Source organism: Duganella sp., assembly GCF_039595735.1.
Classification (GTDB): domain Bacteria; phylum Pseudomonadota; class Gammaproteobacteria; order Burkholderiales; family Burkholderiaceae_D; genus Rugamonas.
Map to the genome: position 1 here is coordinate 112,031 of NZ_JBCNLB010000016.1, position 45,623 is coordinate 157,653.

Below are 45,623 nucleotides of genomic sequence, written 5' to 3' on the forward strand. Positions count from 1 at the left end.
GGTCAGGCTGCCGCTAGGCGCGCGGCAGCCTGACCGTGACCAGCAGGCCGCCACCCGGCGCATCGCCAAGTTCTATGCGGCCATGATGGCTGGCCACCGCGGAGGCCGCGATCGCCAGGCCCAGCCCGCTGCCACTTTGCGTCTGGCGCGGATCGCGGAAGAAACGGTCGAACACCCGCTGGCGCAGCTCCGGCGCTATGCCCGGTCCCTGGTCGCGCACCGACAACAGCAGCGCATCGCCGGCGGCCACGATACTCACCTGCACCATGCCGCCCGGCGGGCTGTATTTGATGGCGTTCTCCACCAGGTTGTCGATCAGCGACACCAGGCTGTCGCTGTGGCCAAGAATGTGCACTGGCTCGGCCGCCACCAGCTCCAGCTCCACGCCACTGCGCGAGGCCAGCATCGATAAAATCGCCAGGCGGTCCTGCAACAGCACGTCCAGCGCCAGGTGCAGCTGTGGCGCGCTGTCCGGCGCGTCGCTGCGCATCAGCTGCAACAGTTGCCCCACCAGCCGGCCGGCGCGGTTGCCGCTGTTGAGGATGCCATTCAGCAGTTCACGCTGTACCGGGTGGTCGGTCTGCCGCTGCAAGGCCTCGGCATGCACCCGCATTGCCGCCAGCGGCGTGCGCAACTCGTGCGCGGCATCGGCAATGAAGCTGCGCTCGCGCTGCGCGCTGCTGCTGACCCGCAACAACAAGGCGTTGATGCTGTCGACCATTGCCACCAGTTCGCGGTGCGGCGGCCGGCAAGTCAGCGGCGTCAGGTCGGCCGGGCCGCGCGCCGCCACTTCCTGCGCCACCTGCCGCCACGGCCGCATCGCCAGGCGGATCGATAGCCAGGCCGGCAACGGCAACAGCGGCAGGCTGATCAGTAATGGCAGCAAAAAATAGCCGCGCGAATTGACCGCCAAGAACAGTTCCATGGGCGCGGCCGGCCCGGCGAACATCACCGTGGTGCCCGTATCGGGCGAGCGGAAGGTGCGGGCCCGATAGCGCGCACCGCCGATGTACAGCGTTTCCACACCGTGTTCGGGCGCACCTTGCACGCCGGCCGGCATGCCCTCGGTTTGGTAGATCAGCTTGCCACCCTGCCAGACCATCATCAGCGGGCTGATATCGAGCAGGTCGCTTTCGACAAAGTCTTCGCGCAGCGCCGCATCCACCGCGCGCAGCGTGCGCTGCTGCTGCTCCGGCTGGCCGGCCAGGTTGTCGGCCACCAGCAGCACCGCCTGGCCGGTGCTCGCGGAACTCAGGTAGCCGGGCGTATCGCCGCCGTCGTTCAGGACCAGCGCGAACACCCCGCCCCACAACGCCAGCACCAGCACCACCTGCGCCACCATCAGGCGGCGCACCAGCGTCGGCTCGCGGACCATGCGCCAGCCTCGTTGCAGCAGGTTCACGCCGCACCGCCAGGCGGCTGCACGTCGATCACGTAACCGACCCCGCGCACGGTGCGGATATAGCCCTCGCCGATCTTGCGCCGTAGATTGGCCACGTGCACGTCCAGCGTGTTGCTGGCGTTGCTCTGGCCACCGGGCAAGGTCTGCTCTTCCAGCGCGCGCCGCGTCAGCACGCGGTCGGCGCGCATCATCAGCATTTTCAGCAGCGCATATTCACTGGCGGTCAGCTCCACCGCGCGGCCATCGATGCTGACGCGGCGCGTCGGCGCATGCAGCAACAGGCCGCGCACCTCGATGGTCTCGCCATCAAAGCCGTAACTGCGGCGGGCCAGCGCCCGTACCCGCGACAGCAGCTCGGCCAGCATAAACGGCTTGACCAGGTAATCGTCGGCGCCGCCGTCGAGGCCGCTCAGGCGGTCGCTGAGGGCGTCACGCGCGCTGAGGATCAGCACCGGCACGCCGGCGCCCCAGTCGCCCCGCGCGCGGCTGCGGCGCAACTGGGACAACAGCCGCAGCCCATCGCCGTCCGGCAGGCCGAGGTCGAGCAGCACCAGATCGCAGCCGTCGTGCTCCAGGCAGCGCGTGGCGTCCGCCAGTGTGCGCACCCATACCACCGTCATGCCCTGCTCGGACAGCGCAATGCGCACGCCGTTGCCCAGGTCGAGGTCATCTTCTATCAACAGGATTTTCATGACGTTATTAAAGCACGCCAAGCTGAAGATCAGCTAAAGCGCGTCTTCATCTGCTCTTCATGCAAGGCTCAGCTTACCTTCATGAGCGCTACGGATACTGGTCGCAGTCAACCGGCCCGGGGTGGCGCCGGTTCTACCTGAATGGAACCTAACTATGCAAAAACGCTCTTGCCTGATCTTTGCCGCGACCGGCCTGCTGAGTGGCGGCGCCCCGGCAGCGGAGGACAACCAATTGCTGATCGGCGGCGGCGTCGCCGTCGAGGCGCGCTACGCCGGCTCCGACCGCAACAAGGCCGCGCCCGTGGTGCTGCTGGACTATACCCACGCCAGCGGCTTCTTTGCCAGCACGCTGCGCGGCCTGGGTTATGGCGGCCAGGATGGCCTGGTCAGCTACAGCGCAGCGCTTGGCTATCGCGGCGGACGCAAGGACAAGAACCAGCGCTCGCTGTTTGGCAACACCGGCAGCGACGAACTGAAAGGCATGGGCGAAATCAAGGGCAATCCCAGCGCCGTGCTGGGGCTCGGCATCAAGCCGCTGCCTGCGCTGGAATTCACGCTCAGCGCCGACCTGCCGCTGTCGCACCGGGAAAACGGCAAGACGCTGCATGCCGGCATCAGTACGCAGTTGCTTCGCGGCGGCCCGGACCATGTGTCGCTGGCGCTGACGGCCGGCTTTGCCGACAGCAAATACCTGCAAACCTACCATGGCGTCACCGCCGCCCAAGCCGCCACGTCCGGCTTCAGGGCCTACCAGCCGCGGGGCGGGCTGTACGAAGGCAGCGCCATGCTCACCTGGGAACATACCATCGATCCACGCTGGAGCGCGACCACCATGCTGGGGGCGACGCAATTGCTGCGCGACGCCTCGCGCAGCCCGCTCACCAGGCGCAAGACCAATCCCACCGCCGGGTTCTACGTCAGTTATGCCTACTGAACGCGCGCCGGTCAGCCTGGCTGCGGGCATCAGCGCTTACCGCGGGCTGGACAGGTTGCGCGAGTGGCTGAAGCTGCACGGCCGGGCCCTCGCGCATCGCCAGGCCACGCGCGACTGGCTGCAGCAACTGGCGGCGCAACCTCTGATGCAGGACCTGCTGCGCACCAGTCCCGGACTGATGAAGAAAATCTACCGCCCCTACTTTAGCGCCGCGCTGTCGCATGGGCAGCGTGTCGAACTGCTGCGCACGCACTATCGCCACCTTGGCCTGCACGGGCTGGGCAGCCTGGTCCGGCGCGCCGCGCGCGGCCCGGTGCCACTGGGCAGCGTCAGCGGCAAGTCGGGCCAGGTGTATGCGCTGCAGCTATCGGCGGTCGGCGTGATGGAACGCGAAGGCGAGCTGGTGCTGCAATTGCTGGACGGCGCCGGCGTGCTGTACTCGGTGGCGTTCTGCTTCTTGCTGGAGGGGGCGGCGATTCAGGTCGGCATCGGCGGTTTGCAAGGCCCGAAGCAGGACAACCGGCTGGAGCGGGTGCAGCATGCCACGCGTGACCTGCACGGGCTGCGGCCCAAGAATCTGATGGTCAGGCTGGTGGCGCGGTGGGGTTGCGAACACGGCTGCGCCGGCATGATCCTGGTCGGCAATCACAACCGGACCGTGCATGGCGCCATTCGCCGGGGCAAGGTGCACGCCGACTACGATGCGCTATGGTGCGAATTCGGCGCCGTGGCGCGCAGCGACGGCAACTACGCGCTGCCGTGCCAGTTGCCGTCGCCAACCACCACCAAGGCGCGCAAGCGGCACGAGGTCGCCCACGCTTTCTGCAGCGCGATGAGCGATGCGCTGGGTGTCTGGAAACGCAGCCGGCACGCGGTCACCGTGCCGGCGCCGGGCTGGCCGCGCGACCTGCTGGACGCGGCCTGACGCCGGTTCAGTTGCTGGCCTGGCGAGGCGCGTCGGCCTTGGGCAAGGCCGACGCCAGGTCGATCCAGGCTTGCGGGACCGGATTCTCACGGCTGCGGACGCCGAAGAAGCTCACGACTTCGCGGCCCTCTTTGTCGTAGAACGCGACGTTCACCACGCCGGCGCGCTTGACCACGTAGCCGCTCACAAACGCGCTGTCGCGCAGGTGCAGGTTGAATTCCGGGTCCAGCACGTTGAAGTAGCCGCCCGCTTGCTGCACTTTGTTGATCTTGCCGCTGAAAATCTGGATGGTCGAGTCATTGCCCAGGAAGGCCATGATTTCAACCTGTTTCCTGGCCGCCTCTTCCAGCAGCTGGCGCACCGCCTGCGGCGCGATGCGCTGCACCTTGTCGACCGGCCCCAGACGCAGGCCCTGCTCGCGCGTCACGCCGAATTCGCTCAGCAGGCGGTTGAACTGGTGCACGTCGTTGATTTCGTTCCAGGCTTGCTGGAATTCTTTCACGTCCACCGCGCTGTCCGGCTTCTCGGCTTTTTTCACCGGCGCCGCTGCCACTTTCAGGTCGGCGCTTTGCACCGGGTTGCGGAAGTCGGCCGCAATTTTGTCGAACACGGGCACACCGGCGTCGCTCTTGACGTACACCTTGTGCACTGCGTTGCCGCTGGCGTCGAAGAATTGCAGGCTGCGCGATACCACGCCATCCTTGCCCGGCTGCGCCACCGCAAATGCGTACTTCCAGTTCTTGAACGTGAAGCGCAGATCGATCTCGCCGCCCAGGTAGCCGCCAGCGATGTTACGCATGCGCGCTTCGCGTTCTTTTTCCTTGTCGGCGTCGAGGCCGGTGATCGGCTCCTGCGGCTTCATTCTGGCAGCCACGCCGGTGCGTTCCAGGATGCCGTTTTCATTGCGCGTCAATGCCATGACTTTGCCGAGATCCAGCGCACGGCGCATGATTTCGCGCGGCACGTTCTCACCTTCCTGCAGACGGGTGACGGTCTTGCCGATGCCATTGGCGGCCAGCAGTTCCGCTTCCGAGACATTCAGCTTGGCAGCCGCGTCGCGCAGCGCCAGCTTGGGCTGCTCCGCGCGCAGCGCCTCATAACGCTCGGTCAGACTGGCTGCGCCCGCTGGCAGCGAAGAGATCAGCAAGGCGCCGCTCAGCGCCAGGGCAAATCGATGGTGGGGTTTCATGGCTAGCTCCTTAGTAGATCACTTTGAGGTTGAAGGCGTAGTTGCGGCCAGGACGCGCCTGGCGTTCGATGTCGGCAATGGTGGCTGCCGTGGTGCCGGCCGCCAGGCTGCGCGACGAGGCGTAGTCCCAGTACTTCTTGTCGCCCAGGTTGTACACGCCGCCGCTCAGGACGACGTGCTTGTTGATGTGCCAGTACGCGGTCAGGTCGAACACGCTGTAGCCCGGCACCTTGAACAAGGTGGTGCTGCTGCCGGTCAACACATCGCTGGCGGCGCGCTTGCCGCGTGCGGTGCTGGCGGTAAAGGCGGCGCCGGCGATCGCGCTGTCGTAGGCAAAACTGGCGCTGGCCTTGTACGGCTGCACCGATGCCAGGTCAGCCTTCTTGCCGGTCAGGGTGTTTTCCGCCGTGCCTTTGGAGGCGCCCGCCGCCAGGTTGACGCTGTAGCCTTTCATGCCTTGCAGCCACTGGTCCAGCAGCAAGCGGGTATTGAACTCGGCGCCGTAGATGTTGGCCTTGCCAATGTTTTCCGGACGGTACAGGCCCTGGGTGATGGTCGGGTAGTTGACCGGATCGGCCGGCTGCGTCACGTATTCAATGAAGTCGTCGTAGCGGGTGTTGAACACGGAGGCGCTGAACTCCACGCCCGGCGTCGGCGTGCCTTTCAGGCCCAGTTCGAAGGCGTTGCTGGTTTCCTTTTTCAGGTCCGGGTTGCCCAGCACGGCATAGCCATTGCCGGCGCCGGTGTAGCTGAACGAGTCGTAAGTGCCGGTACGCTCGGCCGCCGACGGCAAACGCGTGCCGCGCGAGTATTGCGCAAAGGCGTTGAAATTCGGCATCAATTCCACCGACAGGTTCAGCGACGGCGTCAGGAAGGAATCCGTTTCCTCCTTGATTTCCTTGGCGGCGTTGGGAATCGCCACGCCGTACCTGGCCAGGTTCTGCGGCGACAGCTTGCGCTGTTCGCCGCGCAGGCCCGGCGTCAGCGTGGCCTGATGACCGGCCAGCGCGAAATCGAATTCGCCGCGCACGTAGGCGGCGTATTTGTCGGTGTCCATGTCGGCCATGCGGTATTTGCTGGTGTACTGGTGCGCGCCGGTGGCCACCACCCTGCGGTCTTCGGTCCATGGGCGACGGCTTTCCTGCTGCTCGTACAGCACGCCATAGCTCAGCAGGTTGCCGACGCCGATTTGTTTGGTGGCGTCCAGCGCGATGCCCTTGCTGTCGTTGTAGTAGCCGGTGTTGATGTCGCGCACGTACTTCTGGCCGCCGCTGACGTAGCCGGCGTGGGTCAGGTCGACCACTTCGGCTTTTTGCGTGTACAGCTTGGTGTCCAGCGTGTCGAACAGCGCCATGCGAGCCGTCCACAGGTGGTCGATGCTGAAGCGGGTGCGCCGGGTGTTGGAGCCCTGCGAAACGCCGGTCGGATACAGGGCGCTGGTTTTATTGTCGTAGTCGCGGTTGTGCTCGGCCTTGAAACGGTCGAAGGTGAAGTTCAGCTTCTGGCCTTGGGCGATGGTCCAGTGCAGCTTGGCCAGCACGGCGTCCGAATTCCAGTCGTCCGGATTCAGCGGCGCGCTGCTTTTGCTGTCGCCCTGCTCGCCGTCGCGGTGGACCGCCACGATCAGGGCTTGCAGGCTGGGGGTGATCTGGGTGGCGGCGGTGACGGCGTGCATGCGCGCCGCGTGGTCCGAGGTGTAGCCGAACTTGTAGTCGGCATAGGCTTTGCGGGTGCCGTCCAGGTAATCTTCCGGCGCCTTGGTCACGAACGAGACCGAGCCGCCCAGCCCCGGCGTGCCGCCGCCGGCCGGGCTGGAACCGGAACCGATACGCACCTCGCGGAAAGTCTCCGGATCGAAGTAATCGCGGCCGATGCCGAACGAATTCATCGAAGTGCCATCCGGCTTCGGCGCCGCGTCCGGCAGCGAGATGCCGTCCAGCTCCAGGCTGACGCGGTTGCCTTCCACGCCGCGGATGTTGACGCCGGTATTGCCCGGGCTGTCCCACACACTGCCGCCGCCGCTGGCCGCCGCCGGCACGCTGATCAGCGGCGAGTAGCGCGAGATATTGCTCAGGTCAATCGCATTGTTCTGCTCCAGCTGGCGCGCGCTGATGACGGTGGTGCTGCCGTTGCGGGTGGTGCTTGCATCGTCGCGCTTAGCCTGGACCAGGATTTCCGACAATTCGCCGGCGACTTTGGCTTCCTGCGCAAACGCAGGCAAGGCAACCGCGCCCAGCATCACCAGCAGGGCGGATTGGACGTGAAGGGACAAAGGCGCGGCCGGATGCCGGGCGCCCGTAGGAATAGCGACCATAATTATCCAAGAGAGAGTTATTGAACGGCTGGCTCTCGGACAAGCGGCGATCGCTGGCAAAAACGCATCTTAACAATAATGATTCTCATTTACAAGAGGAAATGAGAGGTACTCCCCGAAACGGAGTCAACATTCGGGGTCAGCTCTGACATTCGGACAATCGGGAACTTAATTTTTTTCGAAAGTTCCCTAAACAGGGTCAAATGTCCGAATGTCAGAGCTGACCCCGAATTATGCTGCGGAAAGCATGACGGACATGCCGGTCAGTACGAGGTCGCTACCTCATCCCTGCAGGTAGTTGTTCTTGACGCGCACGTAGTGTTCGGCCGAGTACTTGAGGTAGGCGATTTCCTCCGGCGTCAGCGCCCGCACCTTGGCGGCCGGGCGGCCGACGTACAGGTGGCCGCTTTCCAGCACCTTGCCCGGTGACACCAGGCTGCCGGCGCCGACCATGACCTGGTCCTGCACCACCACGTCGTCCATGATGATGGCGCCCATGCCGATCAGGACTTCGTTGCCGATGGTGCAGCCATGCAGCATGGCCTGGTGGCCGATGGTCACATAGTCGCCGATGATCAGCGGCGAGCCGTCCGGCTTGACCGCGTTCTTGTGCGAGACGTGGCCCATGGCGAAGTCCTGCACGTTGGTGCAGTTGCCGATGACGATGCGGTTCACGTCGCCGCGCAGCACGGTGTTGCACCAGATCGAGCAGTCCTTGCCAACGGTGACGTCGCCAATCACGGTGGCGCTCGGGTGCATGTACAAGCCCTCGCCCAGTTGTGGCGCGGTATTCAGGTAGGAAGAAACCGGCATGAGAATATCAGGGTTGAGCTTGGTAAGTGCCATCGCCATGCGGCGCGGCCTGGAATTCGGGCAGCGCTTCGGCCAGGCGCGAGTAATCGGCCAGCGCCGGGTAGCTGGCGGCGGGCGCGATTTCCGGCAGCATCTGCTGGATGAAGTGCCAGGTGACGGCGATCATCACGCCGGCCGGCGGGATGTCGTTGCTGGTGGCGGGCAGCGGGTCTTGTTGCTGCTCGCTTTCGAGCATGTCCAGCGCCGCGCGCATTTGCTGGGTGACGCGCGCCAGCCATGGCTGGTGCAGCTTTTCGGCCGGACGCACATTGTGTTCGTAGACGATCTGCACGGCTTTGTCGCAGGCGGCCAGCGCCAGGCCCAGCAGACGCAGCGAGCGCATCAGCTCGGTCGGCATGGTGGGCGTGCGGCGCGCTGAAGGCCGCGCGATCGATTCCGCGTATTGCAGGATCAGGGTGGAGTCCATCAGCACGTTGCCGTCCTCGTCCACCAGCGTCGGCGCCTTGACCACCGGATTGATCTGGCGGAACTGATCATAGGTGCGGAATACCGACAGCGACTGGTGTTCAAAGCGTATCCCCAGCAATTGCAGGGACACCGCCACCCGGCGGACGTAAGGCGAATCGAGCATGCCGATCAGTTTCATGTTGGCTCCATTGAGATTATTGCTTTACCCAGCCCTGCGCGCTCCACTTGAACACCGCAGGCGACAACGGCGTCTGCGATTTGGCGGCGGTCGATTTGGCCAGCGCAGCCAGGGCATCGATCGCGCTCGCAGAGGACTCTGAAATGTAGAGTATAACGTCCGGCGACGGCACCGCGATCAACAATGTGCCGCCTGCGCCGCAGCCAGGCCTGCTCAGTGGCCCCTTCACCTTGAGCGGCACGTCCGTGCCCAGTTCCGCCCGCAATGCGGCGGCGCCAAATTCGGTAAAGCCGGCCTCGTCGGTCGGTGCGGCGGCTGCGTGAGCGGCCATGGCCGCGCTGGCGGCAAGCATGCAGAGGAGTCGTTTCATGTGTAATCGAGCGCCCACAGGGCGGCGCTTTGGGCGTGGATGGCGGTGGTGTCGAACAGCGGCACGCTGGCGTCCTGCTGCGCCACCAGCAGCGAGATTTCGGTGCAGCCGAGGATGATGGCTTGCGCGCCCTGCTCCACCAGTCCGGCAATGATGCGGCGGTATTCTACGCGCGAGCTGTCGACGATCTGCCCCAGGCACAGTTCTTCGTAGATGATGCGGTGGACGATGTCACGATCGGCCTGCTCCGGCACCACCACGTCCAGGCCGTGCTGTTCGCGCAGGCGCTCCTTGTAGAACGCCTGCTCCATGGTGAAGCGCGTGCCAAGCAGGCCGATCTTGCGCAGCCCCGCCTGCTGGATGGCACGCGCGGTCGGGTCGGCAATGTGGAACAGCGGGATGCGCACCGCCGCTTCGATCGCCGGCGCCACCTTGTGCATGGTGTTGGTGCACAGCACGATGAAGTCGGCGCCGGCCGCCTGCAAGGCGCGCGCGGCGGCGGCCATCATGGCGCCGGCCGCATCCCAGTCGCCGGCATGCTGCAGGCGTTCGACTTCATGGAAGTCGACGCTGTACAGCACCAGCCGGGCGGAATGCAGGCCGCCCAGTTGCTGCTTGATGGTTTCGTTGATCTGCCGGTAGTAGGGCACGCTGGATTCCCAACTCATGCCGCCAATTAGTCCTATGGTTTTCATCGTGCGTAGCTGACTGTGAGGATTTCCCACTGGTGGCCATCCGGCTCATTCCAGTAGACGATGCTGCCGTCGTTCCATTTGCCGACCGCGTTGTCGACCGGCCCGAACACGGAGCTGCGATACGGGATGCCTTTGGCGGCAATGCGCGCCAGGATGGCGTCGAACTCCGGCTGGCTGACGCGGAAGCAGTAATGCGTCAGCGGAATCGGCTCAGGCCAGGTGTCAAAATCGATCGTCAGGCTGTCGCTGACGAACACCGGGGCGAACGGGCCGATGCCGATGGGCGACCAGCGCACGTCCAGCAATTCCGCCAGCAGCTGGGCAGCGGCGGCCTTGTCGCGCGCGGGGATAATCAGGTGATCCAGTTCAATGGCCATGTGCACCTCCTGCGGTCATTGTAGATCAGGCTAACGGCAAACGGCACGCGCGTCGGGCTGGCAGTGGGAGGCCTGCAGTTCGCGCGGACGGTAGGTCGGCGCCAGCAGTTTGTATTGCTGCTTGCGGCGGAATTCGGCATCGCGCTCCTGCCAGGTCACGCCGGCCGGCAGCACCGGCGACGGCGGGCCGTTCGGCTTGATTTCCTTGACCGGCGCGTCGCCAGCCTCGAATTTGTTATCGCTGTAATGCACCACGCCCTTGTCATCGACCCATTTGTAGATCTGGGCCTGCGCCAGCAGCGGCCAAGTGCACAGCATGATGGTGAGTAGTTTCGGCATGACGCCGATTCTACAAACTTTTTCCCCGTGGAAATCTATTGAAATGTCACTAAGATTGCATTAATACCGTGGCGCCGCGCGCCAGCGAGCGCACCACCTGCATCACATCCCAGTTGGTGAGACGTACGCAGCCATGCGACTGGGTCTTGCCGATCTTGCCCGGCTCCGGCGTGCCATGGATGCCGTAGTGCTCGATGGTGAGGTCGATCCACGCCAGCCCGACCGGGTTGTTGGGGCCGGCCGCGATGTGGGCCTTGGTGTCGCCGGCCTTGGCATCCCAGAACAGTTTGGGGTTGTAGCGGTATTCCGGATTGGTGGCGACGCCGCGCACCTGCCAGCGCCCCTCGGGCAGCGGGTCGTGCCGGCTGCCGGTGCTGGCCGGGAATTGCGCGAACGGCGTGCCGCCGGCGTCGAGCAGGGTCAGCGTGCCCTCTTTCGCATCGACCAGCACCGAGGCCGCCTTCGGCAGCGGCTTGATGATGGCCACGTTCGGCACCAGCAGTTGTTCGCCGGCGCGCCTCATCTTCTTGCCGGGATTCAGGCGCCGCAGCAGCTCGGGGCTGCAATGGAAGCGCTCACCCAGCGCCTCGGCCAGGCTGGTGTAACCCAGGGCAGCCAGTTTGGCCTTGCCCGCCATGTCGGCCGGCACTTTGACATATGGCCCGGCCAGGTCCTGCGCGGTCAGCGTGTAGACCTCCAGCACCGGCGCCTGATCGCGTTCCAGCTGCCGCCAGGTGGCGGCGTCAAGCTTGCCGGTGACCGGCAGCTGGTGCAGTTTCTGGAAGCCGCGCAGGGCCTGCCGCATATTGCTGCCCCACGCCGCATCCATTTCGCCGGGCGAGAAATGCGCGCGGTCCAGCAGCACTTGCGCGCGCAATAATTGGGTATCGGCAGTGGACAGCGCCGGCTCGGCGGCAGATACGCTGGCGGCCGCCAGCGACAAGGCAAGGACTAAAACTTTCAAACCAGACTCGGAGAAAAACAGGGAGCTTATTCTAGCTTACCGGTCAGCCAATTTGCTGTCCCACTTCCCAACTGTGCCCGGCGGGATCGACAAAATTCACGGTGCGCACGCCCCATGGCCGGTCGAGCGGCCCTTGCAGGATGGTGACGCCGCGCTGCCGCAGCTGCGCCGCCACCGCGTCCACGTCCGGCACCCAGATGGTGAGCTGGAAGCGCGAACCAGCCTCGCGCGGCGCCACCACGCCGGGCGCGATGATCTCCGCCGCGTTGGCCACCTTCAACAGATTGATCAACACGCTGTCGAATTTGAAGACGGCGCAATTGTCGTCCTCGTACACCACTGGCGCCGCAAACACCTCCATATAAAACGCCCGCGTGGCAGGCAGGTCTTCAACAAACAGGCTGATGGCGCTGATGTGGTCGAGGGACATGGTCAATCCTTGCGGTAGCGTTGCATGACGTAGCCGAGGCGGTTGCGGTTCTTGTCGAGCCAGGTCCACAGCGCTTCGCTTTGCTGGGTGTGGGCGCGGTAGAAGTTGTCGTTGAAAGCCAGCCAGACGCGGATGTTCAACAGCGGCTGCGGCAGTTGCACCACCGCGCCCTTGTACTTGTCGAGCGTCTGCTTGAGGTGGGCCGGCGCCACCGCTGCCACCACCACGCCGTCCACCCGGCCCAGCCTGAGCTTTTCGATGTTGCGGTCCAGGTCGCGCCCGCCCTCGTCCAGCGTCAGCCCGGCTTCGCGCAGGCGCGCGGCATAACCGTTACCTTGCGGGATGCCCAGCGTCTTGCCCTTGAAGAATTGCATGGGGTTGGTGTTGGCCGGCAGCTTGTCTTGGGCACGCACCAGCACCAGCACCTGGTTGTGCAGCGCGCGCTCCAGGTCGATATTGCCAGACTTGTCGCGCGGCAGGGCGATCTCGGCCGGATAAAAACTCAGCTCGCCCAGCGGCGCCAGGTCGATGTCGCCGTTGGCCAGCGCCAGCTTGAGGCGCGCCACCGGCAGCCGCACCCAGATCGGCGTGCAGCCGAAGCCGGCGCCCAGCACGGCGTCGCGGATCAGGTCGACCGCCGCGCCGGGCGGATCGGGCACCTTGTCGCCCTCGCCCAGCCAGTACGGCGGCCGGTTCTGGTCCATATAGCCTACGCGGATGGGGATGCATTGCGCCGCCGGCGCAGCAGGCGCAGCGGCAAGCGGCATGGCAGCGACGGCCAACATCAGCGGAATGCCAGCGCGCAGCCTCATGTCGGGTCTCAGTGTTGGGGCGTTTCCGCCGGCTTGGGCGCCAGCGGTGCAAGGGCGGCAGACTGCCCCTTGCCAACGATTTGGACGAAAATCTCGTTTTGCTTGATCATGCTGAGCTCATAGCGAGCCCGTTCCTCGACCGCGCCGGTGCCGTCCTTGAGGTCGCGCACTTCGGAGTCGAGCTTGGCGTTGCGGGCGATCAGCTCCGCATTCTTCTTGTGCGCCACGTCCACCTGCGCCTCGAAATCCTTGACGCGCAGCCAGCCGCCCTTCCCCAGCCACAGCGGGTACTGGATCAGCAGCAGCAAAAAGGCCAGGGCGAGCGTAATCAGGCGCATGAATCGGACAGCGGCCGGATCACTCCGGCCGCGCTTGCTTAATTACTTCAGATTATAGAACGCGTCGCGGCCTGGGTAGGAAGCGATGTCGCCCAGATCTTCTTCGATGCGCAGCAGCTGGTTGTACTTGGCCATGCGGTCCGAACGCGACATCGAGCCGGTCTTGATCTGCAGGGCATTGGTGCCAACCGCGATGTCCGCGATGGTCGAATCCTCGGTTTCGCCGGAACGGTGCGAGATCACGGCGGTGTAGCCGGCGCGCTTGGCCATTTCGATGGCGGCGAAGGTTTCGGTCAGGGTGCCGATCTGGTTGATCTTGATCAGGATCGAGTTGGCGATGCCTTTCTGGATGCCTTCCTTCAGGATCTTGGTGTTGGTGACGTACAGGTCGTCGCCCACCAGCTGGACTTTCTTGCCCAGTTCCCTGGTCAGGATGGCCCAGCCTTCCCAGTCGCCTTCGTGCATCGCGTCTTCGATCGAGATGATCGGGTACTTGTCGGCCCAGGTGGCCAGCAGGTTGGTGAACTCGGTCGAGGTCAGCGACAGGCCTTCACCTTCCAGCTCGTACTTGCCGTCCTTGTAGAACTCGGAAGCGGCGCAGTCCAGGCCGATGGCGATCTGGGTGCCTGGCTCGTAGCCGGCCTGCTCGATCGCTTCGATGATCAGCTTGATCGCTTCTTCGTGGTTGGCCAGCGACGGGGCAAAGCCGCCTTCATCGCCGACGGCGGTGTTCAGGCCGCGCTTGTGCAGGATTTTTTTCAGGGTGTGGAACACTTCCGCGCCGTAACGCACGGCTTCCTTGAACGACGGGGCGCCGACTGGAATGATCATGAATTCCTGGATGTCCAGGTTGTTGTCGGCGTGCGCGCCGCCGTTGATCACGTTCATCATCGGCACCGGCAGCTGCATGGCGCCCGAACCGCCGAAGTAGCGGTACAGCGGCAGGCCGGCTTCTTCGGCGGCGGCCTTGGCCACCGCCATCGACACTGCCAGCATGGCGTTGGCGCCCAGGCGCGATTTGTTTTCGGTGCCGTCCAGGTCGATCAGAGTGCGGTCCAGGAAAGCCTGCTCATTGGCGTCCAGGCCCATGATGGCTTCCGAGATTTCGGTGTTGATGTTTTCGCAGGCTTTCAGCACGCCCTTGCCGAAGTAGCGCTTCGGATCGCCGTCGCGCAGTTCAATCGCTTCGCGCGAACCGGTCGAGGCGCCCGACGGTACCGCGGCGCGGCCCATCACGCCCGATTCCAGCAGCACGTCGCATTCGACGGTAGGATTGCCGCGCGAATCGATTACTTCACGGCCGATAATATCAACGATAGCACTCATGTCATTCTCCAAAGTTAGGCGATACGGAGTCGCGCCGCGTCTTTACGCGCGTTGCGAACAGGATAACGGGAATTGTACCCGGTGCAGGCAAGATTGCTAAATTTTCCACACCGGGTAGGTTGCTTTAGTTGAAGCTGTTCTCCAGGAAGCCAGCTTTTTTGGTAATGCGGTCCAGCTCGATCAGAACGGACAGCAAGTCCTTCATGCGGCCCAGCGGTACGGCGTTCGGGCCGTCCGACAGTGCCTCTGCGGGATTAGGATGGGTTTCCATGAACAGGCCGTCGACGCCCACCGCCACTGCCGCACGCGACAGCACCGGCACCATTTCGCGCATGCCGCCCGACGAGGTGCCATTGCCGCCTGGCAGTTGCACCGAGTGGGTGGCATCAAACACCACCGGCGCACCGGTTTCGCGCATGATGGCCAGCGAGCGCATGTCCGACACCAGGTTGTTGTAGCCGAACGAGGCGCCGCGTTCGCAGGCCATGAAGTTGTCTTCGTTCAGGCCGGCTTCCTTGGCGGCAGCGCGGGCCTTGTCGATCACGTTCTTCATGTCGTGCGGGGCCAGGAACTGGCCCTTCTTGATGTTGACCGGCAGGCCGGACTGCGCGCAGGCGACGATGAAGTCGGTCTGGCGGCACAGGAAGGCCGGGGTCTGCAGCACATCGACGACTTTCGCAGCGACTTCGATGTCTTCAATGGTGTGCACGTCGGTCAGCACCGGCACCTGCAGCTCGCGCTTGACGGCGGCCAGGATCTCCAGGCCCTGCTCGCGGCCTGGACCGCGATAGGACTTGCCCGAGGAACGATTGGCCTTGTCGAACGAAGCCTTGAAGATGAACGGGATGCCCAGCTCGGTGGTCATCTCTTTCAGCGCGCCGGCGGTGTCGAAGGCCATCTGGCGCGATTCGACGACACAGTTACCGGAGATCAGAAAGAATGGTTGGTCCAGGCCGACGTCGAATCCGCACAGTTTCATGCCGCCTCTCCTTGCAGTTCAGTGGCGCCGCTTGCAGCCTTGTGGGCCAGCGCCGCCTTGATGTAAGACGTGAACAGCGGGTGGCCGTCACGCGGGGTGGATTTGAATTCAGGGTGATACTGCACCCCCATGTACCACGGGTGCGAATTCTCGCCGCTGCGTGGCAGCTCCATGATTTCGCACAGGTCTTCGGTCGGGGTGCGTGCCGCCACCACCAGGCCGGCCGCTTCCACGCGCGGCAGGTAGTGGTTGTTGGCTTCGTAACGGTGACGGTGACGCTCGGTCACCACCGCGCCGTAGATTTCCGAAGCCAGCGTGCCCGGCTTGATGGCGCAGGTTTGCGCGCCCAGGCGCATGGTGCCGCCCAGGTCGGAATTCTCGTCGCGCTTTTCAACCTTGCCGTCCTGGCCCTGCCATTCGTCGATCAGGGCCACCACCGGCTGCGGCGTGCCGAGGTCGAACTCGGTCGAGTTGGCTTCGGTCAGGCCGGCCTTGTGGCGCGCGTATTCGATCAGCGCCACTTGCATGCCGAGGCAGATGCCGAGGTAAGGAATCTTGTTTTCACGGGCGAAGCGGGCGGCCATGATCTTGCCTTCCACGCCGCGCTTGCCGAAGCCGCCCGGCACCAGGATGGCGTCGTACTTGGCCAGCGCGGCGCAGCCGGTGGTTTCGATTTCTTCCGAGTCGATGTACTCGATGTTGACCTTGGATTCGGTGTGAATGCCGGCGTGGCGCAGCGCTTCGGTCAGCGATTTGTACGACTCGGTCAGTTCCACGTACTTGCCGACCATGCCGATCGACACTTCCTGCTTCGGATGCTCTTGCGCGTAGATCAGCTTGGTCCAGACCGACAGGTCGGCCGGCGCCGGATTCAGGTCCAGCGCTTCGCAGATGATGGTGTCCAGGCCCTGGTCGTGCAGCATTTGCGGCACTTTGTAGATGGTGTCCACGTCCCACACGGAAATCACGGCCTGCTCTTCGATGTTGGAAAACAGCGAGATCTTGGCGCGTTCGTCGTCCGGAATGCGGCGGTCGGCGCGGCACAGCAGCGCATTCGGCGAGATGCCGATTTCGCGCAGCTTCTGTACCGAGTGCTGGGTCGGCTTGGTCTTCAGTTCGCCGGCGGAGGCGATGTAGGGCACCAGGGTCAGGTGCACGAACGCCGAATTCTTGCGGCCGGCGCGCAGGCTCAGCTGACGCGCCGCTTCCAGGAACGGCAGCGATTCGATATCGCCCACGGTGCCGCCGATTTCGCACAGGGCCACGTCGTAGCCTTCGGCGCCACGGCGGATGTAGTCCTGGATTTCATTGGTGATGTGCGGGATCACCTGCACCGTCTTGCCCAGGTACTCGCCGCGGCGTTCCTTGCGGATCACCGAATCGTAGATCTGGCCGGTGGTGAAGTTATTCACCTTCTTCATGCGGGTGGTGATGAAGCGCTCGTAGTGACCGAGGTCCAGGTCGGTTTCAGCGCCGTCGTCGGTGACGAACACTTCGCCGTGTTGCATTGGGGACATGGTGCCCGGATCGACGTTGATGTACGGATCCAGCTTGAGCATGGTGACTTTGAGGCCGCGCGATTCAAGGATCGCAGCGAGGGAAGCAGCGGCGATCCCTTTACCAAGGGAAGACACGACGCCGCCAGTGACGAAGACAAATTTGGTCATTGCGGAAGGTGCCGAACGGCACATGCGGGAAATTGAAATTATATCCTAAAACCGCTGATTCTTCACCTGCCATGTGCATCACCGTACAGACTCGGCTTGCCTAAAATATCACAATAACAACTCATTAATGAAAAGGAGATGCGTCATGAGCTACGAAGATCGTGATCAATATGGCATGTATGTGGACAACGGCCACAAGGGCCCCGGACCGGAGCTGATGGGCGCCGACACCCTGATCGGCGACCACGTGCACAACCTGAAAAACGAGCATCTGGGCGAGATCAAGGAAATCATGCTCGACATGCGCACCGGCAAGATCGCGTATGCGGTGATGGCCTCGGGCGGCGTGCTGACCATCGGTGAAAAACTGTTTGCCGTGCCGTGGGAAGCCCTGACGCTGGACACCGTCAACAAGCGCTTCACCCTGAACATCGACAAAGAGCGCATCGAGGCCGCGCCCGGCTTCGACAAGAACGACTGGCCGGACATGGCCAACCAGACCTGGGCCAGCCAGGTGCACGACTACTACGGCACCGGCGCCAGCCGGGACGCCCGCCTCTAACAGAAATCGCGGCTGACGGTCGGCAGCCGGCCCAGCAGATGGGACATGTCGACCAGCCGCTTGGCCACCAGGTGGCGCACCATGCCCTCCTGCTGCCACACGCCATACACCCCCAGCAACGGCGCGCTCAGCACTTCGCGCCGCTGCTGCTCCAGCAGCGCCGGCCAGATGATGACGTTGACGCTGCCGGTTTCATCTTCCAGGGTCATGAAAATCACGCCTTTGGCGGTGCCGGGGCGCTGACGCACCGTCACCATGCCGCAGGCGCGCGCCACCATGTTGCTGGTGTAGGTGTTGAGCACCTCGGCCGGCATGAAGCGGTGCTTGAGCAGCGTCGGCCGCAGCAGCGCCAGCGGATGGCGGCGCAGCGTCAGGCCGTGCGAGCGGTAGTCGCCCAGGATGTCCTCGCCTTCGCTGGGCGCGGCCAGTTGCGGCGTTTCCTCGTCCGGCATGGTCGGGCGCAGCAGATCCTTGTCCGGCACCGCGCCGACCGCCTGCCACAGCGCCTGGCGGCGATGGCCGGACAGGCTGCGCAGCGCATCGCCGCCGGCCAGCACGTGCAGCGCATGGCGATCGAGGTCGGCGCGGCGCGCCAGGTCGGCCACGCTGGAGAACGGACGCGCCGCGCGCGCGTGCTCGATGCGCCGTGCCGTCTCCTCGCCCATGCCCTTGAGCATATTCAGGCCCAGCCGCACCGCCGGCTGGCCGCGCTTGCCGGCCGGCTCCTCCAGCGCGGTTTCCCAGCCGCTGACAGTGACATCGATCTCGCGCACCACCACGTCGTGGCGCCTGGCGTCCTGCACCAGCTGGGACGGGCTGTAAAAGCCCATCGGCTGGCTGTTCAGCAAGGCAGCGAGAAACACCGCCGGCTCGTGGCACTTGATCCAGGAACTGGCATAGCTGAGCAGCGCAAAACTGGCCGAATGCGATTCGGGGAAACCGTATTCGCCAAAGCCCTGGATTTGTTTGCAGATGGCGTCGGCGAAATCATCGGTATATCCGCGTTCGCGCATGCCATCCTTGATCTGTTGTTCGTATTTGTCGACACCGCCCTTGCGTTTCCAGGCGGCCATGGCGCGGCGTAGCTGATCGGCCTGGCCTTCGGTGAAGCCGGCGGCGATCTGGGCGATCTGCATCACCTGCTCCTGGAAAATCGGCACGCCCAGCGTTCGGCCCAGCGCCTCCTCCAGTTTGTGCGGATACTGAACCAGTTTCGGATTCATGCGCCGCTGCAAATACGGGTGCACCATGCCGCCCTGTATCGGACCGGGCCGCACGATGGCGACCTCGATCACCAGATCGTAAAAGGTCTTGGGTCGCAGGCGTGGCAGCATGCTCATCTGCGCCCTCGATTCGATCTGGAACACGCCGATGGTGTCGGCGTCGCAAATCATGTCGTAGGTGGCGCGGTCTTCACGCGGGATGTCTTGCATGCGGAATGGCTGGCCGCGCTGCGCCGTCAGCAAATCGAGGGAGCGCCGCAAGGCGGACAACATGCCCAGTGCCAGCACGTCCACCTTCATCAGGCCAAGTTCCTCAAGATCGTCCTTGTCCCACTGGATGACGTAACGGTCTTCCATGGTCGCCTTTTCGACCGGCACCAGCCGGGTCAGCTTCTCGTGCGAGATCACGAAACCGCCGGGATGCTGCGACAGATGGCGCGGGAAGCCCAGCAGCGCCAACGTCAGCGCCGCCCATTGCTGCGCCAGTTGCGATGCCGGATCAAGACCGCATTCCGCCAGCCGCGCCACCAGATCATGACGGCTGTCGAACCAGCGCTGCGACTTGCACACCTTCTCCACGATGGCCAGGTCCACACCCAAGGCCTTGCCGCTGTCGCGCAGCGCGCTCTTGGGTCGATAGCTGATTACCACGGCAGCCAGTGCGGCGCGGTCGTGGCCGTATTTCTGATAAATGTACTGGATGACTTCTTCGCGCCGCTGGTGCTCGAAGTCGACGTCGATGTCGGGCGGCTCGTTGCGTTCGCGCGAAATAAACCGGCCGGTCAGCATCTTGCTCTCGTCCGGATTCACTTCCGTCACGCCAAGGCAATAGCAAACCACCGAGTTGGCCGCCGATCCCCGGCCCTGGCACAGGATGGCCTGCGAACGGGCGTAGCGCACGATGTCGTACACGGTCAGGAAGTACGGCTCGTACTTCAGATCCGCGATCAGCGCGAGTTCCTTCTCGATCTGAGCGCGCACCTTATCGGGCAAGCCTTGCGGCCAGCGCCGCAACGTGCCGGCATACACCTCTTGCCGCAGATAGCTGGCGGGCGTATGGCCGTGCGGGATGAGTTCGTGCGGATATTCGTAGCGCAGCTGCTGTAGATTGAATTCGCACATCCGGGCGATGCGCACGGTTTCGTCCAGCGCCGCGCGCGGGTAGAGGTTGGCCAGCTGGATGCGCGGCCGCAGATGCTGCTCGGCGTTCTGCGCCAGCGCGTAGCCGCACTCGCCCACCGGCTTGCCGATGCGGATGGCGGTCATGGTGTCCTGCATCGGCTTGCGCGAGCGCACATGCATCACCACATGGCCGACCGCCACCACCGGCATCTGGTGCTGGGCCGCCACCTCGGCAATGCTGAGCCGGTGCGCCTCGTCAAAGGCGCGCAGCAGCAGGTTCAGGCCCATCCATGCGCGGCCGGGGAAGGTGGCCTCCATCCATGCGGCCTGGGCGTGCAGTTGGTCGACATCCTCGGGCCGGTGCGCCGGATAGTTGGGCAGCAGGATCAGCAGGCAATCCGGCAAGCCTTGCAGGTGCGCGAACTTGGGCGGCGGCGCGGCCAGGTCGGCCGGCATCAGCAGATAACGGCCTTTTTCCACGCGGTTGCGGGCGATCGTGATCAATTCGCACAGATTGCCGTAACCATTCTTGTTCTTGGCCAGCGCGACGAACGACAGGCCGGGCGTGCCGTCGGGATTGGTGAGCCGGAAATAGCTGCCGATAATCAGCGGAAAATCGGCGGTCCTGGCCTCGGCGTGAGCACGCACTACGCCGGCAAGCGAGCATTCATCGGTAATCGCCAGCGCCGCGTAATCCAGCTGCACGGCGCGCGCCACCAGCTCCTCCGCACACGAAGCGCCTTGCAGAAAGGAAAAATTCGACAAACAGAACAGCTCGGCATATTCCGGCAGTCCGATGGAGGGTGGTGGCGTGCTCATATGAATACTGTGTTTTTATACAGCATTCTACACCCTCATCAACCAGAATCAAGGATGACGATGCGAAACTCCACTGCCTTTGCCACGGGGCGCAGATGATTTCGTCCACGCTGCAATTCAACGACTCCGCAGTTGGACATTTTTTTCAAAGTACGCCTTAGCTCGCCAGATTTCTGCCCGGTTGTTTTAGCCAATGCAGAAATAGAATCCGGCTTGGTATCGGCAATGACGCGTAGCAGCGCACGATTTTCATCACTGAGCATCTCCGCCAAGGACTGCATCGAGGCAAACCAAATTGTTCGTAAATGCATATGGGACGCCATGATCTGATGCGTGCAAAGTCAAAGCGTATCGAATGCCATGAGGTATTGCACGCGACACGTCCACCAACCTGGCTTCAATCTTAACCCAGTATCCCCCACCCAACTCCAACCGCACACCATTAAAGTCCAGCACAACATCGAGGGCCGGGTCGCTGCTCATGATCGTGCCATGTCATCTGTTTGATCAACAGATGGTGGCAAGGTTCGGGTAGCCGGCGTTGATGCAGGCCAGGGAACACGCAGTTATTTTTGCTGTGCGGCGATGAGGTCGTTGATGGCCTGGATGATGACTTCGGGCGAGGCGGTTTGCATCTGGTGGTCGGAGTCGACGATGATGGTTTTGGCCCGCGGGTACATGGCGCGGACCAAGCTGATGGTTTGCGGATCGCTGTTCACTACGCCAAAATCGACCGGCACCGCGGTCGCGCCCTTGGGCTGGTTGACCAGGCGGATCATCGGTTTGTTGTCAATGTCGCCCTGCGCCAGCACCTGCTCGCCGGTTTCATAAATGCTGCCGATTTCCTTGCGCACGGTGCTGGAGAAGAGCAGCCAGGCGCCGGCGCGCGTCAGCAAGGGGAAGTCTTCCTGCTTTTTGATCACGCGCGGATACACGGCATCGACCAGCACGATGCCGGCCACCTCGTCCGGATGGCGCCTGGCAAACAGTTGCATGTACAAGCCGCCCAGCGAATGGCCGACCAGGATGTAGGGCGGCGTCATGCCTTCGTGCTGGAGGTTGCGGCGCAGTTCTTCGACAATGGTCAGGCCGTCGCGCGGCGCCGCGGTGTCATCGCTGTTGCCGTAGCCGGGACGGTTGTAGGCATACACGGAGGCCTGCGGCGCGATGCCGTCGATCACCTTGTCCCATTTGTCGACCGTGGCGCGCGAACCGTTCTCAAACACCACCGTGACCGGCGCGGACGGATTTTTCAGCATCACACACTCCACCTTGCGGCCATCGATCAGCGTGGTGACCGCCAGCGCCGCCATGGCAGGCGCGGCAGCCATCAGGGCCAGAACGAAAACAGCGTTACGCATTATCATGTTCCTCTTTTGTTTGATGTGCAGACATTCTTGCATTTGCTGCAAAGCGCGGCTGCGGGCATGCGATGAAGTGCAGATTCAGGGGAGCAGAATGCAAGAAACCACCGTGCAGGAACTGTTGTGCTTTGGCATAGAAGCGGGCGGCGGCAATCCCGCGCTGGTGGTGCAGCACGACCAGCGCAGCGCCGAGCAGCGCCAGCAGTTTGCGCAAGTCAGCCGCAAGCCGGCGTGTGTGTTCATCGACCGCGCCGCCGACGGCGCCATTGTGCTGGACTACTTTTACCCGCACACGCGCAGCCCGCTGTGCCTGCACGCCACGCTGGCGGCGGCGCGCGTGCTGCTGTCGCCGCAGCAGCCGGAACTGCTGGTCCATACCGCCATGCGCAAGCAGCCATTGACGCTGATCCTGCAACACGGCGAAGTCTTCATCCAGCTGTCGCCGCAAGCGGTGCCGGCAGTGAAGATTGCGCCGGCGCTGCCGGCCCGGTTGCTGGCCGCGCCCGGCATCCAGCTGGCCTCGGCGCCGGCGATCGCCTCGGTCGGCAGCCCCAAGCTGCTGCTGGAAGTGGCCGACAGCGCCACCCTGCAAGCCCTGACGCCCGACCTGCCCGCCATTGCCGACTGGGGCCAGCAACATGCCGTCAGCGGCTGCTACGTCTGGTGCCGGCGGCCGGACGGCGCGCTGGAAGGCCGCAACCTCAACCATCTGGACCCGGCCGCCGAAGACGGCGCCACCGGGGTGGCGGCCGGCGCCCTGACCGCCCATCTGCAGACCGGCGTCACACTGTATCAGGGCGCCAAGCTCGGCACGCCCTGCAAACTGCGCGCGGAGTTGCATGGGCAGAACATTTTAATCGGCGGCCGCGCCGAGCTGCGTAGCACTACGTAGGGGAAACACAGCGGTGGCGCGTGCATACAACAAAAAATAGTGTTTGCATGCATTCTTGCTACAAAAACACCTGTCTATATGACCAATTTGCATAGAATCAAATTTTTCATGGGAGACGACACGTGTTCGCAACCACTACCTTACGTAAAGCCGTCTTGCTCAGCCTGTACGGCGCCTCCACCCTGGCCCTGACCGCTGAAACCTCCGCACAAACCACCGACAATGCCATGCAATCGGTCAGCATCGTCGGTTCGCGCCGCGCCACCAGCTCGGCCACCGATACCACGGTGCCGGTCGACGTGATTCCCCTGACCAAGACCGCCGAGAGCGGCGGCCAGTTCGACCTGGCCCAGACCCTGACTTATATTTCCCCCTCGTTCAACTCGACCCGCCAGACCGGCTCGGACGGCGCCGACCTGGTCGACTCCGCCGCCCTGCGCGGCCTCGGCTCGGACCAGACCCTGGTGCTGGTGAACGGCAAGCGCCGCCACACCACCGCGCTGGTCAACCTGTTCGGCGCCCGCAACCGCGGCAACACCGGCACCGACATGAACGCCATCCCGATGCTGGCCATCAAGGACGTGCAAGTGCTGCGTGACGGCGCCGCCGCCCAGTACGGCTCGGACGCGATTGCCGGCGTGATGGACATCGGCCTGAAAAAATCCAAGGGCTGCGAAGCGGTGGCCGGCTTCAGCGAGTACAGCAAGCGCGACGGCAAGAACTACCTGGCCTCGGCCTACTGCGGCTTTGAGATCGGCAACAACGGCGTGCTTGGCATCACCGGCGAATACCTCGACCGCGGCCGCTCCAACCGCGCCGAAGCAGGCAACCCGCGCACCATCGGCGACAGCAAGACCAAGAACCAGACCATCTACCTGAACGGCGAACTGCCGACCACCGGCAGCGGCCGCCTGTACTTCACGGCCGGCGCGCAAAGTCGCGATGCTTCCTCGGGCGCGTGGGCGCGCGGCGGCATCGGCAGCGACGACATCCCGTCGCGCAACTCGGCCGCCATGTACCCGAATGGCTTCGTGCCGTTCATCAATGCGCAGATCGACGACCAGTACGCCATCCTCGGCCACCGCAACCAACTGGGCGAGTGGAATATGGACCTATCGCAGACCTACGGCAAGAACAAGATGATCTACGACATCAGCAACACGCTGAACGCGTCGATCGCCAACAAGGACCTGCTGGCCGGCGGCAAGGGCATCAGCCCGACCAGCTTCAACGCCGGCGGCTTCCAGTTTGAACAACTGACCACCAACCTCGACTTCAACCGCTACTTCGACGGCCTGGTCGGCCGCGGCCTGAACGTCGCCTTTGGCGCTGAATACCGCCACGAGAACTACAAGATCTACGCCGGCGAAGCCGGTTCCTACATCGACGCCGACGGCGTCGGCATCGGCGGCAACGCCGGCAGCCAGGGCTTCCCGGGCTTCCAGCCCGCCGACCAGGTGGACGCCAACCGCCACAGCGTGGCCGCCTACCTCGACCTGGAAGCGGACCTGAGCGACACCGTCAAGGCCCAGGGCGCGGTGCGCTACGAGAAATACAGCGACTTCGGCTCGACCACCACCGGCAAGCTGGCCGGCAGCTGGCGCGTGGCGCCGGCCGTGCTGCTGCGCGGTTCGGCCTCGACCGGCTTCCGCGCGCCGTCGCTGCAACAGATGTACTTCTCGTCGACCTTCACCGACTTCATCGGCGGCGTGCCGACTGACGTGGTGCTGGCGCCGAACAACAGCGCGGTCACCAACCTGGCCGGCATTCCCAAGCTGAAGGAAGAGAAATCGACCAGCTTCACGCTGGGCTCGACCTGGACGCCGACCCAGGCCGTGTCGGTCACCGCCGACCTGTACCAGATCAAGATCAAGGACCGCATCGTGCTGTCCGGCCGCTTCGACGAGAGCAACTATCCTGACCTGGCCGCCAAACTGGCCACGCTCGGCGTGGGCCAGGCGCAGTTCTTCGTCAACTCGGTCGACACCAAGACCAAGGGCCTGGACCTGACCGCCTCGCACAAAGCCAGCTTTGGCGCCGACAAGCTGACCACCTTCCTGGCCATGAACGTCAGCAAGACCGAAGTGACCGGCATCCACGCCCCGGCCTCGCTGCGCGGCTATGAAGACGTGCTGCTGTCGGAGAAGGAACGCCTGTACATCGAGCAAGGCGCGCCGCGCTCGAAGGCCACGCTGGGCTTCAATTACACCCACAACGCCTGGGAAAGCGACCTGAAGATCATCCACTTCGGCCCGCAGACGCTGGGCACTTACAGCGGCACCGCCGGCGGGGTGGCCAACCAGCACTACGAGGCGAAAACCTCGGCCGACCTGGCCTTCACCTACACCATCAACAAGAACATGAAGTTCTCGTTTGGCGGCAACAACATCTTCAACGTCCACGCCAGCACGCAGAATCCGGACGAGACCGACAACGGCTTCAAATACGAGTCGGTGCAGTTCGGCCTGAACGGCGCGTCCTATTTCGGCCGCCTGTACGTGAAGTTTTAAGACGTAACGTTTGCTTACAACTCGCTAACGTAACCCAACGCGCGGCCGCTCTACACTGCACTGTCTTAGTTTTAGGCAATGGAGTGTACGATGCGCCGCGCATTCACCCTGATGTTGTTCCTGTCCCTGCTGCAAGGCGCGCTCGCCTGGGCGGCCCTGGGCAGCGCCCCTTCCAACTTTGGCACCGCCACCACCCAGGCCCGGCAAGCGGCGCGCAGCCTGGCCGCCGCCAGCAGCAGCGACGCGCTCTACACCGTCACCCAGTCCACCCTCGATAGCGGCACCGTGGTGCGCGAATACAGCGACGCCAGCGGCGTGGTATTTGCCGTCAGCTGGAAAGGCCCGGTCCTGCCCGACCTGCGCACCCTGCTGGGCGACAAATTCACCGTCATGACCAGCAATGCGGCCAAGCGGCCCAAGGCCGGCCACTCGCAGCTGGCGGTCAACCAGTCCGATGTGGTGATCGTCTCCAATGGCCATATGCGCGCCTACGCCGGCCAGGCATGGATACCCGCCGCCCTGCCGGCCGGCTTTGATACCAGCAGCATAGAATAAGGAAGTCCGCATGAACTATCCGTCACTGGCAGGCGCGCTGCTCTGCCTGCTCCTGGCTGCGTGCGGCGGCGGTGGCTCGTCCGGCACCGCCGCCAGCAGCACCGGCGCCACCGAAGCCATGGCGCAAGCGACGCCGGTGATCAGCATTGCCGCCACGCCCACCGCCACCACCACTGGCCAGGTCATCACGCTGACCTGGAGCGTGGCCAATGCGCCGTCCGGCGGCTGCACCGCGTCGGGCGCCTGGAGCGGCGCGCTGGCCAGCAGCGGCACGCAAAATGTCACGGCCGGCGCGGCCGGCACGGCCAGCTACACCCTGAGTTGCGGCAGCGTCAGCAACACCGCGGTGGTGACGGTCAGCACGCCGCCGCCCTCGCCCACGGTCAGCATCACGCTGGCGCCGGCCAATATCACTACCGCGCAGACCACGGTGCTGAGCTGGTCCTCGGCCAACGCCAGCAGTTGCAGCGCCAGCGGCGCCTGGAGCGGCAACAAGGCCACCGCCGGTTCGGTGACGCTGGCGCCGACCGAGGCTGGCACCTTCACCTACAGCATGACCTGCAGCGGTGCTGGCGGCGCCGCCAGCGGCAGCGCGGCGCTGAGCGTCACCGCTGCCCTCAGCAACAGCACCGCCATCGTGGTCGACAGCGGTCCGAGCGGCGTCAGCGGGGTGATCAATGTGCCCTACGTCAGCGTCACCGTGTGCCGGCCCGGCACCAGCACCTGCCAGACCATCGACCATGTGCTGCTGGATACCGGCTCATACGGCCTGCGCCTGCTGGCCAGCCAGCTCAACAGCACGCTGGCGCTGCCGGCGGTGAGCACCCCGTCCGGCGACGATGCCGGCGAATGCGGCAAGTTCATCAGCGGCTACACCTGGGGCGCGGTGCGCCAGGCCGACGTCCGCATCGCGGACGAGGTGGCAGCCGGCATCTCGATCCAGGTGATCGGCGACAGCGGCGCCAGCTACACCAGCACGCCCTCCACCTGCAGCAGCGCCGGCAGCAATATCGGCAGCTTGTCGGCGCTCGGCGCCAAGGGCATTCTCGGGGTCGGCATGTTCAGGCAGGATTGCGGCAGCAGCTGCGTCAACACGGCGGTCAGCGGCGTCTACTACGCCTGCGCCAGCGGCAGTTGCGCGCCCAGCACCATGCCGCTGGCCAGGCAGATCAGCAACCCGGTGGCCGCCTTTGCCACCAACAACAACGGCCTGCTGATCACCATGCCGGCGGTCGGCACGGCCGGGCTGACCGCAGTCAATGGCACGCTGATCTTTGGCGTCAACACGCAAAGCAACAACACCATCGGCAGCGAGACCATCTACCAGGCCAACAGCAGCGGCGACTTCACCACCACCTACAAGGGCAAGGCCTACAGCGCCAGCTTCATCGACAGCGGCTCCAACGGCTACTTCTTCCCCGACAGCAGCATCCGCCAGTGTTCGGGCGGCGACTTCTACTGCCCGGCCTCGACCTTGTCGCTGAGCGCCACCAACACCGCCGCCGACGGCAGCGCCAGCGGCACCATCAACTTCAATGTGGTGAACCTGGTCAGCCTGGCCTCGACCATCAACGCGGCGCAGGTTGGCGGCACGGTCGGCAGCAGCACTTCCTCCGGCAATTATTTCGACTGGGGCATGCCCTTCTTCTATGGCCGCCGGGTGTTTGTGGTGATGGAAGACGCCAGCGCGGCTGGCAAGGCCGGGCCTTACTGGGCATATTGATTGTGTCATGTCATGGTGTTGTCACGATAAATAGCTAAAGTCGCAAGCTTGAATTTTTCTTTGTTCGAGGTTGCGATGAAACTGAATCTGGTGATGCTGGCCGCCATGAGCGCCGCCGGCCTGGCGGCATGCGGCAGCGATAACGGCGTGGCCACGCCAGCCATCCCGGAAGGCACCACCGTCACCCTGGCGCTGTTGGAAACCACCGACATCCACGCCAACGTGATGAGTTACAACTACTACTCGCTGGCCGAGGACACCAGCCTTGGCCTGGAGCGCACGTCCGCCCTGGTCAAGGCGGCGCGCGCCGAAAACCCGAACAATGTGCTGCTGGACGACGGCGACACCATCCAGGGCACGCTGCTGGGCGACCTGCAAGCCGTCACCAAACCGATCCCGTGCAGCGACACGCTGGCGGTGCACAAGGTCATGAACGCCATGAAGTTTGACGGCGGCGGCTTCGGCAACCACGAATTCAACTACGGCCTGCCCTACCTGAGCCAGGTCACCAATACCGACTTCGGCATTCCGGGCGTGAGCAAGCCGAGCGGCACCTGCGGCGCGCCATCGTTCCCGCTGGTGCTGACCAACGTCACCGGCGTGGCCAGCGGCAAGCCGATCGTGCAGCCTTACACTCTGCTGCCGCGCACCTTCAGCGCCACCCAGCCGGACGGCAGCAAGCTGGACGTGAAACTCAACATCGGCATCATGAGCTTTGTGCCGCCGCAGATCCTGGAGTGGGATCAGAAGAGCCTGGCCGGCAAGGTGGCGGTCACCGGCGTGCAGGAGGCGGCCAAACAGTATGTGCCGGAGATGCGCAGCAAGGGCGCCGACCTGGTGGTGGCGCTGTCGCATGGCGGCCTCGACCCCAGCACCTACAGCCCGAAGATGGAAAACGGTTCCTACCACCTGACCACCACCGGCATCGATGCGCTGATGATCGGCCATTCGCACCTGATCTTCCCGAAAGGCAAAGAGACCGGCGCCGCCGCGCTTGATCCCTCGTTTGCCGCCTTCCCGGCCAGCGCCAAGATCGATGCCATCAACGGTTTCGTCAACAACGTGCCGACCGTGATGGCGCAGAGCTGGGGCCGCCGCCTTGGCATCATCAAGCTGACGCTGGCCTACACCGGCGGCAAGTGGGTGGTGCAGCCGGCCAAGACCAGCGTGGAGTCGCGCGGCTTCAAGTACACCGACGGCACCACCAACATCGCCGCCGACAGCAGCGTGGCGCCGCTGGTGGCCGCCGAGCACGCCGCCACCATCGCCTACGCCAGGCAGCCGCTGGGCGTGACCACCGATTTTGAAATGTCGTCCTACTTCTCGCTGGCCGGCGACGTCAGCGCGATCCAGCTGGTGAATCAGGCACAGCTGGCGTATGTGAAGAATTTCATTGCCACCAGCAGCGACGCCACCCTCGCCAGCTACAGGAACATTCCGGTAATTTCGTGCAGCGCGCCGTTCAAGGCCGGCCGCAACGGCCCGTCCGATTTCACCGATGTGGCGCCGGGCGCTTCGGCCGCCGCGCCGGTCGGCCTGCAGGTGCGCAATCCGGGCGATCTGTATCTGTACTCGAACAACAACCTGCAGGCGGTGAAGATCAAGGGTTCGGACCTGAAGAACTGGCTGGAAGCGTCGGCCAAGCAATTCGGCCAGATCGATCCGGCCAAGACCAGCGAGCAGGATCTGGTGCCATCCTACGGCACCATCTACAACTACGACGTGTTCTATGCCGAAAACAATGCCCTGACCTACCAGATTGACGTCACCAAGCCGGCCGGCAGCCGCATCGTCAACCTGACGTATCAGGGCAAGGCGGTGGCCGATGGCGATGACTTCATCGTCGCCACCAACGATTACCGCGCCGGCGGCGGCGGTGCGGTGCCGGGCATCGATGGCAGCAAGACCATCATCAAGTCGCCGGACGCCAACCAGACCGTGGTCAGCAATTATCTGGCGGCGCAGGGCGCGGCCACCGGCAAGGTCACGCTGGCCAGCAACGGCAGCGCGCGCAGCTGGAGCTTCGTCAAGGTGGCCACCGCCGGCCCGGTGATCCTGCGCTCGGCGCCGGGCCACCTGGCGCTGGCGAAAAGCAGCGGCATCACTGCGGTGACGGCCGAGGGCGGCCTGGACGCCAGCGGCTTTGCCAAATACACCATCGACCTGAGTAAATAAACCATGCGCGCCCTGATCGTGTTGCTGAGTGCGGCCCTGCTGTCCGGCTGCCAGATGCAGCAGGAGAAACCGACTTCCGCGCAGATTGAAGTCATCGGCATGAAGGCCAGGCAGGAAGCCGACGCCCATGCCGAGCGCAAGCTGATGCGCTGGGCCGAACAGGACATGCCGGTGGCGCAGCGCGAGCTGGCCCTCGTGTACCAGGCGCGTCCCAAGCAGCGTGCCGATGCGCTCAAGCTGTTTGAGCTGGCGGCGCGCGGCGGCGACACGGAAGCGGCGTTCCAGCTGGGCGAGATGCTGCGCGTCGGCGCGCCGGGCGTGGCCGCCGCGCCGGCAGCGGCGGCGCCATGGTACACCATTGCCGCCAAGCAGCAGCATGCCAGGGCGGCACTGGCGCTGGGCCTGCAGTACAAGAACGGCGATGGCGTGCGGCGCGACGACGCGGCCGCGGCACGCTGGCTGTCGCATGCGAGCGAGCTGGGGAATGCGCATGCGATGTTCCTGCTGTCCAACATCTACAACGAAGGCATCGGTGTGGTGCAGGATCGCGCGCGCGCCCGCCAGTGGCTGGAGGAGGCCGCCGAACACGAGTACCCGCCCGCCCTCCAGGAACTGGCGATGACGGTGCAACTGGGCGATGCGCTCACTCCAAAGGATGAGCTGCGTGCTAGCCATTTGATGAAAGATGCCACCGAACACAGACGGAATAATTGGAACCGGTTCTGAGCGATAACGGTCTCAGCGCCGTTTTCCCAGGAGATTTCATGAAAGCTATCGCCACCGCGCATCAACGGCAAGCCGGCCGATGAAGCCCAGCACCAGGCCTGCTGGGGCTGCCACCAGGCGCTGGTCAAAAACCACGATTTCGTCTTCACCCGTCTGGCGCCGTAGATGGAAGGTGGTCCGGCGCACAGACCAGCGTGGGTGGGACTCCTAGACTGGTTGGGTAGTCCCGCCTGTTTCATTAGCCACGCAAGGAGCCGACATGAGAACCACTTCCCAATCTTCGGGCAAGATCCCTAAACCTATTCCCACTGAAAGCCAACCGCAAGACGCCATCGCGCTGCTGACGGAAGACCACGAAAACGTTAAAGCGATGTTCGAGCAGTATGAGGAACTGGGCGACCGCGCCCACGTCAGCAAGCACAAGCTCGCGCTGCAGATCTGCGAGGCCCTGACCAAGCACACCATGATCGAGGAAGAAATCTTCTACCCGGCCGTGCGCCAGGCCATCAAGGAAGAAGACATGATGGACGAGGCCATTGTCGAGCACGCCTCGGCCAAGGACCTGATTGCCCAGATCCAATCGATGGAACCGACCGACGATCTGTTTGACGCCAAGGTCAAGGTACTGTCGGAAATGATCGACCACCACGTCGAGGAAGAGGAAACCGAGATGTTCCCGAAAGCGCGCAAGGCCAAGCTGGACCTGGAAGAACTGGGCGAAACCATGGCCGCCCGCAAGGAACAGATCCAGCTGCCACCGGTTTAACCGGCCAGTTGCGCCATCTCGCGCTGCATATTGTCGATGGCGCGTTCGTTGTACTGTTCGGCAAAGTAGGCGTCGCCGTACAGTTGCCCGGCCTGCGCCTTGCGGCACAGGTGGGCCAGCGCCCCGCGCCGCTGCTCGCGGTATTTGACGTCCGGCAGGTGGATGTATTCCTGCCGGATGGCGCGCGCGTAGTTCTGGTAGACCTCATCGTCCTGGCCCAGGATGGCCAGGTCCACGCACAGCAGGATATCCTTCAGGCGGTGGGTGATGGCGGCTTCCTGGAAGTGGTCGGTGGCGCGGATCAGCTCGGCCGCGTCGGCCATTTCCTGCCCCAGGTGGCTGCCCAGCCACAGTTGCGCGCTGGCTTCCTCGTTGGTCAGCGTGCCGGGGTCGCCGCTGTGGCCGTACTCGGCGTCATGGAACCAGAACGCTTGCTTGACGATGTCGACGTCGGCCGGGTCGGGCCGGGTGTTGGCGGCCCACACGCGGATCTCGCACAGGCCGTGCACCAGATGGTCCAGGTTGTGATAGTGGCGCATCGGGCCGCCATAGGCGGTGGCGCCGGTCAGTTGCACGAACCACTGGTCGGCATGGGCGATGGCGGTGGCGTCGCGGTGCGCGTAATCCCACAGGGTTTCCCATTCCTTGCGCAGCCAGCCCAGCACCCAGGCGTGGTAGGCCGGGCCGGGCACGAATTTCTTCATGATCCAGTTCCAGCCGATCGGCCCTTCCAGCGCTTTGACGAACGAGGAACTGACCGAGCCGAGGTCGCGCGGCGGCATCACGAACACTGTCTTGGCGCCCTGCAGCACGTCGACATTGGTTTGCTGGATCAGGTTTTCGTAATCGAAATCGGCGGTGGTGCGGATGCCGCGGATCAGGCATTCGACGCCCTGCTTCTTGGCCGCGCGCGCCGTGTAGTCGCCGCGCACGATCACCACCGACACGTTATCCCAGCCCTGCTCGGCGCAGCTGAGCGCGATGATGCTCTTGCGCTCCTCAGCCGTGAAGCGCGGCTTCTTGGCGGGGTTCTCGGAGAGAAAGACCACCACCTCGTCCGCCAGCGAACGGGCTTCGTTGATCACCCACATGTGACCGTTGGTGATCGGGTCCAGCGTTCCCGAAAAGCCGATTTTCTTCATGCACCACTCCAACACCGTGTCAAAACGGCATTTTAAGCTGGAGTGGGCTTGCCAGTCTCGGGAAAATCAACGCTGACCTTGAGACCGCCCAGGCGCGCGGACTGGTCCAGCGACAGCACGGCGTTGTGGCGTTCGGCAATCGACTGCACGATGGCCATGCCCAGGCCGCTGCCGCCGGCGGGGCTGCCGGGCACGCGATAGAAGCGGCTGAACACGCGTTCACGCTCTTCCGGCGGGATGCCGGGACCGGAATCTTCCACGCTCAGGACGACGCGCGGCTTGGCATTTTTTGTGGCGGCCACGCTACGCCGCAGCTCGATATCGACCGTGCCGCCGGCCGGCGTGTACTTGATGGCGTTATCGATCAGGTTGCGCAGCAGGATCAGCAGGGCGTCCTGCTGGCCCGCCACCACTACCTCGTCGGCGTGGTGCAGGCCAAGGTCGATCTGGCGCGCCTGCGCCAGGCCGGCCATGTCGCCCAGCACGCGCTTGACCAGGTCGGCCAGGCTGACCGGCTCCAGCTTGATTTCCTCGACGCCGCCTTCCTGGCGCGCCAGCACCAGCAACTGCTCCACCAGCCGGGTGGCGCGCTCGATGCCGGCCGTGACGCGCGACACCGCCACCTTGCGTGCGGCCTCGTCCGGCGCGCGCTCCAGGCTGAGCACCTGCAGCTTGAGCGCCGCCAGCGGCGTGCGCAGCTCGTGCGCGGCGTCGGCCACGAAGTGCTGCTGCGCCTCGAAGGCGGTGCGCACGCGCACGAACAGCAGGTTGAGTTCCTGCACCAGCGGCAGCACTTCATCCGGCAAGTCGTTTTCCGACACCGGCGACAAATCATCGGCCTGGCGCGCCGCCACCTGGCGCTTGACGCGCGACACCGGCGCCAGCGAGCCGGACACCACCCACCACACCACCAGCATCAGCACCGGCGCCATCACGGCAATCGGGCCGACGGTGCGCAGCGCCAGCGTGCCGGCCATGCGCTGGCGCACCGCCATGTCCTGCGCCACCTGCACGGTCTGGTTGGAGGTTTGTACCGAGAAAATGCGGTAGGTGGTGTTGTTCACCCGCACATTGGAAAAGCCCAGCACGGCCCGCTGCGGCAGGGCCGCGCGCGACAGCGAACGGAAGACCTGGGCGCCGTCCGGGGTCCAGACTTGCACCACCAGGTCGTCGTTTTCGGGATCGGCGGCGGTGTCGGCGGCCTTGTTGGTCAGGGTGGCGCTGGAGCGCAGCGACATCGCCATTTGCTGCATGTGATAGTCGAAGATCTGGTCGGCGTCGCTCAGCGCGCTGCGGTAGGCAATCATGGCTTGCGCGATGGCCGCCATGGTGATGGCGGCCAGCAGGAACCACAGCAGCCGGCCGCGCAGCGAGTGCGTCACCACGGGCACCCGCGGCAGCGACGGCATCTTCACCTTCATAGCTTGGGAACCATGTAGCCCAGGCCGCGCACGTTCTGTATCAGTTCCGCGCCCAGCTTTTTGCGCAGGCCGTGGATGTAGACTTCCACCGCGTTGCTGTTGACTTCATCCTTCCAGCTGTACAGCTTTTCCTCCAGCTGATGGCGCGACAGCACGATGCCGGGACGGGCGATCAGCGCTTCCAGCACCGCCCACTCGCGCGCCGACAGGCTGACCGGCTTGCCGTCGGCAATCACTTCGCGGGTTTGCGGGTTGACCGTGACGTTGCCGTGCTCGAACACCGGCTCGGCGCGGCCGGCCGAGCGGCGCAGCAAGGCGCGGATGCGGGCCAGCAGCTCGTCCAGGTCGTAGGGCTTGAGCACGTAATCATCGGCGCCGGCGTCGAGGCCGGCGATGCGCTGCTCCTTGGCGTCACGCGCGGTGGCGATCAGGACCGGCGTCAGCTCCTTGCGCAGGCGCATCGAGCGCAGCACTTCCAGGCCGTCCTTGCGCGGCAGGCCCAGATCCAGCAACACCAGGTCGTAGGTCTGGGTTTGCAGCGCGGTGTCGGCCATGTCGCCGTCCTTGACCCAGTCGACCGCGTAGTGCTCGGCCCGCAGGAGGTCCAGCACTACTTCGCCGATCATGGTGTCGTCTTCCACCAGAAGAAGTCGCATATTGTTGTTTTCCTTGTGTTGTGGCTTTAGCCCAGGCGGACCGGTATGAAGATTTTATCGTCGCCGCGCTGGATCAGCAATGCCACCGACTTGCCGGCCTTGCCCACCACTTCGCGCACCTGGTCGACGCTGTTGACCGGCCGGCCGTTGACCGACAGCAGCACATCGCCCGGCTGCACCCCGGCGTTGGCGGCCGCGCCGCCGGCGTCCTGGATCAGCAGGCCGCTGGCGATGCCCGATTCACGGCGTTCCATCGGGTCCAGCTGGCGCAGCGACAGGCCGAGGCGCAGCTTGGCGCTGGCCTGGTCGGCCGGGCCGTCATCGTCCTGCGCCAGCACTTTATCCTTGGCGTTGCCCAGGGTGGCGGTGATTTGCACCGGCTTGCCCTGGCGCCAGACGTCCAGCGTAATCTTGTCGCCCGGGGTCGACAGGCCGACCATGGACGGCAGGTCGGCCGAGCTGATGATCTTCTGGCCGTTCAGCGCACGGATCACGTCACCGGCCTTGAGGCCGGCCTTGTCGGCCGGACCGCCGCGCTCGACGTTGGAAATCAGCGCGCCTTCCGGCGTTTCCAGGTTGAAGGAATCGGCAAAGCCCTGATTCACTTCCTGCACCGTCACACCCAGCTTGGCGTGCACCACCTTGCCGGTGGCGACAATCTGGTTCTTGATCTTGTTGGCGACGTCGATCGGAATCGCGAACGACAAGCCCTGATAGCCGCCAGTCTGGCTGTAGATCTGCGAGTTGATGCCGACCACCTCGCCGCGCGTATTGAACAGCGGACCGCCAGAGTTGCCGGGGTTGACCGCGACGTCGGTCTGGATGAACGGCACATTGCCATCGGGCAGCGTGCGGCCCTTGGCACTGACCACGCCGGCGGTGACGGTGTTATCCAGGCCGTAGGGCGAGCCGATCGCCAGCACCCATTCGCCCACCTTCAGGTCGTTGTTCCTGGCCAGCGGCACCACCGGCAGGTTCTTGGCGTCGATCTTCAGCACCGCCACATCGCTTTGCGGATCGGAGCCCAGCACCTTGGCGCGGAATTCGCGGCGGTCGGTCAGCTTGACCACCACCTCGCTGGCGTCACGCACCACGTGGGCATTGGTCAGGATGATGCCGTCCGAACTGATGATGAAGCCGGAACCGAGGCCATGGGTCGGCTGGGCGCGCTGGCCGCCGCGCTGCTGGCCCTGGAAGCGGCGGAAGAATTCATAGAAAGGGTCGTCGGCAAACGGATCGTCACGGCCTTGCGGGCCGTTGTAGGCGGTCTTGGTACTGCCGGTGACGTTGATGTTGACCACGGCCGGGCCGTTGTGGGCCACGATCACGCTGAAGTCCGGCAGGGAGATGGCGGGGGCGGCCACCGGCGCCGGTGCGGCAGCCGGCGCGGCAACAGCGGCCACCGGGGCAGTGGCGGCAGCCACCGCGGCATTCTGTTTGACAGCGACTGCACCGCCGACGCCGACCACGCCCAGTACGGCGACAGCGACGGCGGCACGCTTGAGAGTAGAGTTGGACATAACGGTTCTCCTATGAAAATGAGGACTTTAGATGTATCCAATATGAGGCTAAAAACTTAGGCCCTACTTAACCAAAGCGACAGCGCTTGCGCGCCAGATTTAATAAAATATTGATAACATGAGAGCGGTTTTCCCATGGATTCGACAGGACCGCACTCATGAAAAAATTTACCTTCGCAACACTGCTGGCAGCCAGCCTGAGTATCGCCATGACAGGTCATGCCAGCGCAGCCAACAGCGCCGCTTCGTCGCTAGGCAACTTTCACATCACACTCATCGACCTTGACCTGACAGATGGCGTGACGCCCTCGTTCCAGTTGATGGGAGCCAGCGCACCGACCGCACGCGTGCTCACGCTGGACCAGGACAGCACGCTGACCGCGGCCGGGCCGTTCGAGTCGATTGCCAACAGCAACGCCGGAACCTATTTCAGCCAGTGGGCATCCGCCTCCGGCGCCGGCACGCTGGAGACCTTATGGCTGCAGGCGGCCGCGCAAAGCAATGGCGCCAACACCGGGCGCTTTGACGCGGCCGGCCGCGCAACTGCCGGTCTGCTGAACTTTGAACTATCGGCCCACACCGGCATCCGGATTTCCGCCGATACCTCGGTCAGCGCGGCTAGCAGCGGACTGATCCCCGGCGCCGAATTCACCTCGACCGTCGGGATTGCTACCATGGACGCGTACATCGGCCACGAAGGCAGCTGGGAATATGCGTGGACAGCCCTGAGCGCCAGCACGCTGGACCTGCGCGGCGAATCCGATGCACTGCTGCCCAAGCATGATGCCGCCAGCGGCACGCTCACCCTCGTCTACGACAACACCACGGCCGCCAGCAAAAGCGGCGTGCTGGATTTCCGCGTCGGCGCCGATATTTCGCAGTTCCCGGCTGCGCCAGTTCCGGAACCTGCCAGCTACGCCATGTTCGGCGCCGGCCTGGCATTGCTGGGAGCTGCGCGCGCGCGCCGTCGTCAACGCTGAACGCCACGCAAAACTGGCCGGATAACCGGCCAGTTTTCGTTACTGCATCAGGGCAGGATTAAGCTGCGCGCTGCTCCAGGGCAGTCACGTTGTCGCCACCGTTGATGACGATCTTGCGCGGCTTCAGCGCTTCCGGGATCTCACGCACCAGTTCGATGGTGAGCATGCCGTTGTCGAAGCTGGCGCCGGTCACTTTGACGTGGTTGGCCAGTTGGAAGCGCTGCTCGAAATCACGGGCGGCGATGCCACGGTGCAGGTAGGTGCGCTCGGCGGCGTCCTTCTGCTTGCGGCCCACCACGGTCAGCGAGTCACGCTCGAAGGTGATGTCGATTTCTTCGCGGCTGAAGCCGGCCAGTGCCATGACGATCCGATACTGGTCGTCCGAGACCAGCTCGATGTTGTAGGGGGGATAGCTCGGGGTGTCATTGCGCTGGGCGTCATTCAGCATTTGTGCCAGACGATCAAAGCCGATAGCGGAACGATACAGCGGGGTGAGATCAAAAGTACGCATGATAGATATCCTTTTCAAAATAAGCGATATAAGAAGTTCGCGGCCCCTACCATCAGGCAACCGCTGATCCCCATATAAGTCGGGCCAAATGGCTTTCAAGAGCTTTTTTAAAAAAATTTTCAGTTTCCTGCGTGCTACACTCTTCCTCTTGTCAACCGTTTTATCAAACCATTATGTTCTTGACCCGCGCCGTACTTGCCGCCGTGCTGGCTACCGCCTTCAGCGCCCAGGCCGCCTCCGATCAGCCCTATCCGGGCACCATCGTTCTGAACGTCGATGCTTCCAACACCGCCCAGAATATTTTCCGGGTGCGCGAAAGCATCCCGGCCAAGCCCGGCAAGCTGACGCTGCTGTATCCGCAGTGGATACCTGGCAACCACGGCCCCAGCGGCGCGCTCAACCAGTTTGCCGGCCTGAAGGTCAGCGCCCACGGCCAGCCACTGGAATGGCAGCGCGATCCGGTCAATGTGTATGCCTTCCACGTCAACGTGCCCAAGGGCGCGAGCGGCGTCGAAGTGGAGTTTCAGTACCTGTCGCCGGTGGAGCCGAACCAGGGCCGCACCACCATGACCAATGACATCGTCGGCGTGCAGTGGCAGTCGGTGACGCTGTACCCGGCCGGCTACCACAGCCGCCACATCACGGTGCAGCCCAACCTGACGGTGCCGCCGGGCTGGCAGTACGGCAGCGCGCTGGAACAGCAGGCGCGCAATGGCGACGAGGTCGCCTTCAAGCCGCTGGACCTGGAAACGCTGATCGACTCGCCGCTGTTTGCCGGCCGCTACTTCCGCCAGATCGACCTCGATCCGGGCGCGAAAATCCCGGTGCGCCTGAACGTTGTGGCCGACTCGCCCGAGCAGCTGGAGGCCACGCCGGAACAGATCGCCCCGCACCGCGCGATGGTGCAGCAGGCCTACAAGCTGTTCAACTCGCAGCATTACAAGCATTACGATTTCCTGTTTGCCATCAGCGATGAATTCGGCGGCATCGGCCGCGAGCATCACCAGTCAAGCGAGAACGGCGTCAAGCTCGGCTACTTCACCGAATGGAATAAATACGAGGCGCGCCGCGAGCTGCTGTCGCACGAATTCACCCACTCGTGGAACGGCAAGTTCCGCCGCCCGGCCGGCCAGAACGTGCCGGATTTCAACACCCCGCTGCAAAACGAACTGCTGTGGGTGTACGAAGGCCAGACCCAGTACTGGGGCGCCGTGCTGGCGGCCCGTTCGGGCCTGATCAAGCCGGAACACACGCGCGACCAGATCGCCGCCACTGCCGCCCGCTACGACAATGTCAAGGGCCGTGAGTGGCGCGCCGTACAGGACACCGTCAACGATCCAATCATCAACGCGCGCCGTCCGCAGGGCTGGAACAACTGGCAGCGCGCCGAGGATTACTACTCGGAAGGCCAACTGATCTGGCTGGATGCCGATACCAAGATCCGCGAGCTGTCGGGCGAGAAAAAATCGCTGAACGATTTCGCCCGCAATTTCTTTGGCGTCGATGACGGCGCCTACGTCGCCAAGCACTACACTTTCGACGACGTGGTGAAGGCGCTCAACGCGGTGCAGGCTTACGACTGGGCGCCCTTCCTGCGCAGCCGCCTTGATGGCCACGGCCCCGGCGCGCCGCTGGACGGCCTGGCCCGTGCCGGCTGGAAGCTGGTCTACACCGAAAAGCAGACCGACTTCCTCAAAGCGCAGGAAGACCTGAGCAAGTCGGCCAACTTCCAGTATTCGCTGGGCTTCTCGGTGGGTGCGGATGGCAAGCTGGAGGCCTTGCAGTGGGAAGGCGTGGCCTTCAAGGCTGGCCTGGCGGGCGGCAACGTGCTGGTGGCAGTGAATGGCCGCGCCTACAAGCCGGAGCTGCTGCGCGCTGCCGTCACCGCCGCCAAGGGCGCGAAGGAGCCGATCAAGCTGCTGATCAGGAAAGGCAGCCTGTATCAGGAAGTGGCGCTGGACTACCACGGCGGCCTGAAATATCCGCGCCTGGAACGCATCGAAGGCACGCCGGATCGCCTGGCGGCGATTCTGCAGCCTTTAAAGTAAGAGGGGCGGTGTCGTTTGGTGTATGCTGCGCACATGAACAATGACACCGATATCCAACTGAGCGGCCCGTTCAAGGCCACCGACGGCTCCGGCCGTGCCCACGACGCCAAAGCGATCCGTATCTTCGACGAAGGTTACGGCGCCATTGATGTGTACGTGGATTTCAAGGCGCCGATCAGCGGCCTGCACAAGGACAAGGCGCTGATCGCATCGGTGGTGGCGCAGCTGCGCACCGTCGGCTACAAAGGCCCGGAGCTGACGGCCGGCGATCCGATGCTGCAGGAAGGCCGCTTGCTGGTACTGGAAGCGCCGGACGAATTCAACGCCTTCGCTGCCAGCAAGGGCTGGAAAGATTTGTCGGAAGACTTTTAACCCAGGTAGCGGTCAGCCCAGGCCGCAATCAGGTTGGCGACGTAGACCGCATCCTCGCGGCCCGTCAGCAAATGGTTCGCGTCGTCCAGCGAGATAAAGCTTTTCGGATGTTTGGCCGCGGTGAAAATCTCCATGGCGTTGTTGAGGCTGACCGTGTCGTCGTTGGGGGCGTGCATCACCAGCAAGGCGCGGCGCAGCGCAGCAATCTTTACCTTCAAATTGTGCCCGCCCGCGTCGTCCACGAATTGCTGCTTGATGCGGAATGGCCGTCCCGCCAGTTGCACCTCGGCCTCGCCTTCACGCGCAATTTCCTCCAGATGGTTGCTGAACATGCCGGTGACGTAAGACGGGCTGCTGGGCGCGGCAATGGTGACCACGGCTTGCACTTCCGGCATCTGCTCGGCTGCGGCCAGCGCAGCGGCGCCGCCGAGGCTGTGCCCGATGAGCAGGCGCGGCGCCTGAGATGTCTCGCGCATGAAGTCGGCGGCGGCCACCAGGTCGGCCAGATTGGACGTGAAGTTGGTGTTGGCGAACTCGCCGTCGCTGGCGCCGAGCCCGGTAAAATCAAAGCGCAGCACGGCGATGCCATGCTCGGTCAGTGCTTCCGCCACGCGCCGGGCGGCCAGCACGTCCTTGCCGCAGGTGAAGCAGTGGGCGAACAGCGCGTAGGCCTTGACCGCGCCGTCCGGGGCGTCAAGGCGGGCGGCCAGCTTGTGGCCGTGCGCGCCGATAAATTCTTGTCGTTGTGATTTCATAGGAATAGAAAATGCGTTACCAACACTACAAAGGCGGTATCTACGAACTGGTGTGCGAAGCCACGCTGGAATCCGACCTCTCGACCATGATTGTATATCGTGCCGCCAACGGCTCCATCTGGTGCCGTCCGCGCGAGGTGTTCTTCGAGATGATCGAAGTCGATGGCAAGCAGGTGCAGCGTTTCCGGCCGCTCGACTAACCGAACAGGCCTTGCAGATACCAGCGCGGCTCCTTGTCGGACGCGCTGCGTTCCTTGAACAGCCAGTAGTGGGCGTGGTCCGCGCCCTGGGCCATGAAGTAATCGCGGGTCTGCATCTCCCCCCACCAGCCGGCCTCGATGCGCTCGCCGGTCGAGCGGAGGCGCAGCGGCGAGCCGTAGTAAGGACGGTGGTCGCGCAGCAGCAGCGGGATCGGTTTGGCCAGCAGCCAGGCCGGCCGCGGCAGGCTGCCGATGTCGGGCGGCAGCTGGGCACGCGCTGCGGCCGGACGGACTTTTTTCTGGATGCTGAGCCAGGTGTTGGCTTGCTCGGGCCGGTAGTCGGCGCTGGGCACGGCTTGCAGCACGTTGTCCGGGCCGAGCCGCGCGGCCAGCAGTTCCAGCAGGCGCTGCCAGTCTTCCTTGCTGCCGCCCGGTTCGGGGAACAGGGAGTCGCTGAGCGGCGCCATCGGCTGCACCTGCGGCGCTTCCAGCCGCAGGCCGATCACCGGGGCGTCCAGTTCCTGCTTGGCCAGGCGCTCCTTCAGCAGGCGCACCAGGTGCGTGTCTTTCCATGTGGGCTCGGCCAGCACCACTTCAATCACGGTGGGCGGGCCGGCGCTGCGGCCGCGCTCGTGCTCCAGCAGCAGGCGGATGCGTTCGACCGCCAGCTGGTGCGCGCTCAGCCAGCCGGTCAGTTGCAGCAGCAGACGATGCGCGCCGAACAGCAGGGCTTCGGCATTTTCCACGCGGTCGAACAATTCCAGCTTGGCGTGAAAGCTGGTGGGCGCCTGCAGCCATTGGTGCAGTTCGGGACGGACGCCGTGGGCGTCGTCCAGCATGTCCAGCAAGGGGCGGCCGCAACGGCGCTGCAAGCCGGGACGCGGCAGACGATACAGCTGGCCTAAGGTCATGCAGCCGATGCCTTCCAGCCAGCTCAGGTGGGCGCGTGCGGGCGGCAGCAGGCCGACCGGGAGCGAGGCCAGCTTGCGTTCCAGCGCGTGCAGCTTCACAGCGCGCCCGGCGTTGCTGCAGGCCAGCAGCCAGGCGCCGCGCGCGGTGGGGGCGCAGCTGAGCCAGCCGGTAAAGCCGAGCGCGCGCACGCTGTGCCTCACCTTGCGGCACAGCGTGCGGATGCCGCCGAACAGGCGCAGGCTGGCGCCGACGTCCAGCAGCAGCGTGGCCTCCTCGGCCTGCGCCAGTTGCGGCGTGTACTGCAGCAGCGCCAGCGCCACCGCTTGCAGCGCTTCCGCTTCCAGCTCGGGCGCGCGCTGCTGGAATTGCACTTGCGGCGCCAGCATGATGGCGCCGCCGCGCCGCAAGCCGGTCCGCACGCCGGCCGCATGGGCGGCATCCGACAGGGCCACGACCCGCTCCTGCTCCAGCACCACCGTGCCATCATCCGCCGACCAGCACGGGCGAAATACTTCGAGCGGGAGCCGTGGCAGGTGTATCGCGATCCAGAGGCGCATGACGTTGAAGCAAAGAAGGCGTTAAAGGTAAAAACAAGGGCGCGTCACGCTGCGGCCCGCGTCGTTTGACAAAACCGATGTCGATGCCGCCCGCCGCTGGCTTGAGCGACAGCCGCAACGGCGCCGGCGATGCCTCCTGGGCCGCCGCCAGGGGGCGCAGCAGGCAGAACAAGGTCTCGCCGCTTTGCGCCGCCAGATGCAGGCGGCGCAGCGTTTCGCCGCGCGCATGCTGCTGCCACAACAGCAGCGCACCGCAACAGCCGCTGCGCAGGATTTGCTCGGCGGCCCACAGCGCATCGCTGGCCTTGGCGCCGCTGCGCACCCACAGCAGTTGCGACGGTTCGATGCCCAGGGCCGCCAGCGCCAGCGCCTGCGGCGGATGCGGCGGTTGCAGCAGCACGATGGGCCGCTGGCCCAGGCCGGCCAGCGCCGGCTGCAACAGGCGCAGTTCGCCGATGCCGTGCTGCTGCAGCAGCAAATCGATCAAGCTGCCAAGCGGCCAGCCGCCGCCGGGCAGCTGCGCGGACAAGGCGGCAAAGCCGGTGTCCAGGCAGCGCGTGGCGCTCTGGGCGAGTTGATCGGCCCGCCACAAGGACGGGTGCACGGTTTCGGGGAAGGTCATGGCATTGTAACGTAAGTACTGTATAAATACACAGTACTCCTTGCACCGTTGTTTGGCAAGGTTTACCTGCCTTTGAGGTACCATGTCATTGAGGAAATTATCAAAGGACACACTTTGCAAACCATACAAATCGTCGGCGCCGTCCTGTTTGGTCTGGCGCTGCTGCACACCTTCGCTGCCAAGTCATTCGAGGTGCTGGCGCAGCGCCACCCGCGTCATGCCGGACTGTTCCACCTGCTGGGCGAGGTGGAGGTGGTGTTTGGCTTCTGGGCATTTGTGCTGATGGCAAGCATCGCCTTCCTCAACGGCGGGCAGGCGGCGATTGCGTATGCCGAATCGCGCCAGTACACCGAGCCGCTATTTGTGTTTGTGGTGATGGTGGTGGCGGCCTCGCGGCCGGTGATGGACATCGTCCAGCGCGTGCTGCTGGGCCTGGCCAAGCTGATGCCGGTGGCCACCGAACTGGCGCTGGTGTGGTTCGGCCTGGCGCTGGTGCCGTTGACCGGCTCGCTGATCACCGAGCCGGCCGCCATGACGCTGGCGGCGCTGATGCTGGCGCCGCTGATCTTCCGTGACGGCATGCCGGAGTGGCTGAAATATGCGGCGCTGGGCGTGCTGTTTGTGAATGTCTCGATCGGCGGCCTGCTGACCGCCTACGCCGCGCCGCCGGTGCTGATGGTGGCCGGCACGTGGAACTGGGACAGCGCCTACATGGCGCAGCACTTCGGCTGGAAAGCGGCAGTGGCGGTCGTCATCAACGCCACCGCGGCCAGCTTCGCGCTGCGCAAGCATTTGCGGGCGCCGGCCGCCAGCGCGGCGGCAGATACCGCGCCGGCGGTGCCGTTGACGGTGACGCTGATCCACCTCGGCTTTCTGGCGGCGGTAGTGGTGCTGGGCCATCATCCGGTACTGTTCCTCGGCCTGTTCATGCTGTTCCTGGGCTTCACCAGCGCTTACCAGCGCTACCAGAGTCCGCTGATCATCAAGGAAGGCCTGCTGGTCGGCTTCTTCCTGGCCGGGCTGGTGGTGCTGGGCGGGATGCAGCAATGGTGGCTGCAGCCGATCGTGGAAAGCCTGTCGCCGCTGGCCCTGTTCTTCGGCGCGATGAGCCTGACCGCCGTGACCGACAACGCCGCCCTCACCTACCTGGGTTCGCTGATCAGCGGCATCTCGGCGCAGTCGCAATACATGCTGGTGGCGGGCGCCGTCACCGGCGGCGGCCTGACCGTGATCGCCAACGCCCCGAATCCAGCCGGCGCCGCGCTGCTGCGCCGCGGCTTCCAGGACCAGTCGATCGGCACCCTGGGCCTGCTGGCCGGCGCCCTCGCCCCCACCGCCGTCGCCGCGCTGGCTTTCCTGCTCCTTTGAGCGTCTGCAAGGTGGGCTAAGAGGCGGCGCGGCGCGCGGCGGTGTGTTGTCCGTGCTGTTTATGCCGCTTGCCGTGCTTGCGGCCTTTGCCTCCCCCGCGGCGCTTGCCGGCCTTGCCCGAGGCGCGGGCACCCTTGCGGCCGGATTGTGTTGCCGGCGAGGGCGGCGCTGCCGGCGCGGCGGGCGCCATGGGCAATGCGCGGCCGGGCGCAGCGTCCTGCTGCGTTTCGGCGGCGCCGAACAGGCGCGCGATGACGGCTTTCTGCTGCGCGCGGCAGGCGGCGGCCAGTACCCATTGTTCGTTGCCCGGAAAGCGCAGCCAGACGGCTTTCCAGGCGTTGCGGTTGCCGCTGCCCTGCAGGTTGGCAAAGGCGGACGGCGACAGCGATTGTTCGCCACAGCGGATTTCGTTTCCCTGCACCACCGCGAAATATGGCGTGCGGCCAAAACTGGCGCGCAGCCGGGTGCCTTCGGGCAGGAAGACCTGCTTCCATTGATAGCCGGCGTCGGCCACCGCAGCCTGCTGTGGTTGCGCCGCAGGCTGAGGCTTCATGTAGGCGCGGATGGCGTCGCAAATGAACGGTTCGATTTCCCAGCCGCACCAGTGCACGCCGGTGAACGCGCCGAATTCCTCCATCAACTCGTTCGGCAGGCGGAAGGGGAAGGTGAAAGTACCCATGATGGGGGTCTCCGAAAAGGCGTTTTTACTAAACGCTGCTAGTTCCGGCTAAGCGTTACTACAGCGCGCTATGGTTTACTAAAATATCCGTGGTGCATAGGTATTAGGGAACCTCGAAAAACCGCTCCGACTCTGGCATGATGTCGGTGACATGATTCTGACGTGATTCCGATGATCAAACACAGCCTGTTTGCCGACCAGGAGCGCGAAGCGAAGCTCAACGAGCTTGGC

General features: G+C 64.4%; 44 protein-coding genes and 1 pseudogene. 16 read left to right on the plus strand and 29 right to left on the minus strand.

The features are described 5' to 3' along the window. Nucleotides 1-13: 13 nt before the first annotated feature. Together ABDW57_RS22170 and ABDW57_RS22175 are read right to left on the minus strand one after the other, a co-directional pair. Nucleotides 14-1,402 (minus strand): ATP-binding protein, encoded by a 1,389-nt coding sequence (locus ABDW57_RS22170; protein WP_343732318.1) that lies wholly within the window; start codon nucleotides 1,400-1,402, stop codon nucleotides 14-16. After that, nucleotides 1,399-2,094, minus strand: coding sequence for a response regulator (locus ABDW57_RS22175; protein WP_343732319.1), 696 nt, complete (start codon nucleotides 2,092-2,094; stop codon nucleotides 1,399-1,401). The genes ABDW57_RS22170 and ABDW57_RS22175 overlap by 4 nt, the downstream gene beginning before the upstream one ends. 154 nt (nucleotides 2,095-2,248) lie before the next feature. Here ABDW57_RS22175 and ABDW57_RS22180 point away from each other — a divergent pair, with 154 nt between their 5' ends. Both ABDW57_RS22180 and ABDW57_RS22185 read left to right on the plus strand, forming a co-directional pair. Further along, on the plus strand, nucleotides 2,249-3,028 hold the full coding sequence (locus ABDW57_RS22180; RefSeq protein WP_343732320.1) for a MipA/OmpV family protein: 780 nt from the start codon (nucleotides 2,249-2,251) through the stop codon (nucleotides 3,026-3,028). After that, on the plus strand, nucleotides 3,018-3,953 hold the full coding sequence (locus tag ABDW57_RS22185; RefSeq protein ID WP_343732321.1) for a DUF535 family protein: 936 nt from the start codon (nucleotides 3,018-3,020) through the stop codon (nucleotides 3,951-3,953). The genes ABDW57_RS22180 and ABDW57_RS22185 overlap by 11 nt, the downstream gene beginning before the upstream one ends. A 7-nt stretch (nucleotides 3,954-3,960) precedes the next feature. On the opposite strand, the gene ABDW57_RS22190 is transcribed toward ABDW57_RS22185, so the two are convergent. The 15 genes from ABDW57_RS22190 to ABDW57_RS22260 form a co-directional block, all read right to left on the minus strand. After that, entirely contained in the window at nucleotides 3,961-5,142 is a 1,182-nt protein-coding gene (locus tag ABDW57_RS22190; RefSeq protein ID WP_343732322.1) for a ChuX/HutX family heme-like substrate-binding protein, read from the minus strand. 10 nt (nucleotides 5,143-5,152) lie between these two features. Further along, nucleotides 5,153-7,414 carry a TonB-dependent receptor gene (locus ABDW57_RS22195; RefSeq protein WP_343732323.1) on the minus strand — a complete coding sequence of 754 codons (2,262 nt, stop codon included), beginning with the start codon at nucleotides 7,412-7,414 and terminating at the stop codon, nucleotides 5,153-5,155. A gap of 324 nt (nucleotides 7,415-7,738) precedes the next feature. Beyond that, complete coding sequence (locus ABDW57_RS22200) at nucleotides 7,739-8,269, minus strand: gamma carbonic anhydrase family protein (RefSeq protein WP_343732324.1); 531 nt, start codon at nucleotides 8,267-8,269, stop codon at nucleotides 7,739-7,741. Between the two features lie 7 nt (nucleotides 8,270-8,276). Beyond that, the gene (locus ABDW57_RS22205) at nucleotides 8,277-8,915 is read right to left on the minus strand and encodes a glutathione S-transferase (RefSeq protein WP_343732325.1); all 639 of its coding nucleotides are present in this window, start codon (nucleotides 8,913-8,915) and stop codon (nucleotides 8,277-8,279) included. A gap of 16 nt (nucleotides 8,916-8,931) precedes the next feature. Beyond that, nucleotides 8,932-9,285, minus strand: a complete 354-nt coding sequence (locus ABDW57_RS22210) for a hypothetical protein (protein WP_343732326.1) — start codon at nucleotides 9,283-9,285, stop codon at nucleotides 8,932-8,934. Beyond that, entirely contained in the window at nucleotides 9,282-9,980 is a 699-nt protein-coding gene (locus ABDW57_RS22215) for an aspartate/glutamate racemase family protein (protein WP_343732327.1), read from the minus strand. The genes ABDW57_RS22210 and ABDW57_RS22215 overlap by 4 nt, the downstream gene beginning before the upstream one ends. Next, on the minus strand, nucleotides 9,977-10,357 hold the full coding sequence (locus ABDW57_RS22220) for a VOC family protein (protein ID WP_343732328.1): 381 nt from the start codon (nucleotides 10,355-10,357) through the stop codon (nucleotides 9,977-9,979). Before ABDW57_RS22220 ends, ABDW57_RS22215 begins: the two co-directional genes overlap by 4 nt. A gap of 30 nt (nucleotides 10,358-10,387) precedes the next feature. Continuing rightward, a complete protein-coding gene (locus ABDW57_RS22225; RefSeq protein ID WP_343732329.1) occupies nucleotides 10,388-10,696 on the minus strand; it encodes a DUF4124 domain-containing protein in 309 nt (102 codons plus the stop codon). Nucleotides 10,697-10,745: 49 nt separating this feature from the next. Then, nucleotides 10,746-11,633 carry a L,D-transpeptidase gene (locus ABDW57_RS22230; protein WP_343732364.1) on the minus strand — a complete coding sequence of 296 codons (888 nt, stop codon included), beginning with the start codon at nucleotides 11,631-11,633 and terminating at the stop codon, nucleotides 10,746-10,748. Nucleotides 11,634-11,703: 70 nt separating this feature from the next. Continuing rightward, on the minus strand, nucleotides 11,704-12,090 hold the full coding sequence (locus ABDW57_RS22235) for a VOC family protein (RefSeq protein ID WP_343732330.1): 387 nt from the start codon (nucleotides 12,088-12,090) through the stop codon (nucleotides 11,704-11,706). A gap of 2 nt (nucleotides 12,091-12,092) precedes the next feature. Then, nucleotides 12,093-12,902: a hypothetical protein gene (locus tag ABDW57_RS22240; protein WP_343732331.1), complete on the minus strand. Its 810-nt coding sequence runs from the start codon at nucleotides 12,900-12,902 to the stop codon at nucleotides 12,093-12,095. Nucleotides 12,903-12,910: 8 nt separating this feature from the next. After that, a complete protein-coding gene (gene ftsB / locus ABDW57_RS22245; protein WP_343732332.1) occupies nucleotides 12,911-13,240 on the minus strand; it encodes a cell division protein FtsB in 330 nt (109 codons plus the stop codon). Between the two features lie 42 nt (nucleotides 13,241-13,282). Further along, complete coding sequence (gene eno, locus ABDW57_RS22250; protein WP_343732333.1) at nucleotides 13,283-14,566, minus strand: phosphopyruvate hydratase; 1,284 nt, start codon at nucleotides 14,564-14,566, stop codon at nucleotides 13,283-13,285. Nucleotides 14,567-14,690: 124 nt separating this feature from the next. Further along, the gene (gene kdsA / locus ABDW57_RS22255) at nucleotides 14,691-15,545 is read right to left on the minus strand and encodes a 3-deoxy-8-phosphooctulonate synthase (RefSeq protein WP_343732334.1); all 855 of its coding nucleotides are present in this window, start codon (nucleotides 15,543-15,545) and stop codon (nucleotides 14,691-14,693) included. Beyond that, nucleotides 15,542-17,212 carry a CTP synthase gene (locus tag ABDW57_RS22260; protein WP_343732335.1) on the minus strand — a complete coding sequence of 557 codons (1,671 nt, stop codon included), beginning with the start codon at nucleotides 17,210-17,212 and terminating at the stop codon, nucleotides 15,542-15,544. Before ABDW57_RS22260 ends, kdsA begins: the two co-directional genes overlap by 4 nt. Before the next feature lie 145 nt (nucleotides 17,213-17,357). On the opposite strand from ABDW57_RS22260, the gene ABDW57_RS22265 reads away from it, so the two are divergent. Beyond that, entirely contained in the window at nucleotides 17,358-17,774 is a 417-nt protein-coding gene (locus ABDW57_RS22265; protein ID WP_343732336.1) for a PRC-barrel domain-containing protein, read from the plus strand. On the opposite strand, the gene ABDW57_RS22270 is transcribed toward ABDW57_RS22265, so the two are convergent. The 3 genes from ABDW57_RS22270 to ABDW57_RS22280 form a co-directional block, all read right to left on the minus strand. Then, nucleotides 17,771-20,938 (minus strand): error-prone DNA polymerase, encoded by a 3,168-nt coding sequence (locus ABDW57_RS22270; protein WP_343732337.1) that lies wholly within the window; start codon nucleotides 20,936-20,938, stop codon nucleotides 17,771-17,773. The two genes, ABDW57_RS22265 and ABDW57_RS22270, sit on opposite strands and share 4 nt — an antisense overlap. A 38-nt stretch (nucleotides 20,939-20,976) precedes the next feature. Continuing rightward, nucleotides 20,977-21,249: a transcriptional regulator gene (locus ABDW57_RS22275; RefSeq protein WP_343732338.1), complete on the minus strand. Its 273-nt coding sequence runs from the start codon at nucleotides 21,247-21,249 to the stop codon at nucleotides 20,977-20,979. A 255-nt stretch (nucleotides 21,250-21,504) separates the two neighbouring features. Next, nucleotides 21,505-22,299 (minus strand): alpha/beta hydrolase, encoded by a 795-nt coding sequence (locus ABDW57_RS22280; protein WP_343732339.1) that lies wholly within the window; start codon nucleotides 22,297-22,299, stop codon nucleotides 21,505-21,507. A gap of 97 nt (nucleotides 22,300-22,396) precedes the next feature. Between ABDW57_RS22280 and ABDW57_RS22285 the strand changes: the two genes are divergently transcribed. The 8 genes and pseudogenes from ABDW57_RS22285 (at nucleotide 22,397) to ABDW57_RS22320 (ending at nucleotide 31,649) form a co-directional block, all read left to right on the plus strand. After that, nucleotides 22,397-23,194 carry a PhzF family phenazine biosynthesis protein gene (locus ABDW57_RS22285; RefSeq protein WP_343732340.1) on the plus strand — a complete coding sequence of 266 codons (798 nt, stop codon included), beginning with the start codon at nucleotides 22,397-22,399 and terminating at the stop codon, nucleotides 23,192-23,194. A 122-nt stretch (nucleotides 23,195-23,316) separates the two neighbouring features. After that, nucleotides 23,317-25,704 (plus strand): TonB-dependent receptor, encoded by a 2,388-nt coding sequence (locus ABDW57_RS22290; RefSeq protein WP_343732341.1) that lies wholly within the window; start codon nucleotides 23,317-23,319, stop codon nucleotides 25,702-25,704. Between the two features lie 90 nt (nucleotides 25,705-25,794). After that, nucleotides 25,795-26,259: a DUF2844 domain-containing protein gene (locus ABDW57_RS22295; protein ID WP_343732342.1), complete on the plus strand. Its 465-nt coding sequence runs from the start codon at nucleotides 25,795-25,797 to the stop codon at nucleotides 26,257-26,259. Nucleotides 26,260-26,269: 10 nt separating this feature from the next. Next, nucleotides 26,270-27,982: a DUF3443 domain-containing protein gene (locus ABDW57_RS22300; protein ID WP_343732343.1), complete on the plus strand. Its 1,713-nt coding sequence runs from the start codon at nucleotides 26,270-26,272 to the stop codon at nucleotides 27,980-27,982. A gap of 75 nt (nucleotides 27,983-28,057) precedes the next feature. Beyond that, nucleotides 28,058-30,157: a bifunctional 2',3'-cyclic-nucleotide 2'-phosphodiesterase/3'-nucleotidase gene (locus tag ABDW57_RS22305; protein ID WP_343732344.1), complete on the plus strand. Its 2,100-nt coding sequence runs from the start codon at nucleotides 28,058-28,060 to the stop codon at nucleotides 30,155-30,157. 3 nt (nucleotides 30,158-30,160) lie between these two features. Further along, nucleotides 30,161-30,883 carry a tetratricopeptide repeat protein gene (locus ABDW57_RS22310; RefSeq protein ID WP_343732345.1) on the plus strand — a complete coding sequence of 241 codons (723 nt, stop codon included), beginning with the start codon at nucleotides 30,161-30,163 and terminating at the stop codon, nucleotides 30,881-30,883. A gap of 60 nt (nucleotides 30,884-30,943) precedes the next feature. Continuing rightward, nucleotides 30,944-31,048 (plus strand): annotated as a pseudogene (locus tag ABDW57_RS22315) (cytochrome C oxidase subunit III); the annotation flags it as partial. A gap of 94 nt (nucleotides 31,049-31,142) precedes the next feature. Beyond that, nucleotides 31,143-31,649 (plus strand): hemerythrin domain-containing protein, encoded by a 507-nt coding sequence (locus ABDW57_RS22320; protein ID WP_343732346.1) that lies wholly within the window; start codon nucleotides 31,143-31,145, stop codon nucleotides 31,647-31,649. Here the strand turns inward: ABDW57_RS22320 and coaD are convergent. From coaD to ABDW57_RS22340, 4 genes are read right to left on the minus strand one after another with little or no spacing between them, the layout of a single operon-like run. Beyond that, nucleotides 31,646-32,791 carry a pantetheine-phosphate adenylyltransferase gene (coaD, locus tag ABDW57_RS22325; RefSeq protein ID WP_343732347.1) on the minus strand — a complete coding sequence of 382 codons (1,146 nt, stop codon included), beginning with the start codon at nucleotides 32,789-32,791 and terminating at the stop codon, nucleotides 31,646-31,648. The two genes, ABDW57_RS22320 and coaD, sit on opposite strands and share 4 nt — an antisense overlap. 32 nt (nucleotides 32,792-32,823) lie before the next feature. Beyond that, nucleotides 32,824-34,200, minus strand: a complete 1,377-nt coding sequence (locus ABDW57_RS22330; protein WP_343732348.1) for an ATP-binding protein — start codon at nucleotides 34,198-34,200, stop codon at nucleotides 32,824-32,826. Nucleotides 34,201-34,208: 8 nt separating this feature from the next. Then, nucleotides 34,209-34,868 carry a response regulator transcription factor gene (locus tag ABDW57_RS22335; RefSeq protein ID WP_090182067.1) on the minus strand — a complete coding sequence of 220 codons (660 nt, stop codon included), beginning with the start codon at nucleotides 34,866-34,868 and terminating at the stop codon, nucleotides 34,209-34,211. Between the two features lie 26 nt (nucleotides 34,869-34,894). After that, nucleotides 34,895-36,388 carry a DegQ family serine endoprotease gene (locus ABDW57_RS22340; protein ID WP_343732349.1) on the minus strand — a complete coding sequence of 498 codons (1,494 nt, stop codon included), beginning with the start codon at nucleotides 36,386-36,388 and terminating at the stop codon, nucleotides 34,895-34,897. A 158-nt stretch (nucleotides 36,389-36,546) separates the two neighbouring features. On the opposite strand from ABDW57_RS22340, the gene ABDW57_RS22345 reads away from it, so the two are divergent. Next, nucleotides 36,547-37,368 carry a PEP-CTERM sorting domain-containing protein gene (locus ABDW57_RS22345; RefSeq protein WP_343732350.1) on the plus strand — a complete coding sequence of 274 codons (822 nt, stop codon included), beginning with the start codon at nucleotides 36,547-36,549 and terminating at the stop codon, nucleotides 37,366-37,368. Nucleotides 37,369-37,426: 58 nt separating this feature from the next. On the opposite strand, the gene ABDW57_RS22350 is transcribed toward ABDW57_RS22345, so the two are convergent. Beyond that, nucleotides 37,427-37,879, minus strand: a complete 453-nt coding sequence (locus ABDW57_RS22350; RefSeq protein ID WP_343732351.1) for an Hsp20 family protein — start codon at nucleotides 37,877-37,879, stop codon at nucleotides 37,427-37,429. 173 nt (nucleotides 37,880-38,052) lie between these two features. Between ABDW57_RS22350 and ABDW57_RS22355 the strand changes: the two genes are divergently transcribed. Together ABDW57_RS22355 and ABDW57_RS22360 are read left to right on the plus strand one after the other, a co-directional pair. After that, complete coding sequence (locus ABDW57_RS22355) at nucleotides 38,053-39,927, plus strand: peptidase M61 (protein ID WP_343732352.1); 1,875 nt, start codon at nucleotides 38,053-38,055, stop codon at nucleotides 39,925-39,927. Nucleotides 39,928-39,960: 33 nt separating this feature from the next. Beyond that, nucleotides 39,961-40,299, plus strand: coding sequence for a hypothetical protein (locus ABDW57_RS22360; RefSeq protein WP_343732353.1), 339 nt, complete (start codon nucleotides 39,961-39,963; stop codon nucleotides 40,297-40,299). Here the strand turns inward: ABDW57_RS22360 and ABDW57_RS22365 are convergent. Next, nucleotides 40,296-41,054 (minus strand): alpha/beta fold hydrolase, encoded by a 759-nt coding sequence (locus ABDW57_RS22365; protein WP_343732354.1) that lies wholly within the window; start codon nucleotides 41,052-41,054, stop codon nucleotides 40,296-40,298. The two genes, ABDW57_RS22360 and ABDW57_RS22365, sit on opposite strands and share 4 nt — an antisense overlap. A gap of 11 nt (nucleotides 41,055-41,065) precedes the next feature. Between ABDW57_RS22365 and ABDW57_RS22370 the strand changes: the two genes are divergently transcribed. Beyond that, on the plus strand, nucleotides 41,066-41,254 hold the full coding sequence (locus ABDW57_RS22370) for a DUF1653 domain-containing protein (protein ID WP_343732355.1): 189 nt from the start codon (nucleotides 41,066-41,068) through the stop codon (nucleotides 41,252-41,254). On the opposite strand, the gene ABDW57_RS22375 is transcribed toward ABDW57_RS22370, so the two are convergent. Further along, nucleotides 41,251-42,723, minus strand: a complete 1,473-nt coding sequence (locus ABDW57_RS22375; protein ID WP_343732356.1) for a DNA polymerase Y family protein — start codon at nucleotides 42,721-42,723, stop codon at nucleotides 41,251-41,253. The genes ABDW57_RS22370 and ABDW57_RS22375 overlap by 4 nt on opposite strands. Further along, on the minus strand, nucleotides 42,650-43,345 hold the full coding sequence (gene imuA, locus ABDW57_RS22380) for a translesion DNA synthesis-associated protein ImuA (RefSeq protein WP_343732357.1): 696 nt from the start codon (nucleotides 43,343-43,345) through the stop codon (nucleotides 42,650-42,652). The genes ABDW57_RS22375 and imuA overlap by 74 nt, the downstream gene beginning before the upstream one ends. 114 nt (nucleotides 43,346-43,459) lie before the next feature. Here imuA and ABDW57_RS22385 point away from each other — a divergent pair, with 114 nt between their 5' ends. Continuing rightward, nucleotides 43,460-44,713 carry a putative Na+/H+ antiporter gene (locus ABDW57_RS22385; RefSeq protein WP_343732358.1) on the plus strand — a complete coding sequence of 418 codons (1,254 nt, stop codon included), beginning with the start codon at nucleotides 43,460-43,462 and terminating at the stop codon, nucleotides 44,711-44,713. A 16-nt stretch (nucleotides 44,714-44,729) separates the two neighbouring features. On the opposite strand, the gene ABDW57_RS22390 is transcribed toward ABDW57_RS22385, so the two are convergent. Next, nucleotides 44,730-45,392, minus strand: a complete 663-nt coding sequence (locus ABDW57_RS22390) for a hypothetical protein (RefSeq protein ID WP_343732359.1) — start codon at nucleotides 45,390-45,392, stop codon at nucleotides 44,730-44,732. Between the last annotated feature and the right edge of the window lie 231 nt (nucleotides 45,393-45,623).

Excerpts from the sequence above, each read along its gene's own strand:
- ABDW57_RS22175 (WP_343732319.1), bottom strand. The coding sequence starts at position 2,094 with ATGAAAATCCTGTTGATAGAAGATGACCTCGACCTGGGCAACGGCGTG.
- ABDW57_RS22180 (WP_343732320.1), top strand. The coding sequence starts at position 2,249 with ATGCAAAAACGCTCTTGCCTGATCTTTGCCGCGACCGGCCTGCTGAGT.
- ABDW57_RS22185 (WP_343732321.1), top strand. The coding sequence starts at position 3,018 with ATGCCTACTGAACGCGCGCCGGTCAGCCTGGCTGCGGGCATCAGCGCT.
- ABDW57_RS22190 (WP_343732322.1), bottom strand. The coding sequence starts at position 5,142 with ATGAAACCCCACCATCGATTTGCCCTGGCGCTGAGCGGCGCCTTGCTG.
- ABDW57_RS22200 (WP_343732324.1), bottom strand. The coding sequence starts at position 8,269 with ATGCCGGTTTCTTCCTACCTGAATACCGCGCCACAACTGGGCGAGGGC.
- ABDW57_RS22205 (WP_343732325.1), bottom strand. The coding sequence starts at position 8,915 with ATGAAACTGATCGGCATGCTCGATTCGCCTTACGTCCGCCGGGTGGCG.
- ABDW57_RS22210 (WP_343732326.1), bottom strand. The coding sequence starts at position 9,285 with ATGAAACGACTCCTCTGCATGCTTGCCGCCAGCGCGGCCATGGCCGCT.
- ABDW57_RS22215 (WP_343732327.1), bottom strand. The coding sequence starts at position 9,980 with ATGAAAACCATAGGACTAATTGGCGGCATGAGTTGGGAATCCAGCGTG.
- ABDW57_RS22220 (WP_343732328.1), bottom strand. The coding sequence starts at position 10,357 with ATGGCCATTGAACTGGATCACCTGATTATCCCCGCGCGCGACAAGGCC.
- ABDW57_RS22225 (WP_343732329.1), bottom strand. The coding sequence starts at position 10,696 with ATGCCGAAACTACTCACCATCATGCTGTGCACTTGGCCGCTGCTGGCG.
- ABDW57_RS22235 (WP_343732330.1), bottom strand. The coding sequence starts at position 12,090 with ATGTCCCTCGACCACATCAGCGCCATCAGCCTGTTTGTTGAAGACCTG.
- ABDW57_RS22240 (WP_343732331.1), bottom strand. The coding sequence starts at position 12,902 with ATGAGGCTGCGCGCTGGCATTCCGCTGATGTTGGCCGTCGCTGCCATG.
- ftsB (WP_343732332.1), bottom strand. The coding sequence starts at position 13,240 with ATGCGCCTGATTACGCTCGCCCTGGCCTTTTTGCTGCTGCTGATCCAG.
- eno (WP_343732333.1), bottom strand. The coding sequence starts at position 14,566 with ATGAGTGCTATCGTTGATATTATCGGCCGTGAAGTAATCGATTCGCGC.
- kdsA (WP_343732334.1), bottom strand. The coding sequence starts at position 15,545 with ATGAAACTGTGCGGATTCGACGTCGGCCTGGACCAACCATTCTTTCTG.
- ABDW57_RS22260 (WP_343732335.1), bottom strand. The coding sequence starts at position 17,212 with ATGACCAAATTTGTCTTCGTCACTGGCGGCGTCGTGTCTTCCCTTGGT.
- ABDW57_RS22265 (WP_343732336.1), top strand. The coding sequence starts at position 17,358 with ATGAGCTACGAAGATCGTGATCAATATGGCATGTATGTGGACAACGGC.
- ABDW57_RS22270 (WP_343732337.1), bottom strand. The coding sequence starts at position 20,938 with ATGAGCACGCCACCACCCTCCATCGGACTGCCGGAATATGCCGAGCTG.
- ABDW57_RS22275 (WP_343732338.1), bottom strand. The coding sequence starts at position 21,249 with ATGCATTTACGAACAATTTGGTTTGCCTCGATGCAGTCCTTGGCGGAG.
- ABDW57_RS22280 (WP_343732339.1), bottom strand. The coding sequence starts at position 22,299 with ATGCGTAACGCTGTTTTCGTTCTGGCCCTGATGGCTGCCGCGCCTGCC.
- ABDW57_RS22285 (WP_343732340.1), top strand. The coding sequence starts at position 22,397 with ATGCAAGAAACCACCGTGCAGGAACTGTTGTGCTTTGGCATAGAAGCG.
- ABDW57_RS22295 (WP_343732342.1), top strand. The coding sequence starts at position 25,795 with ATGCGCCGCGCATTCACCCTGATGTTGTTCCTGTCCCTGCTGCAAGGC.
- ABDW57_RS22300 (WP_343732343.1), top strand. The coding sequence starts at position 26,270 with ATGAACTATCCGTCACTGGCAGGCGCGCTGCTCTGCCTGCTCCTGGCT.
- ABDW57_RS22305 (WP_343732344.1), top strand. The coding sequence starts at position 28,058 with ATGAAACTGAATCTGGTGATGCTGGCCGCCATGAGCGCCGCCGGCCTG.
- ABDW57_RS22310 (WP_343732345.1), top strand. The coding sequence starts at position 30,161 with ATGCGCGCCCTGATCGTGTTGCTGAGTGCGGCCCTGCTGTCCGGCTGC.
- ABDW57_RS22320 (WP_343732346.1), top strand. The coding sequence starts at position 31,143 with ATGAGAACCACTTCCCAATCTTCGGGCAAGATCCCTAAACCTATTCCC.
- coaD (WP_343732347.1), bottom strand. The coding sequence starts at position 32,791 with ATGAAGAAAATCGGCTTTTCGGGAACGCTGGACCCGATCACCAACGGT.
- ABDW57_RS22330 (WP_343732348.1), bottom strand. The coding sequence starts at position 34,200 with ATGCCGTCGCTGCCGCGGGTGCCCGTGGTGACGCACTCGCTGCGCGGC.
- ABDW57_RS22335 (WP_090182067.1), bottom strand. The coding sequence starts at position 34,868 with ATGCGACTTCTTCTGGTGGAAGACGACACCATGATCGGCGAAGTAGTG.
- ABDW57_RS22340 (WP_343732349.1), bottom strand. The coding sequence starts at position 36,388 with ATGTCCAACTCTACTCTCAAGCGTGCCGCCGTCGCTGTCGCCGTACTG.
- ABDW57_RS22345 (WP_343732350.1), top strand. The coding sequence starts at position 36,547 with ATGAAAAAATTTACCTTCGCAACACTGCTGGCAGCCAGCCTGAGTATC.
- ABDW57_RS22350 (WP_343732351.1), bottom strand. The coding sequence starts at position 37,879 with ATGCGTACTTTTGATCTCACCCCGCTGTATCGTTCCGCTATCGGCTTT.
- ABDW57_RS22355 (WP_343732352.1), top strand. The coding sequence starts at position 38,053 with ATGTTCTTGACCCGCGCCGTACTTGCCGCCGTGCTGGCTACCGCCTTC.
- ABDW57_RS22360 (WP_343732353.1), top strand. The coding sequence starts at position 39,961 with ATGAACAATGACACCGATATCCAACTGAGCGGCCCGTTCAAGGCCACC.
- ABDW57_RS22365 (WP_343732354.1), bottom strand. The coding sequence starts at position 41,054 with ATGAAATCACAACGACAAGAATTTATCGGCGCGCACGGCCACAAGCTG.
- ABDW57_RS22370 (WP_343732355.1), top strand. The coding sequence starts at position 41,066 with ATGCGTTACCAACACTACAAAGGCGGTATCTACGAACTGGTGTGCGAA.
- ABDW57_RS22375 (WP_343732356.1), bottom strand. The coding sequence starts at position 42,723 with ATGCGCCTCTGGATCGCGATACACCTGCCACGGCTCCCGCTCGAAGTA.
- imuA (WP_343732357.1), bottom strand. The coding sequence starts at position 43,345 with ATGACCTTCCCCGAAACCGTGCACCCGTCCTTGTGGCGGGCCGATCAA.
- ABDW57_RS22390 (WP_343732359.1), bottom strand. The coding sequence starts at position 45,392 with ATGGGTACTTTCACCTTCCCCTTCCGCCTGCCGAACGAGTTGATGGAG.